The sequence below is a fragment of the Streptomyces sp. NPDC050619 genome, assembly GCF_040654815.1.
Lineage (GTDB): Bacteria > Actinomycetota > Actinomycetes > Streptomycetales > Streptomycetaceae > Streptomyces.
The window spans coordinates 1-56,931 of record NZ_JBFAIR010000036.1; the positions used below are offsets into that span (position 1 = coordinate 1).

Consider the following 56,931-nt stretch of genomic DNA (forward strand, 5'->3'; position numbering starts at 1 on the left):
GTCAGACCATTGCTGGCACCGTCCTGGTTGACCGCCGAACCCCGCACCACCGCAAGCACCTTGTGACCGTTGCGCTCCGCATCCGACAACCGCTCAAGCACCAGCAGACCCACACCCTCGGCCCAGCCCGTGCCATCCGCCGACGCCGCAAACGCCTTGCACCGGCCGTCTAGCGACAGACCCCGCTGACGGCTGAACTCCACGAACATTCCAGGTGTGGACATGACCGTGACACCGCCGGCGAGCGCCATGGAGCACTCCCCTTGGCGCAGCGCTTGGGCCGCCAGGTGCAGCGCCACCAGGGACGACGAGCACGCCGTGTCGATCGTCACCGCGGGACCTTCGAGACCGAAGGTGTAGGCGAGACGACCCGAGGCCACGCTGGCGGTGCTGCCCGTGAGGAGATAACCGTCGTGTCCGCCCGACGGCTCGTGCAGGCGCGGCCCGTACTCCTGTGCGGTGGCACCCACGTACACACCGGCACGCGTGCCGCGCAGCGCGGCGGGGTCGACACCGGCCCGCTCGAAGGCCTCCCAGGCGGTCTCGAGGAGCAGCCGCTGCTGGGGGTCCATCGCGGCCGCTTCGCGGGGGCTGATGCCGAAGAAGGAGGCGTCGAAACGGTCCGCCTCGTACAGGAAACCGCCCTTGTCGACGGATGAGGTTCCGGCTCGCTCCGGGTCGGGGTCGAAGAGTGCGTCGAGGTCCCAGCCGCGGTTGGCCGGGTAGCCGTCGATCGCGTCGACGCCGTCGCTGACGACACGCCACAGGTCCTCGGGCGAGGCCACGCCGCCCGGCAGCCGGCACGCCATGCCGACGATGGCGATCGGCTCGTCCAGTGCGACCGCCTCGTAATCCTCGATGGCCTGGTCCACGCCCCCGAGCTCGTCACGCAGGTGGTCCGCGAGGGCCGCGATGGTCGGGTAGTTGAAGAGCAGACCGGCAGGCAGCGAGAGACCGGTGGCGGTGCTCAGCGCGTTACGGAGTTCGACGGCCGAGAGCGAGTCGAAGCCGAGCTCCTTGAACGCCGTGTAGATGTCCACGTCGCGCGGCGAACCGTGACCGAGCACGGCGGCCGCATGCGCACGGACCAACTCCAGTTCGTCACCGCGCGGCGCGGCCGAGGCGGGCTCCTGCGCGAGGGCGGGTACGGCGGGTATGGCCGCGGGCCGCACCGGGTCCGCCGGGGCCCCGTCCAGCCAGAAGCGCTCACGCTGGAAGGCATACGTGGGCAGATCCACCACGGCCGTACCACGCGGAGAGAACCCCGCCCAGTCCACCTCCACCCCATGGACATACACACCCGCGAGAGCCGACAAGAACGCCCGCCGCTCGGGCTGCTTACGCCGCAACACCGGCACCACCACAACCGACCCAGCCGGCCCCCCAGAACCAGCCTCGCCGGCGAGGCATTCACGCACCAGGCCCGACAACGTCGCATCCGGACCCAGCTCCACAAACGCCGACACCCCCAAACCCCGCAGCGTCGCCACCCCATCAGCGAACCGCACCGCCGAACGCGCCTGCTCCGCCCAATACTCCGCGGTGAACTCCTCCACCAGCCCACCGGTCACATTCGACACCACCGGAATACGCGGCACCTGAAAAGTCAACTCACGTGCCACATCCGTCAGCTCAGCCAGCATCCCGTCCAACCGAGCCGAATGAAACGCATGACTCACCGCCAGACGCGTCGCCTTCACCCCCGCCGCCCGCGCCACCTCCACCACCTCAACAACCGCGGCCTCATCACCCGACACCACCGTCCCCGACGGACTGTTCACCCCCGCGACACCCACACCCGCACGACCCTCAAGCCACCCCACAACCCGGCCCTCATCAGCACCGACAGCCGCCATCGCACCACCCGCGGGCAACGCCTCCATCAACCGCGCCCGCGCACACACCAACCGCGCCGCATCCCCCAACGACAACACACCCGCCACATGCGCCGCCGCAATCTCACCCACCGAATGCCCCACCACATAATCCGGAACAACACCGTAATGCGACACCAACCGGAACAACGCCACCTCAACCGCAAACAACGCAGGCTGCGTAAACCCCGTCCGACCCAACAACTCCGGACCCGCCCCACCCGAAATCACCGAAGCCAGCGAACAACCCAAATACACATCAAGAGCCGCACACACCTCATCGAAAGCAGCCGCAAACACCGGCTCACTCCCATACAACTCCCGCCCCATCCCCAACCGCTGACTCCCCTGCCCCGAAAACAAGAACGCCAGCCCACCACCCTCAGACCCCACACGGCCGGACACCACACCAGCCGCCACGTCCCCCGACGCCAATGCCCGCACACCGGCAAGAAGCCCCTCGTGCCCCTCACCCACCACCACCGCACGGTGCTCGAACCGGGCACGCGACACCGCCAGCGAACGACCCACCGCCGCCACACCCAACCCCGGCCGCTCCTCCACCCACGCAGCCAGCCGACCCGCCTGCCCCGCAACAGCCGCAGCAGACTTGCCCGACACCACCCACGGCACCAGGCCCGAAGCAGGGAACTCCTCCGCCACGGTGGTCTCGAGCGCCTCGGGCTGCCAGTCCGACAGCACGACATGGCAGTTGGTGCCGCCCATGCCGAACGAGCTGACGCCCGCGTAGAGCGGCAGGTCTGGCCGCGGCCACGGCTCGCGGTTCCGCTGGACGGCGATCTTCAGCTCGTCGAAGGGAATCTCGGGGTTGGGGGTCTCGAAGTTCAGGCTCGCCACCAGTTCGCGGTGGCGGATGCACAGCGCGGCCTTGAGCAGGCCGACGATGCCGGCGGCGCCTTCCAGGTGGCCGACGTTGGTCTTCACGGATCCGACCCGGAGTTCGGCGCCGCCGGTGCGGCCCTCGCCGAGCACGGCGCCCAATGCTGACGCTTCGATCGGGTCGCCCAACTTGGTGCCCGTGCCGTGGAGTTCGACGTACTGCACCTGATCGCCGGACACCTCGGCGCGCCGATAGGCCTGCCGCAGGACGTCCTGCTGGCCGGTGCGGCCGGGGACGGTGAGGCCCTCGGTCATGCCGTCGTTGTTCATCGCGCTGCCGTGCAGCACGCAGTAGACGGGGTCGCCGTCGGCGACGGCCTGGGACAGGGGCTTGAGGACGACGAAGGCGCCGCCTTCGCCGCGTACGTAGCCGTTGGCCCGTGCGTCGAAAGTGAAGCTGAGGCCGTCTGGTGACAGGCCGCCGAACTTCTCCGCGCCGACGGTGCTGTCGGCCACCAGGTTGAGGTTGACACCACCGGCGATGGCCACGGAGGACTCGCCCCGCCGCAGGCTCTCGGCCGCCAGGTGAACGGCGACCAGGGACGACGACTGGCCGGTGTCCACGGCCGCGCTGGGTCCGTGCAGGCCCAGCGTGTACGAGATGCGATTGGCGATGATGCCGCGGTTGAGCCCGGTCAGGGTGTGCTGGGTGATGGCTTCGCTGCCACGCTGGTGGGTGAGCGCCGCGTAGTCGTCGGCGAACACGCCGACGAAGACCCCGGTCCTGCTCTCGGCGAGCCCGGCCGGCAGGAGCCTGGCGTCTTCCAGCGCCTCCCAGGCGAGTTCGAGCATCAGCCGCTGCTGGGGGTCCATCGCCGACGCCTCGCGCGGGCTGATCCCGAAGAAGCCGGCGTCGAAGCCGCTGACGTCGTCGAGGTAGCCGCCCGGCCGAGCCGGCAGCTCGGGACGATGGACGGGAGGCTCGCCGATCGCGCTGCGGCCGTCCCTCAGCAGTTGCCACAGCTGGGCCGGGTTCGCCGCGTGCGGCAGCCGGCAGGACATTCCGACGATGGCGATCGCTTCGGCCGACGTCGACGACGTGTGCTGGTGTTCACCCATGGTCGAACTTGCCTACCTATCGTTGGGTACGAAAGCTTGAGCGGAGGCGCAGCAGTCGCCGCAGTGCGCCAAGGAGCGCGGGGCGGACACCCCGCCCGCCGGTCAGCAACATCAGGGACTGGACGATCCAGAGCCGGCTCTCGAGGACGTGCCCGGGCGATCCGTGCACGTCGTCGTTGGCCAGGACGTGCAGATCGCGGACGGTGCGGCGCAGCAGGGCCAGGTCCTCGGGCGGGATCACCTCGTCCCGCAGGCTCGCCAGGTAGTACACCGGGATGTCCAGGGCGGCGAGTTGGTCCTCGGTGAGCGCCATGCCCGGCAGCAGAGCGCGGCCGAGCTCCTCGGTGGGGGTGTTGGCGAGGTGGCCCAGCGTCTCCAGGGTGACCTTCGGGAGCTGCCGCTGCCAGGTCTGGTCGGTGAAGAATGCGCTGATCGGCGCGCCGGCGGTGATGACTGCGCGGATGCGGCGGTCGGTGAGTGCGCAGCGCAGGGCGAGGTGGCCGCTGAAGCTCAGGGCCAGGGCGGTGGTGCGGGCGGTGTCGGCGCGGTCGGCGACCGCGTCCAGCACTGCCGTGATCATGCCGGGGCTGTCGGCGTCGTAGCGCAGGGTGTTCTCGCCGACGCCGGGCATCTCGGTGACCACGGCGGCAAGTCCGAGCCTGTTGGCGAGCCGGAGCGTCGGCGCCCACTGCTCCTTGACGCTGATGATGCCGCCCATGATGAGCACCAGCGGGCGCGGCGCGGTGGTGGACAGACCGGTCGCCCAGCAGCGGATCCGGTCGGCGCCGACGCCTATCTCCAGCGGTTCGAGGTCCTTTTGGGTCTTGCTCCACCGCTCGAAGGCGTTGAGGTAGCTCTGCTGGGCGGCGGCTCGCCCGGGCCCGTCCACATAGGGGAAACGGGCCATCACATAGCGGCGGTTGGCCTGCAAGACGTCGCCGGCGGCTTCCCGTTCCGCACCCGCGGTGCGCCAGACGTGCGCCCACGAGTCGGCGGCGCCGTCCGTGTCGCCGGCGATCCGGTCCAGGATCGGCTGGTAGTCCTCGGGCTTGAGGCCCTGGGCCTTGGCGTGCACGACGATGAACTGCTTGAGTTCCGCGACATCGTTCATGGCTGCTCGCCGAACTGCTCGAGTGCGTCCTTGATTTCGGTGAGGATGTCGGCCGCCTCTGCCCCGTCGATCACCCGGTGGTCGAAGGACAGGCTCAGCCGCAGCACCGGGGCGGTGGTCACCGCGTCGTCCCGGACCACGGGCCGGGTGAGGATCCGCCCGACGCCGAGAGTCACCGTGGTCCCGCCGACGGAGTGGAAGCTGTCGACGGAGCGGTGGCCGAGGGAGGTGACCGCGAAGGTCCCGAACACCTCGGCGCGCCGGGCCAGGGGCGCGACGAAGCGCCGGAAGGCGAACCGGCCGACGGGGACCGGCAGGGTCTGCAGCTTGCGTACGCCCGCGAACTCGGGCATCCGCTCGGCATCGCCGTCCCGGTAGTGCGCGACCTGTTCCTGGATCCGCGCCAGGTCGGCCTTGGCCAGATCGGGCAGCACGGCGGAGAGCACCGCCCGCTGCCCGTCGAGGGTGCGGTCGAGTGCCAGCTTGGCGTTGACCTGCGCGTAGCGCTCGATACGGGGGCGTACGCGTCCCTGGATCGCCGCATTGGCTTCGGGGTGCGCGGCGAGCACCCGGGCGCCGGCGTGGAGCACATAGCTGACAACGGAGTAGCGATGTCCGTGCTCGCGCGCCGACGTCCGGTGCCGCAGCACCTCGCTCATGTCGACCTCGGTGTCGAGGAAGACCGGTGAGAAGGGGCGTATCTGCTCGAGGAAGTACAGCGTCTGGCGTCGCTGCCGGGCCACCGGACGGCCGGTCATGGGCGGACCGCCAGCTGGTAGACGTGGCCCAGGGTCGGTGCCTCGAGCAGGTCGGGCATGGACAGGGGGCGTCCGGTGCTGCGCTCCAGGGCCACCATCAGGGTGAGCAGGTGCACCGAGTCCCACCCGGCCACCTGGTCGAGTCCTGAGTCCAGGTCCTCGGCGGTGACCAGCAGGCCCACCTCGTCGCAGACAAGGGTGACGAACTCGTCGACGGTGTTCACTCGGTGGTCCCTTCGGCGGGAGTGGTCAGCTGGAGGTGCGCGGGATTCACGGGGATCTCCGCCAGGTCGTGACCGAAGAGCGATCCGGTCGCGTCGTCCTGGGAGAGCGCGGTGAAGCCGTGCCGGGGATAGAAGTCGGCGACCTTGCCGTTCTTTGCGGTTGGCCGGTACCGGGCGGTGACGCGGTCGGCGCCGCCGGCCGCTGCCTGCCGCAGCACCTCGGACAGACAGGCCTGCTCGATGCCGCGGGCGAACACCCGGCAACTGAGCAGGAAGTTCTCGATCTCCACAGTGGATCCCTCGCGGCGCAGGAACACAGCGCCGACGAGCCCGTTGGCGCCGAAACGGTCACCGGATCGGATGCCGAGGACGGTTGCGTCGGGGTCGTCGAGGAGCCGGGTGACATCCGGCTCCTGGAGGCGCCGGGTGGTGAGGTTGAACTGGTTGGTGCGCAGGGTCATCTGGGAGATCCGCGGCGCCTGGGCCGCTTCGACCGGGGCGAGCCAGACCCAGACCTTCAGCTCCCTGAGGTAGTCCCGCAGCGAGTCGAAGCTCTGCAGGAAGTCATTGCGGGCGAGCTCGTCGCGGTACTTGGCGGGCCGGGCACGGTCCTCCTCGGTGACCTGTACGACGTCGAACCAGCCGTCCTCGAGGAGGCGCTCCACGTGCAGGGCGGGCTCGGTGTCGACCTGCACGACCGCGACCTCGGGCAGTTCGTGGCGGATCAGGCCCGTTTCGAAGGGGCTGTCGTCCACGAACACGAAACTGTCGACACCGAGGTTGAGGTCGGTGGCCAGTTCGGTCAGGTTGTCGTGCTTGGGGCGCCAGTTGGCGATGACCCGGACGAAGTCGTCCTCGTGCAGCGTGAGTTCGGCGTGCGTGCGGAGGGTCTCACGGACCGGCTCCAGGTCGTTCTTGCTGACCGCGGACAGCAGCACCCCCTGCGAGGCCAGCTGCTTGACGGCCTTCTGGAACGCCCGGAAGGCCTCGCCGCGGTAGGTCCCGGCGACCTCGATGTTCTCAGGGCCGCACTCACCGAGAACGCCGCCCCAGACGGTCTCGTCCAGGTCGAGCGCGAGGACCTTCTTGGTCCGGCCCGCAACGTTCCTTGCGAGGTGCCCGACCTGCCGGGCGTACTGGGCGAGCAGGGCCGGTGAGAGGTGCACCTTGGCGTAACTGCTCAGCCGGGGCTCGGTGAGCGGGATGCCTCCGGTCAGGAGGGCGTCCAGGTCGAGCACCACGACACCCGGGTACGCGTCGACCAGCCGCAGCAGGGTGGCATTGGCCTCCCGCCAGGCGGCGCTCAGCCGGGCACGGGAGCGGTGGTCCACCAGCTGCGCGAGCACGGTCTGCGGAAGCGGCAGGGTGTTGAGGACGAGGGTGCCGCTGCCCCGGGCGGCGAAACGCTCCACAAGTCCGCGGACGAGACCCACCTTGGCCTCGACGGCGGCCGCCGCGTCGGTGGCCTGCCAGGGGCTGGGGACCTCGTCGAGGACGGCCCTGTGGTCCAGGAGGCACAGCACCAGGTCGGGCGAGTCGGCCCACAGTCCGCTGTCGGGCAGGGACAGTTCGGCCACGTAGCTGCCGAAGTCGGCGAAGTAGGACCGCAACAGCAGTCCGTGGCGGGCCAGTTCGGCCGTCAGCGGCGCCGAGAGGGAGTTGACGGTGCCGCTTCCGGTGACGGACACCCGGATCTGGGGGAGGTCCGGGTTCTCCTTGGCGACCTGATCCGTGTCGAGGGCGGCGAGGAGCTGACCCGCGCGGACCAGTTCCGTGCCGGACAGGTGCGCGAGGAGGCCTCGTACCTCCGGGTACCGCGCGGCAAGTTCCCCCGAGCGGTGCGCAGCGACGAGTTCAGCGAGCGTCTCCATCACATCAGACCTTTTCGATGGCGAAGCCGGCCTTGATCCACTTGCTGGACTCGATGGCGATACCGATGGCGCGGTCACCGGGGGCCATCTGGGGCAGAACCCGCTCCAGTTGGACGAACGGTGCCGCGTTGCCGATGTTGGCGATCTCGGCCACGCAGTTGATGTCCTCCGCGCCGGGCAGCCCGAGTTCCTGCACGATCCGGTCGGTCATGGTGCCGGAGAGCTGCGGCGCGAGCAGGTAGTCCACGTCGGTGTCGGTCCAGTCGAGGCGGTCGAGCAGCTCCTTGAGGACCTCCACCGCCATGCCGGGCACCAGCTGCTCGATGGCCTTGTAGTCCTCCTGGAGGGCAGGGGTGGACGGCCTTCGGTTGGACTGGCCGTACCAGTCCACGACCTGACCCGGCGCACGGCCGAGCCCGGTCAGGCGGTTGAGTACGCCGTGCACCAAGGCGGAGTCGGCCACCGGCTCGGTGGTCAGTACCGCGGCCCCGGCTCCGTCGCCGAAGAGCACGACGTTCACCAGCTCGGTGGGGGCCATGCTCCGCAGGTCGAAGTCCACGTCGAAGTGCTTGGCGCAGACGTCGCCGCCGAGCACGAGGGCGGTGCGGTACTCGCCGGTGCGCAGCAGCTGGCGGCCCATGTCGAGCGCCCCGATGGCGCCCGTGCAGCCGGACTGGAGCTGGTAGGTGGGGATCTCGTCGATGCCGAGCCGTTCGGCGATCATGTTCACGGTGGCCGGCATCAACTGGTCCGGCGTGGCGGTGCCCATCACCATCACATCGACGTCCTGAGGCCGCAGGCCGGCCGCGTCCAGCGTGCGCTGGGCGGCCGTAGCGCCGAGTTGGGCGAGCGAGAAGCGCACGTCACCGCTCTCCAGGTCGACGGCCAGGTGACGGGACCGGGTGCCGATGAAGACATCGACCCACTGCTCCCAGGAGGCGTCCATGTCGAACCTCCGGGCCAGGGCCGCGTTGTCCACCGGCGGCCCGGGCAGCGCCGAGCCGGCCGCCAGGATGCGTACCTCGGGCGTGCTCATAAGTCAGTCCCTTCGGCGAATACGCGAGGGTCGGAGAGAGGTGTTCGTGGTACTCAGGAATCTGAACGGCGCGGCTAAAGTCGGTCTGAAAATGTTCCGAAGCCGTCCCAGAGCCGGTCGGGCCGGCCCTTGCGGCATCGGCTCAGCCGGTCTGGGACATCCTCTCGGCCATCCGCGCCTGGAAAGCCTTCAGATAGGCGAAGTCGAGGTACTCGCGGCCGCCTGCCACCAGGCCGTCGCGCAACTCCAGGAAGAAGCAGTAGCGGTTACGGAAATCCAGGCCGAGGGTCGAGCCCTCACCGGACGCCTCGATCGCCACTTTGTCCCCGTCGGCCAGAACGCCGTGGATCCGGTAGACGAGCCCGTCGACCCAGACGTCGCGCATCCCGCTCACGCCCGCAAGGAACTCTTCCCTCGTCTGGATCGCGGGCAGCGGGTGGTGGCTCTCCGGCACAGCGGCGGCCACCCGCCAGGTGAAGTCGTCGGCCAGCAGCTTGTCGACGGCGGCCACATCCCCCTGCCCGACGGCGTGCAGAAAATCCTGCGCGACCTGCTTGTTCTGCTCCATGGTCATCCTTCTCTCCTTGCGTCGGCCTCTGCGCTGGGACGCTAGGAAGGGGTCCTAAAGCGGATCTGCGGCAGTTCTAAGGCGCGTGGCGCCGGTCGCCTTTAGATCTCTGCAAGACGTCCCTTAGTCCGGCCGGTCACCGTCGGGGCAAAGCGTGCCCATGACTGGTGAGGAGCCGTCCATGATGACCGAACCGCCGCAGACAGTTGAGGAACTCGGACATCGGTGGAGCCTCTTCCAGCCGTGGCTTCAGGAGGACCCGGTCTCGCAGTTCGACAAGCTGCGTGAATCCGCGCCGATCATTCGATCGGAGGAGCTCGGCGGCTTCTGGATCCTGACCCGGTACGAGGACATCGAGTGGGCGGCCAAGAGCCCCGAGATTTTCTCGAACGGGAAAGTCAGCATTCCGCACATCCAGCTCTACCGTGACAAGCAGATTCCGGTTCAGCTGGACGGTGAGGAGCACCGTCTGTGGCGTCAGACCCTCACCACGGTGTTCAATCCCTCCGTCGTCAACCAGATCACCCCGCAGATCCGCCAGGCCGCCGTCGAACTGATCGAGCCGATCGCCAAGCGCGGCAGTACCGAAGCCATCGCCGAGTTCGCCGTTCCGCTCCCCGCCGAGACCTTCCTCATCAATTTCGGTATCGGCCGCGAGAACCTGCAGCAGCTCCTCGACCACAAGGACTGGCTGCGCAACAACGTGATGCGCAACACCGACGAGGACCGGTACGCGGCCAGCAAGCCGCTGTGGAACTTCTTCTCCGAGGCAGTCGACCGGCGCCGCGCCGAGGGCTTCGAGGAGCGGTTCGACGTCGTAAGCCTGCTGCTGAAGTCGAAGTTCGAGGGTCGGGACCTCGCCCAGGACGAGATCGTCAATGTCGTCTTCATGACCATGCTGGCGAGCCTGGACACCACCAACGCCATCCTGGGCCTGATCCTCCTGTACCTGGCGGAGCATCCCGAAGTACAGGAACTGATCACCACTTCGCCGCAGAGACTGCCGCTGATCATCGAGGAGCTCATTCGCTACCAGGCCATGGGCAGTTCCGCGCGCGTGCTGACACAGGATGTCGAGCGCCACGGTGTCACCATGCGCGCCGGCGACCAGGTGCTGATGTCGTGGGGGATGTCGGGCCGCGACCCCGAGGCCTTCGACCACGCGGACCAGGTGGACTTCGACCGATCAGCGGTGCGCCACCTGAGCTTCGGCATCGGCCCGCACCGCTGCCTGGGCATGCACCTCGCCCGGCGCATCCTCACGGTGGCGCTGGAGGAGTGGCACCGCCTGATCCCGAAGTACCACGTGACTCCGGGCTCGACTCGCAGGCACCACTACCTCCCCGTCCGCGGCATGGACCGCCTCGACCTGACAGTCGGGTGACGCGTCCATGGTCAGGATTCGGGTGGACGGGTCCCTGTGCAACGGCCACGGCCTGTGCCAGGTGATGAGCCCGGCGGTGTACAAGATCAACCCCGACAGCGGTATGAACGAAGCGGGCAGCTTCGAAGTGGCCGACGAGCTGCGGCCGGCCGCCCAGAACGGGGCAAGCGCCTGCCCGGAGCGTGCCATCGCTCTTCTCCGGGATGCTTCCTAGGAGCCCGCGCAGGTGAGCGCCCCGTCGCTCCCGCATCACGGCACCTGGTAGGTGCCTGGCCACCATGGTGACGTCCGCCGCGGCGGCGTCACCATGGTGTCGGTTGTGCGAGGGACGCTTCGGCGTCCCTTCTTTTTGTCGTCTCGTACCGCGGACGGCACGGGCGCCTCATCCGCACCGCACAGACAGGGCACCCCGACGCCGCGCGCCAGCGCGCCTGAGCGCCGCGCCCCGGTGCGGCCTACGGCCGACGCCCTCATGCCCTGCCGGTCACCTCGTATCCTTCCGATATGCGACTGGCAAGCGCGGCACGGGACTTGACGCGCAGTTTGCGGTAGATGTGCGTCAGATGGGTCTCCACGGTACGCGGGCTCAGGGACAGCCTCTCCGCGATGTCCTTCGTCCGCTCGCCTCGTCCCGCGAGTCTGGCGATCTCCGCCTCGCGGGTGGTCAGCAGTTCGGTCAGGCCGTCCTCCTCGGAACCGTCCCCGCCGCCCCGGGCCAAGTGAGCCAGTTCCCGCCGCTGTAGCCCTGCCTGCTGGTACGTGTGCCAGGCCCCACTCCTGCGAGCCAACTCCCGGGCGAGCACCAACAGCCCCGCCGCCTCGTCGGAGGCCTCCAACTCGATGGCGCAGTGGGCGGCGAAAGCGGTCATGCGTGCCCGCACCACATCCATCCGAGCCCGGGAGAAGACCTGCGCCGCAGCCCGGTAGCGGTGCAGCGCGCGGTGATGTTCGCCCTGTGCCCGAAACATGTGCGCCTCGACGGCAAGGGCGTGGCCGCGATGCGAACCCACCCCGGTGCGGTCCGCGGCGGCGGCAGCCGCCCCGGCGATCCCGGGCAACGAGGCGGGGTCGCTCGCTGCCGCCGCCTCGGCCAGTGTCTGCACACAGCGCGCCCGCTGGATGAGCGGCACGCCCAGCATGCTCTTCCCACCGCCCAGGTCCAGCATCAGCGCGGTGCACCGCAACGGGTCACCCGCCATCAAGGCTGCCTCCGCCAGCGCCAGCACGGCGTCCGTGCGGCCGTATTTGCAGTCCGGCGGGAGGAGCCTGAGCGCCTTCTCGGCCAGCGCCACCGCCTTGTGGCCACCCCCGGCATCGGCCACCGTCACGCAGGCCGCCTCACGCGCCAGGGCCATGCTCCGGACGTGGTCGGCGCCCATCGCACGGGCCATCCGGTCCGACTCGGTGGCCGAGCGCATGGCTTCGTCGAGCGGGCCGGTGTGCGAGTAGGTGGCGCCCAGGCCCAGAAGGATGGCGGGCAGGTGGTGCGGGGCGCCATTCTGCCTGGCCAGGTCGTAAGCCCGCTGGAAGTGCCGCTCCGCATCGGCGAACCGGTCCAGGTAGAGCTCCGCCCAGCCGAGGGTCGCGAGGTACTCGGCGTGCCGGCAGAGCTCCCGGTCCGCGAGTCTGTCAACAATGGCAGCGCCCTCACCGACGGCTTCGACCGCACCCGTGATGTCGCCGTCGAAGAGCCGGTCCAGCGCGTCCATACCGAGCGCACCAGCCTCGTTGATCCGGTCGCCCTGGCTACGTGCCAACTGCATGCACCGCTCCGTCAGGGCACGCGACTGGCTCTTGTCCTTCATGTCGGCAACGAACTTGCGGGCCAGCATCAGCTCAGTGAGCTCCCGCGCATCCGCCGGCGTCCGGTTCAGTTCCTCCTGCGCGAGATACCCGGCCTCAGCGTAGTGGCCGAGCGCACACTCCAGTTGAACGCAGAGCACCACCGCTGCCGCGCGTACAGCCCTCGGTTCGGCCGGCAGCGTCTGAAGCATCTCCCGGTACAGTTCGCGGCTCTGTGCCGCCTGCCCGGAGGCGGCGAGTGCCCAGGCGAGCTTGAGTGAGAGCCTGAGCCGCTCGGTGCCGTGCCGCTCGCCCTCCGGTATCGCCCGGAGCATGACCTTCAGCCAGCGTGCCGCAGAGGCGGGAACGGTGGCGATGGCCTGCTCCGTGGCGCGGGTGAGCAGGGGCAGATCGCCGACGACCGGCCGCTGCAGCAACTGCTCGACATGAACGGCGAGTTCGCCCGCCTGGGCATCCTGGTCAACCAGGACCGCAAGGACTCTGCGGTGTGCCGATCTGCGCCACAGCGGGTCGGTCTCGGCATACACGAGGCGGCGCACCATCGGGTGCCGGAAGGTGTATTCGGGCACCGCGCCCGAGGGCCGGACCAGGTCGCGGGCGACGAGTCCGGTGATCGCCGCCCCTGCCCGCTCGCAGTCGAGCCCCGCGATGGCTTCGAGCGTGCCGAGATTGAACCGGTCGCCGATGACGGCGGCCGCTCTCAGCAGGGTGCGCTCGTCGGACTCAAGGGCCGCGAGTTCGCCGAGCAGCCGGTCGGCGAGGTGGCCGTGGGCACCACCCGGCCCGCCGAGCCGACCGTGGTCGCCCGTCTCCGCCAGCGCCAGGAGGTACGCCGGGACACCATCGCTCTGGCGGTGCAGGCGACGCAGGTACTGGTCGTTCGGTGCCACACCGAGGATCTCAGCCGACTGTCCGATCGACAGCGGGCCGAGCTGGATCCGCTCCACGGTGCCCAGTTCCACCCCATGGGCGAACGCACTCCGCAGTCGCACCGAGGTCTGTCGGGGACGGTGCGGGACCACCAGGAGAAGCCGCGGCACGGGGAACCTGACCAGGTGGTCGAGGAGTCCCACCGACGCCTGGTCGGCGTGGTGAAAGTCGTCGAGCACCACGAGCATGCCCTTCTCCGCGCAGTACTCGAGCAGTGCCCGTACGGACTGATAGAGATCAGCGTATTCGACCTGCGACGAATTTAGTAATTCCACGCCACCAAAGGGGAGCCGATCGTGGAGTTGCGACGCGGAAGAGCAGCGCAGAATGTGCATAAACGGATGAAGAATCATGTTCTTCTCCGACTCCGCACATCGACCGACCAGAACATGGAGATTCCGAAGAGCCATCTCCCGCACAAGTGCGGCGACCAATCTGCTCTTGCCGCTTCCCGGATCTCCGACTATCTCAACCACACGCGACGCGTTCTGACCGACCGAGTCCAGCATCATCAATAGCCTGTTGAGCTCGTCTCGATAAACGGAATTTGACCGATTGTCCTGCAAATGCGCATTATGCGCCATACAAGAACCCTCCCCCGGGCCATAGATCACTCCACGCTCGTGACCGTTCATATCCGCTCAACTCTTCAACAAGGCACCCTTCAAGTCGTAAAGATTCAGCCACCGCCACTGTACCCACGGTGTCGATCTCGACAAAGCCACGTCATCCGGCCACGCATGAGGAGCATAATCAGGCCACACACGTGCGGGCCTGCCTCGTTCGACCAGTCGGACTACGGCACCAATTCGGACGACCATGAACAGGAGACTTCACCCGGCCTAACCAGTGGTTGCGCATGCTGGTTACCACGATGCGTCGATCTGGTTACTGCAATGCGCCGATACCGGACAGTGGGCAAGCCAAACGTTTCATGGACAGCTGCCTTTGGCGCCGCTTTAGAGCCCTCTCGATCGCCGCTTAAGAACTCTCCCGCACCCTCTCCTCAGTGAAGGTCAACGGCTCATCGGCGACAGGCCATGGCGCGGCTACGGGGAGATCACGATGAGTGGAAGACTCTGGTCACGCATCGGCCGTGCCCTTCGCGGAGCCGTGCCGGACTGGGAGACTCTGGGCCTCGCCTGGGGCGCGATCTCAATCGGATCCGTGGCTCTCCTCCCTGCCCCGGACCGGGGCCCCTGCCCCACCCCCGCCCCGACGGACCTCGTGGTCGGCCTGCCGTCCGGTCACCCGGAGCGCGCGATCCCCACCGTCCCCCTGAGCGAGGCCGAGCGCGCTCTGTGGTCACAACTAAGCTGACCTCTCAGGAGGTTGGCGAATCCACCCGCCACCGGCAGCCGGTCGATCATTGAGGGTTTTCAGAGTGGCCCCCGGAGGGGTGACGGCGGGACCGTAGGCAACGGACAGGGTCCCCGTGCCGTTGAGAGAGGTGTCTAGGTCTCAACTCTCCAGCTCAGGAACCCTGTTGGTCCCGTATCCTGCCGCACTCGACCTGCCGCATGCACTCGTGGAGTGGGTGACGATGCTGATCGTCACCCGTGAGGGTGACCGGCGCTGCAAACTCCGGCCGTCCGAGCGTGCGGTGATCGCTCTGGCATACCTGCGCCGGCACGACCCCCTCACTCAACTCGCCGCGGGTTTCCGTATTTCCGTCGGCACCGCCCACGCGTACGTCACCACCGTCGTCGAGCACCTGGCCGACAAGGCGCCCGGCCTGCTGAAGGTCCTACGCGAGACAGACCCCGACTACGTTCTCGTGGACGGCACGCTCGCCGAGTGCGACCGGGTCGGCGACGGGCGCGCGGACTATTCGACGAAGCACAAGCGGCACGGTGTGAACGTGCAGGTCATCTCGGATCCGGCCGGTCGCACGCTGTGGCTCTCACCCGTCCTGCCCGGCCGCACACATGACCTGACCGCCGCCCGCACCCACAAGATCATCAGGATCTGTGAACGTCAGGGCGTCCCCGTCCTCGCCGACATGGCCTACATCGGCGCTGGCGAGTGGGTCACCACCCCCAAGCGCCGGCCGCCCCAAGGCGAACTCACCACGACCGAGCAGACGGTCAACCGGGCCTTGTCCGCCGCTCGCGTACCCGTCGAACGAGCAGTCGCCCGCCTGAAATCCTGGCGAATCTTCCGTCGCGCCCGCTGCAGCCCGAACCGCATAACGTCAATCACCAAGGCCGTCCTCACTCTGGAGCGGCACCGTTGAAAACCCTCATTGTCACCTCTGCGTGGTGTGCGGGTCGGCGGCCACCGCACAGCGAGGCCGTCGGCAGCGGCAGCGCGTCCAGCCAGCCGCAGCCGTCCTCAGTCGGCAACGGCACCAGCTGGGCCCGGTGGCGCAGCACGGCCCGTTGCTCGCGGACCGGCGGCGGGGAATCCATGCCTCCGGCAGCAGATCGTTATGTGGTCTGGCCCTTGGGACTGTCTGCCGCCGGCGGAAACTCAGGTGGCCTCAGCGCACGATGTGGGTAGGGTCGGGCAATGCCCGAGCTCAAGCGGCTGCACGCCGGCCACGCCCCGGCGGTTCTGGCCTTCGAGCTGGCGAACCGCACCTACTTCGCTGCCTCGATCTCCGACCGCGGCGACGACTTCTTCGACCAGTTCACCGACGGGTACAACGCCTTGTTGGCCGAGCAGGAGGCCGGCAGCTGCGCCTATTACGTGCTCGTCGCCGAGGACGGCTCAGTGGCCGGCAGGTTCAACCTGTACGACTTGGAGGACGGCACTGCCAGACTCGGCTACCGCGTCGCGGAGCAGGTCGCCGGCCGCGGAGTGGCGACCGCGACCGTCCTGGAGCTGTGCCGGATGGCGACCGCGCGGCACGGCCTGCGCACACTGCGGGCGGCCACCTCCCACGACAACGCCGCGTCCCAGAACGTCTTGACCAAGGCGGGGTTCGTCCCGGTCGGCCCTGCCACCCCGGCCGATCTCGGCGGCAAGTCAGGCACGTGGTACCAGCGCGACCTCCAGCCATAGACAGGGGGCAGGGCCCTGAGGGGAGGGTGTCCTGGCGTGGGGCTCGGCGTCGGGCCGGCCCAGTTCGTCCATGATGTCGTACGGCCGGACCCGGGACTGTGGCGGTTATCGACGCCGATTGCGGTACGTTTCTGGTCATGCTCACGACGCGCCTCGATCTTGCCCGGATCCGCGCGGCCCGCCGGGAAATCGACCCGGTCTTTCTGGATACTCCGCTGTACCAGTGCGACGCGTTGGGACGCGAGCTCGGCTGCACGGTGAGTATCAAGCTGGAAACGGCGAACCCGGTGCGCAGCTTCAAGGCCCGCGGCACCGAACTTGTCGCCGGCCTGCTGACCGACCAGGGACGCACAGCCGCGGTGTGCGCCAGCGCCGGCAACCTCGGCCAGGCACTCGGCTGGTCCGGTCGCCGCCGTGGCCTCGACGTGACGGTCGTGGCATCACGCAGGGCACCCGCGGCCAAGCTCGAGCGGATCCGGGCGCTGGGTGCGGAGTTGGAACTCGTCGACGGCGACTTCGAGCTGGCCCGCGAACGGGCCGTGAGTATCGCGCGACGGCGCGGCGTCCGGCTGGTCGAGGACAGCCTCGATATCGAGACCTGCGAGGGCGCCGCGACCATCGGCCTGGAACTGGCGAGCGGGGCGTCTGGGGCGTCCTCCTTCGACGTCGTCCTGATCGCCCTGGGCGGCGGCGCGATGGCCACCGGCGTCGGCTATGTCCTGAAGACCCTCTCGCCGGACGTCGAGGTGATCTGCGTGCAGCCCCTCGGCGCACCCGCGATGACCCGCTCCTGGCACCAGCGCCGGGTCGTCACCACCGACTCGACCGACACCATCGCCGACGGCGTCGCCGGCCGGTACCCCATCCCCGCGGTCCTGGACGATCTCCTCACGGTGGCCGACGACGCCGTCCTGGTCCACGAGGCGTCCATCGTCACGGGCATGCGGATGCTCCTGGAACGCGCGGGCCTGGTCGTCGAACCCTCGGCGGCCCTCGGCGTCGCCGCCATCCTGGAAGACCGTGACCGCTTCGCCGGCCGCCACGTGACCACCATCATCTGCGGCGGCAACGTCGACCTGGACGCCTACCACCGCTGGGTCCGCGCGTAAGCCGGCGGTCGCCGTCGCCGATCCTCCCACGTCGGCGCCCTGTCACGTTTTCCGGTCCCCGACTGTCATCTGGTGGACACGTCGATCGGATCGAAAGGCAGGCAGCCTTGGACGTCTATGAGGCAGTCACGAGCCGACGGGCAGTGCGCGGATTCACCGACCGGCCTGTCCCGAGAGAGGTTCTGGAGCGCGTGTTGTCCGCCGCGGCCTGGGCGCCGTCCGGATCGAACATCCAGCCGTGGCACGCCTATGTGCTGACCGGCGGGCCGCTGGCCGAGCTCAAGAAGCGCGCCGGCGAGCGCGTGGCCGCAGACGACCCCTGGGACGAGCGGGAGTACGAGATGTACCCGCGGGCACTGAAGTCCCCGTACCGCGAGCGCCGATCCGCCTTCGGCGCGCAGCGCTACGGCGCACTCGGCATCGGGCGCGAGGACTGGGAAGCGCGCCAGCGGGCCGCGTCCGCGAACTGGCAATGCTTCGGCGCGCCCGCCGCTCTGTTCTGCTACATCGACCGCGACATGGGCTCGGCCCAATGGGCCGACCTCGGCATGTATCTACAGACCGTCATGCTGCTGCTCCGCGCCGAAGGGCTGCACAGTTGCCCGCAGATGGCGTGGTCGGTGTATCGCGAGACCGTCGCGGAGGTCCTGTCACCTCCGGACGAGCTCATGCTCTTCTGCGGCATGTCGATCGGCTTCGAGGACGTCACGGTGGTTGACGCTCGCACGGGCCGGGCTCCGCTCGACGAGACGGTCACGTTCGTCGAGGGTTAGCACTCCATGAGCTGGCGGAGGGCCTGGGAGATGGGCCGCCTCCTGCGGGCAGGGTGAACTTCAGTGACGGGTAGTTGACAGGTCGCTCGGTGTGCCGAGGCCCGTCAGGGCGCCGACCGGATCCAGGTCCGGGGTGCCGCGGGGCCACCAGTCGTCGTGGCCCGGCTCCGATTCGTAGGCGTACCACAGGCCGTCGCGGCCGAGGCGGAGCTGGACATGGCCGCGGGGGTGGGTGAGGTGGTTGCGCCAGGGGCGGAAGGCCGGGAGGTCGGCGGCAAGGAGGAGGGGGCGGGCCCGGTCGAAGCGGCCGGCGGGCGGGTCCCAGGGTTCCTCGAGGACGCTGAGGCCCTCCAACCCGCCCTGACGCCAGGCGGCGACCGCGCGCGCCAGCTCGGCCGGGGTGCGGCCGACGGCGGAGGCGAGCGAGGAGTAGAGGGCGCGAGTGCCGGCGGTGAGTCCCGAACCGGGGCGAGCCGCCGCGAGCCGCACGGCGTCCTGCCACAGGGTCAGCTCGCCGACCGGGTCGCGGCCGGTGGTGAGCAGGGCGTGGGCGCGGGCCGCCGCGTCGGTGGCCAGCTGGTCCAGGGCGAAGGCGTCCGGGCCGCCCGAGGTCGCGGGGTACACCGGGGGCTGCCCGGGATGCGGGGGAACCGGCAACGGCGCCGGGAGGGGCGGGAGTTGGCGGGACGCGAGGACCTCGCCGGCCCGTACGCCGGGGAACGGCGCGGGCCCCTGTTCCTGTGCGGCGCGGGCCGCGCGGGCGGCGCTGAGCCGGGACAGGGCGTCGAGCAGCTCGCGTTCGCCGCGGCCGCGCAGCAGGAGCAGGACGAAGGGGTCGGCGTCGAGCAGGCGTGCGGTCTGGTAGCAGAGGGCGGCGGCGTGCTTGCAGGGATGACCGGAGTCGGGGCAGCTGCAAAGGGGTTCGAGATCGCCCGGGCCCGGCAGCAGCGGCACTCCGGAGTCGGCGAGGGAGTGGGGCATCTCCTTGTCGAGCAGTGCGGCGATGTGTCCCGGCCGGTCGGCGGCGCTGTCCAGGAACCGCTCCCAGTCGGCGTCGTCGAGCGTGCGCAGCCGCACCTGTACGCGGTACGGCCTCGGGCGGCTCCCCTGCACGTAGGCGAGGACGAGCCCGGGCGTCACCGTGATGGCGTCCACGTGCCCCTGCTCGGCGTACGCTCGGCCGCGCGCCAGCCGCTTGGCGTCCAACGCGCCCTCCTCCAGCGCGGCGACCCACGCATTGCCCCACCAGGTCTCGGCGAATCCGACGTCACCCGATGCCCGGGGCGGGAGCGCGGGGAAGGCGGGGTAGGTGCGACGCAGGTCGCCGTCGCGGCCGGGGGCCGCCATGGAACGAGGGACGCGGGGAGGGGCGGCGGGCGGGTTCGGGGGGTGGGTGTCGGTGGGGGGCGGGGGCGAAGTGGGGCTTGCTGCGGGGGTGGTTGGGGGGTGCTGGGGCGAGGTCGGCGCGGACGTTGGTGTGTCGGTTCGGTACGGCGGGGGTGCGGAGGGTGCGAGGGGTGCGGCGGTTTCCGGCGTCTCGGGTTGAGGTGACGGGGCCGAGGCGGGCCCCGGTGTGGAGGGCCGTTCAGCCGAACTCGGGTGGTCAGCCCGGGCGTTGACGTGCCGGCTTCGTGCCGGGTCTTCCGCGGAGGGGGCAGGCCCTGATTCGGTAGGTTCTTCCCCCGGCAGGGACGCCGTAGTGGGCATCTGGAAAGCTCCCTCGAGCAACTCCCGTACGTCCCGCGCCCGAACGCCGGCAGGGCGGCCGGGTCCTCCGCTTCGAGCCCCCGAAGCGGGAGCGGGCGTGCGACGCGGACGCCGCGTGCTCTCCGCTTCCTCGCCCCCGGCATCCGTCCGGGCCTGCCGCCCCTCGGCGCGAGCAGCCCGCAGCGCCTCGCGCGCGACATCCGCGGGACGCGCGCCCCGCCGGTCTGCACCGCCCTCGGCCGTCGAGCCGGCCTGCTCGATGCCACCCGGACCGACCCCGCCGGCGGACGCGTCCCGAGCCGACCCGCCCGAAGTACCGTCGGCCGCGCTGCCGGAGCCTGCGTCCGGCACCGCGCCCGAAGTACCGTCGGCCGCGCTGCCGGAGCCTGTGTCCGGCACAGCACCGTCGTCCGAGTCCTCGGTGTCGTCGGCGTCCGGAGACCCGCCCCGCCTGGCGGCGACGGCCCGCCGCAGCGCCGCGCGCGCCACGTCACCCGGCCGGGCACGAACTACGGGCTTCTCGGGCACCGCAGCTTGCCCGGACTCCCCGCCCCCCTCGGAGCCCCAGGCCACCTCGCCCCCACCGAGTCCCCGGGCCCGCCCGGACTCCTGCCCTGCCCCGGGCTTCCCGAGATCCCCGACCTCCCCACCCCGCTCCGACACCTGGCCCACCCCGGCCCCTTCGAGACCCCCGACCTCCCCCCGCTCCGACACCCCGCCCACCCCGGGCCCGTCAAGTCCCCCGGCCCGCCCGGACTCCTGCCCTGCCCCGGACCTCCCGAGAACCCCAACCTCCCCACCCCGCTCCGATACCCGGGACACCCCGGGCCCGTCGAATTCCCTGGCCCGCCCGAGCTCCTGATCCACCCCAGGCGTCTCAAGATCCCCAACCTCCGCTGCCCACTCAGCCACCTGCTCCACCCCGGCCCCCTCAAGACCCCCAACCTCCCCAACCCGCTCCGACACCCGGCCAACCCCAAGCGCGTCAAATTCCCCAGCCCGCCCGAACTCCTGATCCACCCCACGCCTCTCAAGATCCCCCGCCTGCTCAGACACCTGGCCCACCCCAAGCCTCCCGACATCCCCAACCTCCCCACCCCGATCCGACACCCGGCCCACCCCACCCCCCTCAACATCCCCACCCTCCCCACGAACCCCCCGTTCCACCTCCCCCTCGATACGCGCACCCGGCCGCTCGGTGTCCGCGGGCGTCCCCCCGTCGGCACGCTCCCGTGCCGCCCGCAACGCGCGGCGGGCCTCGTCGGCGGGGTGGGGTGTCATGACGGCCTCCGGAGGGAGACCAGGTCGGAGAGGTCGCGGTCCGTCAGTTCTGTGAGGGCCGACTCGCCGGAGCCGAGGATCGCGTCGGCCAGGGCGCGCTTGGCCTCCAGCATCTGGGCGATGCGGTCCTCGACCGTGCCCTCGGTGATGAGGCGGTGGACCTGGACCGGCTGGGTCTGGCCGATGCGGTAGGCGCGGTCGGTGGCCTGTTCCTCGACGGCCGGGTTCCACCAGCGGTCGAAGTGGACGACATGGCCCGCGCGGGTGAGGTTCAAGCCCGTCCCGGCCGCCTTCAGCGACAGGACGAGAACGGGTGTCGCTCCGCTCTGGAAACGGTCCACCATGCGTTCGCGCTCCGGCACCGGCGTACCGCCGTGCAGGAGGTCCACCGGGACCGCGCGGGCGGACAGGTGGGAGGTGATCAGGCGGGCCATGCCGACGTACTGCGTGAAGACGATCGCCGAGCCGTCCTCGGCGAGCAGCGTGTCCAGCAGTTCGTCGAGGAGGGCCAGTTTGCCGGAGCGGGCGAGGAGTCGGTCGGTGGCGGTCGGCGGGACGTCCTCCTTCAGGTACAGCGCGGGGTGGTCGCAGATCTGCTTCAGCGCGCCCAGCAGCTTCAGCACCAGGCCCCTGCGGGCGATGCCCTCCGCGGTCTCGATGGCCAGCATCGACTCGCGCACCACCGCCTCGTAGAGCGCGGCCTGTTCGCGGGTGAGCGGGACCGGATGGTCCGTCTCGGTCTTGGGCGGCAGCTCGGGGACGATGCCGGGGTCGGACTTCTTGCGGCGCAGCAAGAAGGGGCGGACGAGGCGGGCCAGCCGGGTCACCGCCTCCTCGTCCTCTCCGTTCTCCGCCGCCCGCGCGTGGCGGGCGCGGAAGGACTTCAGGGGGCCCAGGAGTCCCGGTGTCGTCCAGTCCAGCAACGCCCAGAGCTCGGAGAGGTTGTTCTCGACCGGCGTGCCGGTGAGGGCCACGCGCGCGGGGGACGGGATCGTGCGCAGGGCCTTGGCCGTCGCCGAGTACGGGTTCTTCACGTGCTGTGCCTCGTCCGCGACGACCATCCCCCACCGCTGCTCGGCCAGCCGTGGCGCCGCCGACCGCATGGTGCCGTACGTGGTGAGGACGAAGCCGCCGTCGAGGTCGTCGAGGTTGCGGTCCGGGCCGTGGAAGCGGCGGACGGGGACGCCGGGCGCGAACCGGGTGATCTCGCGCTGCCAGTTGCCCAGCAGCGAGGCCGGGCAGACCACCAGCGTGGGTTCGGTACGGGCGCGGCGCAGGTGCAGGGCGATGAGGGTGATCGTCTTGCCGAGTCCCATGTCGTCGGCGAGGCAGCCGCCGAGGCCGAGGGAGGTCATGAGGTCGAGCCAGGCCAGGCCCCGGAGTTGGTAGTCGCGCAGGGTGGCGTGCAGGCCCGGGGGCGGTTCGGCGGGCCGCACTCCGGCGGTCAGTCGGTCGCGCAGGGCGGCCAGGGTGCCGGCGGGCACCGCCTCGACCGTCTCACCGTCGACCTCCGCGCTGCCGGTGAGGGCGACGGAGAGCGCGTCCACCGGGTCGAGCAGGCCCAGTTCGCGCTTGCGGGCCTTGCGGACGAGGCCGGGGTCGACCAGCACCCACTGGTCCCTCAGGCGGACGACCGGACGGTGGGCCTCGGCCAGCGCGTCCATCTCGGATTCGCTGAGCGGGTCGCCGCCGATCGCCAACTGCCAGCGGAACTGGAGGAGTTCCTCGCTCTCGAAGAAGCCGGTGCCGTCGGTCGCCGAGCCCGGGGCGGGCCGGACCACCGCGGCCGCGCTGAGGTCCTGCGCCAGGTCACGGGGCCAGTGCACGGCGACCCCGGCCGCCGCGAGCCGGGTGGCCGCGACACCGAGCAGGTCGCCCAACTCCTCTTCGGACAGGGCCAGTACGTCGGGCACGTCCTGCTCGGTGAGCCGGTCGAGCGGGGGCCAGACGCGGGCGGCGCGCCGCACGGCGAGGGCCGCGTCCACGCGGGCGCGTGGCCCGAAGGTGGCGTCCGCCGCGCCCGCCCACAGGGCCGCCGCGTCGGCCACGAGGGTGGGGTCGGCGAGGCTGTGCACCTGGACGATCGCGGCGCCCGCGCCGCGTGCGCCGTCGCCGTCGTCGTCGAACAGGTCGTACGCCGACAGGTCCAGGCGGAGCGAGATCCGCACGCCCGCGTCCATGCCGGCGGCGACCTCCGCGGCCCAGTCCTGGGCGTCGGGCAGGCGCTGCGCCTCGCGTGCCGCGAAGGGCTTGCCGGAGGCGTATGGAGCGGCGGGGGTGCGGGGCAGGGTGTCCGCGACCGCGTCCAGGAAGGAGCGCATCAGCGCTTCCGGTGCGGGCAGCCGGATCGGGCCCGGGCCGGGCAGCGGGACCGCGTGCCCTTCGTACGGCAGGGCGGCGGCGACGGCTCGCAGGTGGGCGAGGTCGTCCGGGTCGAGGGGGCCGGCCCGCCAGGCGTCGTGGCCGGTGGCCGTCAGGCCGGGGAGCAGCCGGCCACGGGCCGTGAGCCGCAGGGCGTGCAGTGCGGCCGCACCCCAGCAGGCGGTGGCGGGGTGGGCGGCGGGGTCGCGCCGGGCGCGCACGAGCAGGGGCAAGGCCTCGCCGAGCGGGAGCGACAGGGCGGGGGCGGACCTGCGGCGTACGCCGGCACCATGACGTCGTACGACGGTGAGCTCAGTGTCGGCGGCCGGCAGCCCGCCGTCCTCCGGATCCCAGAAGGCCACGCGCCCCTCGCGGGGAAGCGGGGCGGGCAGGAACACCGCCGCGAGCCGGACGGGGACGGCTTCCGCCGCCGGGTCGGCCATCGCCGTCATGCCGCTCATACTCCTGTCACCTCCCGCCCGTGTGTCGGATCACTCGTCTTCGACTCTACGGGCGGGGTCTGACAATCGGCCCCGGCGGCCGACCGGGGGCCCGTCACCGCACGTCATGCCACGTCATGGAACCGTGCGCGCGACGACGTACACGATGGGGTAGACCGGGTTGGCCAGGTTCACCACGACGTCGTGGGTGGGGGCCGGGTTCTTCTGCGTGTGCCTGAGGCCCGACCACTGGCCGGGACCCTTGAACGACCAGCCGGTGATGTGCTGGTCCCGGGCGCTGATGGTGATCTCGCCCTTCTCGAGGTCGTCCCGGTTGACGCCCATGCCCGTGAGGAAGGCGTCCAGGCCCGCCTCGCTGGTGCGGAACTGGACGTACAGGCGGCTGGTCTTCCAGTTGTTGGTCTCGTAGTACGCCAGCTGGTCCGCCGGATGCGGGACCGGAATCTGGTACAGCCGGCGCTGGACCTTGGAGGGCCAGCCCTCGGCCAGGCCCCTCGCCGCGTACTTCTCCTCCTTGTCCTTGCCGCTGTCGCGGCTCTGGCTGGCGGAGATCGCCAGGTAGCCGGCCGGGACCCCGATGAGCAGCCCGATGATGAGCAGGGTGATCGCCCTGCGGCGGATCTTGTGGCCACGGCCCTCGGCCGGCCGGGACGGCTCGTCCGGGAACTCGGCCGGGTGTGACATCGCTGGGGTCACGCGGACCCCTGCGATGTACGGCGGGCCTCCACGTATCGCTCGTACCGCTCGTACCGCTCGACCCGGCGGCGCTTGGCGCGGCGGAAGCGGCGGGCGACCAGGCGGGCGAGGTCGGCGGCGCCGACCATGCCGGCCTCGGGGCCCAGCTGAGCGCGGGCGATGCGAGCCTCGGGGCGGTAGCCGCGGCCGGTGAGCTGGCGCTTGAAGGCGTCTCGCGCGGGGCCGATCAGCAGGTCGTCGGCGGCCGAGACCCCGCCGCCGATCACGAAGCAGGACGGGTCGAGGGCGGCGGCGAGGTTGGCGATGCCCACGCCGAGCCACTGGCCGATGTCCTGGAGCAGCTCTATGCACATCGCGTCGCCCTCGCGGGCCAGCTCGGTGATCATCGGGCCGGTGATCTCGTTGATGTTGCCCTTGACGTGCTCGATGATCCCGTACGCCACCGGGGAGTCGGCGACGGCGAGTTCGCGCGCCTCCCTGACCAGCGCGTTGCCGGAGCTGTACTGCTCCCAGCAGCCGCGGTTGCCGCACGGGCAGCGGTGTCCGCCGGGGACGACCTGCATGTGGCCGAACTCGCCCGCGACGCCGTACTTGCCGCGCTTGACCTGGCCGTCCTCAAGGATCGCGCCGCCGATGCCGGTGCCGAGCGTGATCATGACGAGGTGGTCCTCGCCGCGCCCGGCGCCGAAGCGCCACTCGGCCCAGGCGGCGGCGTTGGCGTCGTTGTCGACCAGGACCGGGACGGCGAGACGGCTGGAGATGCGGTCCCGGAGAGGCTCGTTGCGCCAGGACAGGTGCGGTGCGAACAGGACGCGGTTGCGGTCGGCGTCGACCCAGCCGGCCGCGCCGATGCCGACCGCGTGCACGTCGTGCCGGTCGGACAGGTCCAGGACCAGTTCGACGATGGTGTCCTCGACCACCTTGGGGCTCTTGGACTTGTCCGGGGTCTCCGTGCGGACCTTCTCCAGGATGTTGCCATCGGCGTCGACGACGCCCGCCATCACCTTCGTGCCACCGATGTCGATACCGACCGTGGGCACGCGGGGTGCTGTCAGGTGCGAGCGGCGCTCCCTTGTACCGACCGTGCGGAGCGCCGGCGCGCGGCGGGAGCCGATGGGGGCGCTGAAGTTGCCGTAGGTGCTCATCGGGCCCGATTCTGCCTCACCGCCGGTGTGGGTGCCGTACGGGGGAGCCAAGGACACCGGTTCCGCGTACGGCTCCCGGTCGGTTTCCGCATACGGCACCCCCGTCGGTCGCCTTGTCCTGACATTGCGACGAACCGCGATCCCGCGGAAGAGGGACCTCAGGGCCGTACAAGCAGCTGGAACTCGAAGGAGTAGCGGGTCGGCCGGTAGGTGTGGCTGCCGAATTCGACCGCGCGGCCGGTGTCGTCGAAGGTCGTGCGCTGCATGGTGAGCAGCGGGGCGCCCTCCTCCTCGGCGAGCCGCTCGGCCTCGGCGGCGGTGGCCGCGCGAGCGCCGATGGACTGGCGGGCGCTGTGCAGCGTGATCCCCGCGGCGCGCATCATGCGGTACAGGCCGGTGGCCTCCAGCTGCTCGGTGTCCAGGTCGAGGAGGCCGGGCGGCAGATAGTTGCTGAGGTACGCCATCGGCTCACCGTGCGCGAGGCGCAGCCGTTCCACCCGGTGTACGTCACTTTCCTCGGCCACGCCGAGCGCGGCGGCGATCTCGGCCGGCGCCGGGACGACCGTGTTGACGAGGACCTTTGTCGCCGGGCGCTGTCCGGCCGCCTCCAAGTCGTCGAAGAGGCTGCTCAGTTCGAGCGGGCGCTTGACCTGGCTGTGCACGACCTGGGTGCCGACGCCGCGGCGCCGCACCAGCAGGCCCTTGTCGACGAGGGACTGGATGGCCTGGCGGACGGTGGGCCGCGACAGACCGAGCCGTGCGGCGAGCTCGATCTCGTTGCCCAGCAGGCTGCCGGGGGTGAGCGCGCCGTGTTCGATCGCGGCCTCCAGCTGCTGGGACAGCTGGAAGTACAACGGCACGGGACTGCTGCGGTCGACACGGAGTTCGAGTGTCACGGTGGGGTCCACTCCTGGTTTCGGCACGGGGCCGAGCGTAGCTCCGGGAATGGTTGACGGGAAGTTCTGTAGTCAGATTGTCCGGACATACACATTGACAGCGTGCCTGGTCCGCACGCAGTTTGTTCCCATGCGCATCGGAGTCATCGGTACGGGCCGCATCGGCACCATTCATGCGAACACCCTCAGCCGGCACCGGGAGGTCGGCTCCCTGATCCTCACGGACGCCGACCCGGCCCGGGCCCAGGATCTCGCGCACCGGCTGGGCGAGACGGCGGCGCCCGGAGTGGACGAGATCTTCACCTGGGGCGTGGACGCCGTGGTGATCACCACGGCGACTTCGGCGCACGCCGAACTGATCGGTCGGGCAGCACGCTCGGACCTTCCCGTGTTCTGCGAGAAGCCGATAGCGCTCGATCTGCCGGGCACGCTGCAGGCGCTCGCCGAGGTGGAAGCGGCCGGAACCGTCCTCCAGATGGGTTTCCAGCGCCGCTTCGACGCGGGCTACACGGGCGCGCGCGAGGCGGTGCGCTCGGGGCGGCTCGGGCGGCTGCACACCGTGCGGGCCCTGACCTCCGACCAGACTCCACCGCCGGTCACCGCCTTACTTCTGTCGGGCGGCCTGTACCGGGACACCCTGATCCACGACTTCGACATCCTGCGCTGGGTGACGGGCCACGAGGTCGTGGAGGTGTACGCGGCCGGGTCCGACGCGGGTCCCGCGATGTTCCGCGAGGCGGGTGACGTCGACACGGGCGCGGCGCTCCTCACCCTGGACGACGGCACGCTCGCCACGGCCACGGCGACCCGGCTGAACGGCGCGGGCTACGACGTCCGCATGGAGCTGGCCGGGGAGCTGGACCAGATCGTGGTCGGCCTGGACGACCGTACGCCGATCGCCTCCACCGAGCCGACGGGGCCGCCGGCCGCGGACAAGCCGTGGACCGGTTTCCTGGAGCGCTTCGGGCCCGCGTACGAGGCCGAGTTGGGCGCGTTCGTCGATGTCGTGCGGGGCGAGCGGGACAATCCGTGCGACGGGCGGGAGGCCTTGCAGGCGCTGCGGATCGCCGAGGCGTGCGAGGTGTCGAGACGGGAGCGGAGGGTTGTGCCGCTGGCGGAGATTCCGGGGGGCGGCGCGGTGGCGGCCGCCATGTGAAGGGGCTCCGCCCCTTCGATCCCGCTGGGGGGCTCGATCACTTCTCCGGTTCCTCCAGAAGTCCCGCGTCGTACGCCAACAGGGCGACCTGCACCCGGTTGTTGAGGTCGAGCTTGGCCAGGATGCGAGAGACGTGGGTCTTGACCGTGGCCACGCTCATGAAGAGCGTCGCGGCGATCTCGGCGTTGGCCAGGCCGCGGCCGACCGCGACGGCGACCTCGCGTTCGCGGTCGTTGAGGGCGGCGATCCGGGCACGCGCGCGCGTGCGGCGCGTATCGGCGGCGGTGCCGGCCGCGTGCGCCATCAGCTGGCGGGTCACGGTGGGCGACAGGACGGGGTCGCCGGCCGCGACCCGGCGTACGGCGTCGAGGATCTCGGCGGGCGGGGTGTCCTTGAGGACGAATCCGGCGGCGCCCGCGCGCAGGGCCCGCAGCACCTGCTCGTCCGCGTGGAAGGTGGTCAGCACCACGACCTGCGGGGCCTCGGCCCGGCCGCGCAGCAGCTCCGTGGCGGTCAGGCCGTCCACCGACGGCATCCTGATGTCCATGAGGACGACGTCCGGACGGGTGCGGTCGACGAGTGCCTCGATCTCGCCGCCGTCGGCGGCCTCACCGACGATCTCGATGTCGTCGGCGCCGCCCATCATCAGGGACAGGCCTGCCCTCACCAGCGGGTCGTCGTCGACAAGGAGCAGCCTGATCGCAGTCATGGGCCCCACGTAATCACGATTCGACCCCACGCAATCATGGTTGCACGGCACCAGATCACCGTTGTGCCGGGCGAGTTGAGGGGGATGGCCGGACGGGGCCGGCGGAGGCGAAAAGGTTCCGCACCGGCCGCCGCCGGGGTCACCCCCACGGCAGCCATGCCCGCACCCGGAACCCCCCGTCCTCGTCCGACCCGTGCTCCAGCCTGCCCCCGGCCAGCGTCGCCCGTTCGGTCAGGCCGATCAGGCCCTGGCCGGAGCCGGGGACATGGGGAACCTCGCCGTCGGGCGGGGGGTTGCGGATCAGCACCACGAGGCCCTCGCCCGGGGCGCCGGTGACGGACACCGTGACCTCCGTGCCGGGGGCGTGCTTGCGGGCGTTGGTCAGGCCCTCCTGGGCGATGCGGTACGCGGTGCGGCCGACGGAGGCGGGGACGGCCGCGGGGTCGGTGACGCGGTTGTCGAGGGTGACCTTCATGCCGGCCTCGCGGGATTCGGCGACCAGCATGTCCAGCGCGCCGAGCGTCGGCTGGGGGCGGCCCGCGTCGTCGGACTCGCCCGCCCGCAGCACGCCGATGATCTCCCGCAGGTCCTGTAATGCCTCGTGCGCGCTCTCCCGGATGACCCCGGCCGCCCGGGCGACCTCGGCCTGGGGCGCGTCCGGCCGGAACTCCAGGGCGCCCGCGTGCACGCTCAGCAAGGTCAGCCGGTGGGCGAGCACGTCGTGCATCTCGCGCGCGATGGCCTCCCGGGCCAGCCGCTGCGCCTGCTCCGCACGCAGCCGCGCCTCCGTCTCGGCGCGCCGGGCCCGGTCGCGCAGGCTCAGCATGAGCTGCCGCTTGGACCGTACGAACATGCCCCAGCCGACGGCCGCGAGGGTGAGCAGCACACTGAACGCGACCGCCACCACATACGGCAGGTCCGGCTCCGGGCGCAGCCAGAAGAAGAGCGGGACGAGCGCGACGGAGATACCGCAGATCCAGGCCACGTACCGGAAGGGCCGGTGCACGGCGAGCGTGAACAGGGCGATCAGGCCGGCGCCGCTCGCGGTGTTCGACAGGAACCCGACGACGACCATGGCGACAGCGAGCCCGACCGGCCAGCGGCGGCGCAGCCAGACCGCGGCGCAGGCGAGGGCGCCGAGCAGCTGGTCGGCGCCGGCGAGAGCGTGCGAAGTGTTCGGGTCGTTGTTCACGGTGTCCGCCGCCGTCAAGCCGAAGAGCACGGCCAGCAGGAAGCAGGAGAAGTCGACGATCCAGTCGCGCACGGTGCGCCGGGGCCGCCGTCCGGGCCGCCCCGTGTCGGGGTCGAGCTCATGGATGACGGCGGACGGCAACAGCCAGCGCCTCCCGGGGAAGGCGGGCGCTTCGGGCACTGTCTCGTCGACGCTCACAGTCGACAAAGCTACGCAGTGACGGTCCGCGGCACCTCCCCGCGAGCCGGATCGTCGACCAAAGTAGCCGGACCGGAGACTTTCGGCTGGTGCGGGCGGGAAGTCCGCGAGGCGAGCCTGTCTCTCATGAAGCAGTTGCTGGAATTCCTCGGACTCCTCGCCCTGGTGCAGGGTGGGATGGGCCTGCTGCACGAGTTCACCGACTGGCACGTCGGCCTCGTGCAACGGGTCGGTTTCCTCGACGGATACGAGATCTACGTGAGCGTCGCCCTGGTGGTGCTGGCGATCGCGCTGTTCGCCGCCGCCGAGAGCCAGAAGTCCGGCTGAGCGGCGAGCCGGAAGCCCGGCTGAGCGGCGGAGGTTAACTTCCGGAAAACGGATCGGACTTGACGGGAAAAACCTTCGAGCTTGTCATTGACATGCCATCGTCTACGCGCGTCATCATGGGAGCCATGAGATTCCCCCCACGCATCACTCGAATCGGCACCGCAGCCGCGCTCCTGTCCGCCCTGCTCGTAGGCGGCACCGTCTCCGCCACGTCGGCGAACGCCACCGCCACGGCGGTCGGCACCATCTGCTACGGCGACCTGCCCTCGCAGGCCTACGACACGCTCGAACTGATCGAGCAGGGCGGCCCCTTCCCCTACGACCAGGACGGGACCGTCTTCCAGAACCGGGAAGGCATCCTGCCCAGTCAGTCCACGGGCTACTACCACGAGTACACGGTGATCACCCCCGGCTCCTCCGACCGCGGCGCCCGCCGCATCGTCACCGGTGAGGAGACCCAGGAGGACTACTACACGGCCGACCACTACGAATCGTTCGACCTGGTCGACTACGACTGCTGACGCCCGCCGGGCATGACTCCCTGATCGACGGCGGATGAAGACCCTCGCCCCGCGGAGACCCCCCACAGCACAGGCCGCGGGGCGAGGCACCGTCACAGGCGTCGTGCTTTGATGCGCGGGTGTCGGAGACAGCGATTCTTCAAGAGCGGTTGACGGAAGCCGGATTCGCCGTGCGGTCGGTCGAGGCGGCGACCGGAGGAGCGGCCGCGGTTGCCGGGCTGGCCACCTTGTCCGACGGCGGCCGGGTGTTCGCGAAGACCTTGCGCGACGTGGACGCGGATGTGTTCGAGGTGGAGTCCGCCGGACTCCGTGCCCTGCGCGAGTTGGGCGGCGCACGGACGCCGACGGTGCTGGGCGTGTCCGGGCGGCTCCTGGTGCTGGAAGTGCTGCGCCCACGGCGTGACGACGACGAGGCGTACTGGGAGCGGCTGGCCCACATGGTCGCGGGCCTGCACACCTCGCAGACCGCCGACCGGTTCGGCTGGAGCCGGGACGGCTGGCTCGGCCGGATGCGGCAGGACAACGCCTGGGAGGAAGACGGGCACGCGTTCTTCGCGGCGCGCAGGATCCTGCGGTGGTTGCCGGAACCGCTGGTCGAGGCCGCGTTCGACCAAGAGGAACGCCAAGCGGTGGAGCGGTTGTGCGCCGCGCTGCCCGAGCTGATCCCGTCCCGGCCGCCCGCGTTGACACACGGCGATCTGTGGAGCGGAAACATACTCGCGGACCATGCCGGCGCCCCGGTACTCATCGACCCCGCGGTGTCCTACACCTGGCCCGAAGTGGATCTGAGCATGCTGTGGTGCTCGCCGCGTCCCCCCGCTTCCGAACGGTTCTTCAGCGTCTACGGGCAGCTGGCGCCGCTCGATGACGGCTGGGAGGACCGCATGCCCCTGCTGCACCTCCGGGAACTCCTCAGCACCATCGCGCACGGTGACGACCGCGAGGGGGGCGCCGCTGCGGCCGTCCGGGAGGTCATCGCGCCCTTCCGGCGCCGCGGTGCGGGTTCCCCTGAGCGCGGCGGCGCGTGAGGAGCCGTCCGGCCCGGCGGGGTGTCAGGACGTCTCCGGCAGCTCGTACGTGCCGTACTCGGGGCGGCCCGCCAGGTCGTAGGACTGGATGGAGACGCCCGCCGCGGTGACGCGTCCGCCGGTGTGCCGGAAGGCGGTCGGTACGGCGCCCTCGGCGAACAGGCGGCGGCCGGCGCCCAGCACCACCGGGAAGGTCAGCAGGTGGACGGTGTCGACGAGGTCGAGGCCGAGCAGGGAGCGGGCGAGGGCGCCGCTGCCGTGCACCTGGAGCTCACCGTCGGTGGTCTCCTTGAGGGCGGTGACCTCCTTGGCCAGGTCGCCGCTGAGCACGCTGGTGCCGGCCCACTTCGGCTCGGTGAGGGTGGCCGAGGCGACGTACTTCGGCAGGGCGTTGAGCTTGCCGGCGACCGGGTCGGCCGGGTCGGTGACCTTCGGCCAGTACGAGGCGAAGATATCGTAGGTACGGCGGCCGAGGAGGAAGGCGCCGACGCGGCCGAAGACCTCGTCGATGAACCGGCCGAAGTCCTCGTCGCCGTACGGAACGCTCCAGCCGCCCTGGTCGAAGCCGTCGCGGGGGTCCTCCTGGGGACCGCCGGGCGCCTGGTAGACGCCGTCGAGGGTGACGAAGCTGGTGAGGACGAGCTTGCCCATGGCGGGTGCCTGCCTTTCGGAGGTGGGGTCTGTTGTCATCAGCTCAGACCCCACCGGCACCCGCAACTCATCGGCCGGGCGTGGACGCTCAGCCGGCGTGCTCCCTCATCCGGCGTTCGTGGAGAACAGGCCGCCGGTCGGGCCCTGCTTGTCGCCGCCCTGGGCCTTCTTGAGGGCATTGGCGAGGCTCTCGATGGTGAGGGACTGGAGAATCACCCGGCCGTTGCCCTCCAGGGTGGCCAGGGACAGGCCCTCGCCACCGAAGACCGCGTTCATCAGGCCCTGGCGGTTGAGGCCGCCGACGCGCTGGACGCCGTACTGGATGCCCTCCTCGAAGGCGACCACGCAGCCCGTGTCCACCTCGATGCGGCCGCCGAAGTCGGCCGGGTTGAGGTCGATGAAGTTGCCGGCGCCGGCGATGATCACTGTGCCGTACCCGGTGAACTTCTCCAGGATGAAGCCCTCGCCGCCGCTGCGGCCGGTCTTGCCGCCCTGGAAGGCGATCCCGAAGTCGACGGTGGACTCGGCGGCGACGAAGGCGTCCTTCTCCGCGAACCACGCGCGCGTGCCGTCGAGTTCCAGGGCGCGCATCTCGCCGGGCAGCACGCCCGCGAAGCCGACGGTGCCCTCGCCGCCGGTCGAGGTGAAGTACTGGAACGCCAGCGACTCGCCCGCGAGCGCGCGCTGGCCGACCTGCATGGCGGTGCCCATGGCCTGGCGCAGCATGCCGCCCATGCCACCGCCCGAGCCGCTCGGACCGCCCTGCGGACCGCCCGGGGGCTGCTGTCCGCCGCCGCTGGAGGGGCCGGTCAGGCGGGTCTCCATGGTCACGTTCGTCGTCTTGAACAGGAACTTGCCCGCCTCGCAGTACACGGTCTGGCCGGGGTTCAGGCTGACGACCGCCATCTGCATGGCGTTGCCGACGATCTCTTGCTGAAGTGTCACGAGAGGAGAACGCGGGAGGTGGAGGGAAGAGTTCCGGCCACCTGGCATCGTCCGACCTCGGTGTCCGTTGCCCGCCAGCGCCTCGGTGGCGGGGGCGCTGGGATGGGTCCATGACCTCACAAGGAATCGCTTCGCAGGGAACCCTGAACGGCAAGGTGGCCCTGGTCACCGGCGGCAGCCGCGGCATCGGCGCGGCGACGGCGGTGCGGCTGGCCCGGGAGGGCGCCGATGTGGCCCTCACGTATGTGAACGGCAAGGAGGCGGCCGAGGACGTCGCACGGGCCGTCGAGGCGCTGGGACGCCGGGCGGTGGCCCTGCGTGCGGACTCCGCGGACGCTCAGGAGGCGGCGGGGGCGGTCGCGCGTACGGCGGAATTGCTCGGGGGGCGCCTCGATGTGCTGGTGAACAACGTGGGGGTCGGGCTGCTGGGGCCCCTGGAGAGCCTGTCGCTCGCCGATGTGGACCGGGTGCTCGCCGTGAATGTGCGCGGGGTGTTTCTGGCCTCTCAGGCGGCTGCCGCGCGGATGGTGTCGGGCGGCCGGATCATCACCGTCGGTACCTGTATGACGCAGCGGGTGCCGGGGCCCGGCGGGACGCTGTACGCGATGAGCAAGTCGGCGCTGGTGGGGCTGACGAAGGCGTTGGCCAGGGAACTGGGGGCGCGGGGGATCACGGCGAACATCGTGCATCCCGGGCCGATCGACACGGATATGAATCCGGCGGGTGGGCCGTATGCGCAGGGGCAGGCGGCGATGACGGCGTTGGGGCGGTTCGGTGTGGCGGAGGAGGTGGCGGGGATGGTGGCTTATGTGGCGGGGGCGGAGTATGTGACCGGCGCCGAGTTGTCTGTGGACGGTGGGCATGGGGCGTGATGCCGTCAGTGTTTCGCCCCCGCCGCCCCTGCCCCCCCCACTCTCGGCTTCGCTCGAGCGGGGGGACCCCCACGACGGGCTGAAATTCCTCACCCGCCCAGCTCCTGATGCCGGGCAGCCAGAGCGGAAGCGCCCCCCTCCGTCAGCGAGCCGAAGAGTCGCAGTCGGGAGATCCCGCCGTCGGGATAGATGTCCACGCGCGCGTGCGTGCCGACGGCGGGGGTCGGCAGGATGAAGCGGTGGTTGGTGTCGGGCTGGAGGCGGGTGCGCGGGAGGATCTCGTGCCAGTCGCCGGCGCCGTCGTCCTCGGCGTCCCGCAGGGACACCGACGCCCAGCCGGCGCTGTTGCCCTTCAGGTAGGCCGTGTCGATCTCGAGGGCGCGGATCTGGGACTGGGCGACCAGGCGGTAGCGGATCCAGTCGTTGCCCCGGTCGCGGCGGCGCCGGGTCTCCCAGCCGTCGTCCATCTTGCGGGAGCGGCCGGGCTGGATGGTGTTGGTGGCCGGTGAGTAGAAGAGGTTGGAGGCGTCCTCGGCCCGGCCGCCGTTCTCCAGGGCGAGGACGTCGAAGGTGCCGAGGACCTCCAGCCACTTCGGGTCCGGGACGACCTCGCCGTACACACGCAGGCGCGCGATGCCGCCGTCGGGATGCTGGTTGACGCGCAGGTGGGTGAAGCGCTGCTCGACCGAGACGGCGAAGCCGTTCGCGGCGTGCCCGCCGACCGGCGTGCGCGGGACGAGCGTCGTCCACTTCACGTCGTCGGACAGGAGTTCCTCGGGGGACGGGGAGCCGGGTACCGAGGTGCCCTCGACCGACACGGCCTGCGGGTAGTTGCCGCGGAAGTGGGCCGTGTCGACGACGATCCCGCGGATCACGCCCGGTGCGCCGAGGCGGACCAGCGCCCAGTCGTGGTCCTGTGCGGTCGGCCAGGGGTGCTCGGCCGAGGCGCCGCGGCGGCGGCGGGTCTCCCAGCCGTCCATGATCTTGCCCTTGTGCCCGAAGTGCTCCGGGTCGAACTCGGCGCGCTCGGGCACCAGCAGGTTCTCACGCTGGGCGAAGAACTCGTCGTTGGCGGCGATGACACCGGCGCCGAGCCGCCGGTCGGCGAGGTTGGCGTACTGGGTGAAGGGGAAGTCGGCGGTGCGGTAGTCCGCGTACGGGTCGCCGCCTGGGTAGGGGTTCGCGTCGCCGGTGAAACTCGAAATCGCCGTCACGGTGATCAGGTCTGCCTCTCGGGAGTCGGCTCTGCGGGTGCGGGGGAATCAGGGGGTCCTGGTGAGCAGTCGCCCCTTCGGCTCGGTGAACTCGCCGTCCGCGACGATGCGTTCGCCGCGCAGCCAGGTGGACTTCACTACGCCCTGGAGGGTCTTGCCCGCGTACGCCGTGACGCGGTTGCGGTGCTGGAGGGCCGCCGGGTCGACCGTGAACGTCTCCTCGGGCGCGAGGACCGCGAAGTCGGCGTCCCGGCCCGCCTCGATGGCGCCCTTGCGGGCGTCGAGACCCACCAGTCGCGCCGTGCGCGTGGACATCCAGCGGACCACGTCCTCCAGGCCGTGGCCGCGCCGCCGCGCCTCGGTCCACACCGCCGCCAGGCTGAGCTGGAGGCCGGAGATGCCGCCCCAGGCCGTGGCGAAGTCGTCCGTCTTCAGGTCGGCCGTCGACGGCGAGTGGTCCGTGACCACGCAGTCGATCGTGCCGTCCGCCAGCGCCTGCCACAGCAGGTCCTGGTTGGCGGCCTCGCGGATGGGCGGGCAGCACTTGAACTCGCTGGCCCCGTCCGGGACTTCCTCCGCCGTGAGGGTCAGGTAGTGCGGGCAGGTCTCGACCGTGATCCGTACGCCCTGGGCCCTGGCCTCGGCGATCAGCGGCAGCGCGTCGCTGGAGGAGAGATGGAGCACGTGCACGCGCGCGTGAAACCGCTTCGCCTGCGCGATGAGGTTCGTGATCGCCGTGTTCTCGGCGTCGCGCGGGCGGCTGGCGAGGAAGTCGGCGTACTTCGGGCCGCTGTGCCCCGGCGCGGAGTCCAGGTGGCGCGGGTCCTCCGCGTGCACGATCAGCAGACCGCCGAAGGAGGCGATCTCGGCGAGGGAGTGGGCGAGTCGGTCCTGGTCGAGGTGCGGGAACTCGTCCACGCCGGACGGGGACAGGAAGGCCTTGAAGCCGAAGACCCCGGCCTCGTGCAGCGGGCGCAGGTCCTTGACGTTGTCGGGCAGGGCACCGCCCCAGAAGCCGACGTCGATGTGGGCCTTCTCGGCGGCGACGTCCCTCTTCGTACGGAGGTGGTCGACCGTCGTCGTCGGCGGGAGGGAGTTGAGCGGCATGTCGACGAGGGTGGTGATGCCGCCGGCGGCCGCGGCGCGGGTGGCGGTCCAGAAGCCCTCCCACTCGGTGCGGCCGGGGTCGTTGACGTGCACGTGGGTGTCGACCAGGCCGGGCAGCAGGACGTCGTCACCGAAGTCCTCCAGCCGGGCGCCGGACGGTACTTCGGCGTCGTACGGCAGCACGGCCGCGATCGTCCCGGCGGCGACCGCGACCGAGGCGGCGCGGGTCCCCTCCGGGGTGATGACGCGTGTCGAGCGCAGCACCAGTTCTACGTCGGACACCCGGTCCCCTTTCAACGTTCTGTTGAAGGAGTCTTCACTCCCGCTTCCGCAGCGTCAAGGGCACACTTCCCCAGGAGGCCTCAAAGGCGCCCACTCTGGACGTTTCCACAACACGGAATTAGGATTCCGGCAAGCAGAACGTAGTGACCGCACAAGCGAGGAGTCAACCGACTGGCGGGTAGGCTTCTGCCCTTCCGTCAGCCCGAAAGGAACGCGCCGTGCCGACGTCCAGCGCCAGCACCACCGGATCCGCCAAGTCCTCCGCCAGCGGTGGTGTCCAGTCCCTCGAGCGCGCCTTCGACCTGCTCGAACGGATGGCGGACGCGGGCGGCGAGGTCGGCCTGAGCGAACTCTCCGCGAGCAGCGGGCTGCCGCTGCCCACCATCCACCGGCTCATGCGCACCCTCGTGGCATGCGGATACGTGCGCCAGCAGACCAACCGCCGGTACGCGCTCGGCCCGCGCCTGATCCGGCTCGGCGAGTCCGCCTCCCGGCTGCTCGGCACCTGGGCCCGCCCCTATCTCGCCCGCCTGGTCGAGGAGACCGGCGAGACGGCGAACATGGCGCTGCTGGACGGGGACGAGATCGTCTACGTGGCGCAGGTGCCGTCCAAGCACTCGATGCGCATGTTCACCGAGGTGGGCCGGCGGGTGCTGCCGCACTCCACGGGTGTCGGCAAGGCTCTGCTCGCGAACACCCCGGACAGCGAGGTGCGCGCCCTGCTGTCCCGCACCGGCATGCCCGCCGCGACGGAGAAGACCATCACCACTGCGGAGGGCTTCCTCGCGGCGCTGGAGGACGTGCGGCGCCGGGGATACGCGGTCGACGACAACGAGCAGGAGATCGGCGTCCGCTGTCTCGCGGTGTCCGTGCCCGACTCCCCCACCGCGGCGGCCATTTCGATCTCGGGCCCGGCGGGCCGGCTCACGGAGGCGGCGACGGAGAAGATCGTGCCCGTGCTCCAGCAGGTGGCCGTGGAACTGTCGGAGGCACTGGCGAGCTCGGGCGGCAACGGCGCGTAGGCCTGCCACCTCTGGCCCCACGATGGCATCAGCCGCGCGGCGGCTGCCCGAACAGCTCCACCGCACCGCGGACGTCCGACAGGCCCCGGGACAGCGCGCTGACGGAGCCGATCGCGCCCGCGATCAGCAGGAGGGAGCGGCGCAGCCGGGGGATCTCGGGGGCGCCGTCGGCCGTCATCGCGGCGAGCGCGGCGAGTTCGTCCTCGGCGATGCCACGGTCGGGGAACTCGGCCTGATACGCGGCGAGTTCACGACGCAGCCGGGACACCGCGGTCCCCAGTTCCGCCACTCTTGGGTCCTTGTCGCTGCCGGTCACCGGTTTCTGCCCCAAGCTCCGCAACACAGCTCTCCCCCCTGCACGCCTCTGTGCGCAGGTACACAGTCACGCGGTCCGTCGTGATCCCGGCAGGCGTTTCGCGCCCCCGCCGAGCTCCCCCTGACAGTGGTCGGGCGCCGGGGGACGCGGGTCAGTAAACGCCACCCGATGGCGGGCGCGCCACCGCCCTGACCAAAATTCAGCCCTAAGAAACCGGGCGCGCGCCCGGGCGTCAGGTATGCGGTCAGGTATGCAGGACGCATGACGGAGAACGAACAGCAGGTGGCCGGGCTCCTCCTCGCGGCCGGCGGCGGACGGCGGCTGGGCGGACGCCCCAAGGCACTGCTGCCGCACCGGGGGCGGCCACTCGTCGAGTACGGGGTCGGCGTCCTGCGCGCGGCCGGCTGCACCCGCGTCCATGTGGTCCTCGGGGCCGCGGCAGCCGCCGTACGGGAGCGGGCCGAGCTCGGTGACTGTGTCCTCGTGGAGAACCGCGTCTGGGCCGAGGGCATGGGCTCGTCCCTGCGGGCCGGGCTCGACTCGCTCGCCGGTACGGGTGCGCGGGCCGCGCTGGTCTCGCTCGTCGACCAGCCCGGCATCGGGCCGGAGGCGGTCGCCCGGGTGCTCGGCGCGTACCGGGACGAGGACTCGCTGGTGTCGGCCTCCTACGACGGCGTGCGCGGCCACCCCGTCCTCCTCGGCGCCGCCCACTGGGCGGGCGTCGCCGCGACTGCGACCGGCGACCGGGGGGCACGCGCCTATCTGAAGGCGCACGAGGAGGCGATCACGCTCGTCGAGTGCGGGGATGTGGCGCGGCCCTACGACGTCGACACGGCGGCGGACCTGGCGCACCTCGAATGAGGGTGGTGGCACCGAGCGCCACCTTTCCTCGAACTTTCCTCGAAGCGGAGAATCTCGACATCAACAAAACATTGAACTTCCACCATGAGGAAACTAGTATCCACTGCCAGAGTCCCACGAAGGAAGTGACAGCTGATGTCCGCACCAGCGCCGTCCCCGCTGGCCATCGTCGACGCCGAGCCCCTGCCCCGGCAGGAGGAGGTCCTCACCGAGGCGGCCCTCGCCTTCGTGGCCGAGCTGCATCGCCGGTTCACCCCCCGGCGTGACGAACTCCTCGCCCGCCGGGCGGAGCGCCGCGCCGAGATCGCCCGCACCTCCACGCTCGACTTCCTCCCGCAGACGGCCGCGATCCGCGCGGACGACTCCTGGCGGGTGGCCCCCTCCCCCGGGGCCCTGAACGACCGCCGGGTCGAGATCACCGGCCCCACCGACCGCAAGATGACCATCAACGCCCTCAACTCTGGCGCCAAGGTGTGGCTGGCCGACTTCGAGGACGCCTCGGCGCCGACCTGGGAGAACGTCGTCCTGGGCCAGCTCAACCTGATCGACGCGTACACCCGGAACATCGACTTCACGGACGCGAAGTCGGGCAAGTCGTACGCCCTGAAGGCCGCCGAGGACCTCGCCACCGTCGTCACGCGCCCGCGCGGCTGGCATCTGAACGAGCGTCACCTCGTGGCCCCCGACGGCAGCCAAGTCCCCGGCGCCCTCGTCGACTTCGGCCTGTACTTCTTCCACAACGCCCAGCGTCTGCTCGACCTCGGCAAGGGCCCGTACTTCTACCTCCCGAAGACGGAGTCACACCTGGAGGCCCGCCTGTGGAACGACGTGTTCGTCTTCGCGCAGGACTACGTCGGCATCCCGCAGGGCACCGTGCGCGCGACCGTCCTCATCGAGACGATCAACGCCGCCTACGAGATGGAGGAGATCCTCTACGAACTCCGCGACCACGCCTCCGGGTTGAACGCGGGCCGCTGGGACTACCTCTTCTCCATCGTGAAGAACTTCCGTGACGGCGGCGCCAAGTTCGTCCTGCCGGACCGCAACGCCGTCACGATGACGGCCCCGTTCATGCGGGCGTACACCGAACTCCTCGTGCGCACCTGCCACAAGCGCGGCGCGCACGCGATCGGCGGTATGGCGGCGTTCATCCCCTCGCGCCGGGACGCCGAGGTCAACAAGGTCGCCTTCGAGAAGGTCCGCGCCGACAAGGACCGCGAGGCGAACGACGGTTTCGACGGCTCCTGGGTCGCCCACCCCGACCTGGTGCCGATCGCCATGGAGTCCTTCGACCGGGTCCTCGGCGACAAGCCGAACCAGAAGGACCGGCTGCGCGAGGACGTCGACGTCAAGGCGGCCGACCTGATCGCCATCGACTCCCTGGACGCCAGGCCGACGTACGACGGTCTCGTCAACGCCGTCCAGGTCGGCATCCGTTACATCGAGGCCTGGCTGCGCGGTCTCGGCGCGGTCGCCATCTTCAACCTCATGGAGGACGCGGCGACCGCCGAGATCTCCCGTTCGCAGATCTGGCAGTGGATCAACGCGGGCGTCGAGTTCGAGCACGCCGGGAACACGGTGAAGGCGACGCCGGAGCTGGCCCGCGAGGTCGCGGCCGAGGAACTGAGGAACATCAGGAGCGAGCTCGGCGAGGAGGCCTTCGCCGCCGGTCACTGGCAGCAGGCCCACGACCTCCTCCTGGAGGTCGCGCTCGACGAGGACTACGCCGACTTCCTGACCCTGCCGGCGTACGAGCAGCTGCGCGGCTAGAACCTCACTTGTCCGAGTGGCCCAGGGACTTGTCCGGGGCCACTCGGTCGCGTACGGCCTGTTTCACCGCCGTGGGCTCCGGGAAGCCCTGCTCGCGCCGGTCCCAGACGACCTCGTCGTTCACCCGTACGACGAAGACCCCGCCCGTGCCGGGCTTCAGGGACAGCTCCGTCAGCTCCGTCTCGAACGTGGTCAGCAGTTCCTGGGCCAGCCAGGCGGCACGCGGCAGCCAGCGGCACTGCGTGCAGTACTCGATCTCGACCCGCTGAACATCTGTCATCCGAGGTGTACCGACCAATCCTGTTCCGCCGCCGGTCTGCCGTGCAGGTCGGGGACCCGCTTGAGCCAGTTCGGGCGGCCCTGCTGTGTCTTCGCCGCCCGGAGGGCCTCCTCGGCGGCGAGTTCCTCCTGGGTGGGGAAGTCGGTGGGGAGCCAGGCTCCGGAGGCGCGCACGCGCGCGTGGAGGTAATCCACGTACGCCTTGCGGACGGCGTCCGGCGTCGCGAAGCCCGCTTCGTCGGCCAGCCAGGCGTCCGGTACGGCCGCCGTGATCTCGCGCAGCAGATCGAGCGTCACCCTGGGCGCCAGTTCGGCGTCGGCCGCGCGCACATCCGGCGCGTAATGACCGAGGGCGTGGTGCCGGAAGTCGTAGGCCTTCTCGGGGTCCGAGCCGTCCCAGCGGTGGTGGAAGACGAGGGCGGCGCCGTGGTCGATCAGCCACAGGCGCGGGGGCGCGATGCCGAGGGTCGGCCAGATCATCAGGTTGGAGCTGTGGGTCGTACGGTCGACATTGACGGTCAGGGCGTCGAGCCAGACGACCCTGCCCGCCTCCAGGGGGTCGACGCGGAAGGTCTTGGCGACCTCCGGGGTGAAGTCCTTCGCGCCCGGCAGGTGATCCATGCCGAGGTTGATCCCCGCGCTCGCGCCGTGGAGTTCCCGCACCTCCTGGTGCTCCTCGTGCGCGGCGATCACCGGGTCGAAGTGCACGAGGACCAGTTCGGGGAACCTCAGTCCCAGGGCGCGCGCCAGCTCGCCCACGATCACCTCGGCGACCAGCGCCTTGCGGCCCTGCGCGGAACCGGTGAACTTGACGACGTACGTCCCCAGGTCGTCGGCCTCGACGACTCCGGGCACGGAGCCGCCGGACCGCAACGGGGTCACGTATCGAACAGCAGTCACGTCGCGCAGCACACCGGTCAGCGTAAGGCAGACCCTCATGTACGTGCTTCTACGTTTCGACCAGCGGGTTCGGCAGCGGCAGATAGCGGGCGTCGGCCCCGTCCGCGCCCGTCCAGCGCAGCAGCAGGTTCGTCTTGCCGGGGAGGGTGGGCGCGGTGAGCAGGGCGGCGACCTCGGGGAGGTCGTGCCGGGACAGTGCGCGGCGTACGGCGGGCCAGGGGTCGAGGCCGGGGTGGCGGTCGGCCAGGACCGCGGCGACCTCGGTGAGGTGGTTGACGACCAGGCAGTACACCAGCCGCTCCCAGCCGGCGGCCCGGGACACCTCCGGCAGCAGCTTCACCCCCTCGGCATCCCGGAACAGCGCCTGCACCGGTGTCCCCCCGGCGTCGACGGCGACCAGGGTGTTCTGAAGATGCGCTTCCAGTACGACGCCGTGGTCGGCGAAGGCCGCCAGGGCCGGGGGCACCACCTGGGCCAGGTACGCCTCCCACCACGCCGCCGGATCCGGGGCGTGGTCGAGCGGGCTGCCGTCGAAGCCCTCCACCAGCCCGGCGGCCAGCAGCGGGGTCGCGCCGGGCAGGACGCGGTCGCGCAGTCCGTCGCGGACCAGGACGGCGAGCTCCTCGAAGGCGAAGTCGGCGGTGCGGTAGCCGGTGTCGCTGAGCCAGGCGGCCGGGCCGTCGATCGCGGCGAAGGCACTGAGCGCGGCCGAGTCCGTGCGGCGCAGTTTCAGCAGGTCGTGGCGCCACAGCCGGCGGATGTCATTGGTGATGCGCACATCGAGGCTGAACTTCAGGAAGAGGTCGCGCCCGGGCGCGTACAGCGTGCGGATCGCCGCCGTCGGCCAGGCCGGGAAGTCGGTCGTGCCGAGGCGGACGAGGCGGCCGTCGGCGAAGGCGGGGGCGAGGTCGCGGGCGGCCAGGTCGAGCTGCCAGGGGTGGGCGGGCAGCAGCCGGTAGCCGGGCGGGGCCTCGCCCAGGGTGTCCAGGGCGGAGGTGTCGCCCTCCTCGACGACCGCGTCCTCGCGCAGCCCGAGCAGCGCCAGCGGGAAGCGGGCGTGCGCCTCGGGGGCGTAGGGCAGCCAGCCGGCGACGGGGCCGCCGCCGCGGGCCTTGGGCGCGGGATGGTGGGGGTGGCCGGTGAGGAGGGACTGCTCGGAGCGCAGGTAGGGGTCCTCGGGCGGCGTCGCCCGGGCGCGGGCGGTGAGCAGCGCGGCCACCGCGTCCCGGCTGTCGATCATCTCGGCGGGCAGTTCGTGGTTGGACAGGCCGGTGTGCCGGACCAGTTCCTCGACGACGAGTTTGACGAGCTCGGTGTGGCCGATGCGCTGCCAGTTCCCGGCCGTGAACACCTCGGGCTCCGCGGGGCGCCGTTGCCCGCGCACGCGCAGCGGTCTGCCCCCCGGCAGGCGGTACACGCGGCGGTCGCCGGACCCGTCGGCGCGCGGAAGCGGCTCGGCCACCTCGCGCAGCAGGCAGTTGAGCAGCGGCGCCGCCGCGTACGCGTCGGCGCGGTCCGCCACTTCGGCGCGCGCTGCGGCGTCGTCGGCGGCGGGTGGGGGGATGAGATCCACGCGTTCCACTCGTTCTCTGCGGTCCGTTCGGGCGGAGACGATCAGTATGTCTGTCGTCACCACCTGTCGTGACACCCCATGTGATACCCACGCGTACCCGAGGAGCCCGCCCGTGCACCGTCCCCCCACCGCCGAGGCCGAGGTCGCCGACGAGCTGGCCGCCGTACGCCCCGACCTCGTGCCGCGGTACGCGGCCGCACTGCCCGGTGCCCGCGCGGCCGTGCTGACCCGGCTGTGGCGTGCGCTCGCCCATGAGCCGCTGCCGTGGGTCACGGACCGCGCGGCGGGACCGGACGGGCTCACCCTGCGCCTGTCGGACGGCCGCCGCGTGCACGGCCCGCAGGCGGATCCGTACGCCACCGCCGCCTACGTCGACGCCGTACGGCTGGACGAGGTGCCGTACGCCGATCCGGCGCGGCTGATGACCGACCTCGGCGTAGCGCACGGTACGGCGTTCGCCGCCGAACTCGGACACAGTGTCGCGTCGCTGACGCTGTCACGGGCCGGACAGCCCTCCTCGGAAGACCCGGAAGAGTGGCCGGCCGGCGACTGGGAGTGGGAGCAGCGGGTGGTCGACGGGCATCCGTTCCACCCCGGCTGCCGGTCCCGGCCGGGCTTCTCGGTAGCCGAACAGCTCGCGTACGGGCCCGAGCACGGACCGCTCGTACGGCTGGGGCTGCTGCCGGTCCCGGCGGGCGAGTGCCTGCTGACGGGCGAGTGGCCGGACCGGCTGCGGGACGGGGAGCGGCTGCTGGTGCCGGTGCATCCGTGGCAGGCGGAGCATGTGCTCAAGCGGCCCTGTGAGCGAGGGTTCGCCGCTCACCCGCTGATGTCCCTGCGCACGCTGGCCATACCCGGCGAGGCACAGCCCCACGTCAAGACCGCGCTGAGCGCCCGGCTGACGTCCTCGGTGCGGGACATCTCGGTGTACTCGATCGGCTTGTCCGCGACCTTGTCGGCGTTCGGGGAGACGCTCGCGGCCCGCATGGACGGCCTGCTGCACATCACCCGCACCCTGGGCGCGGTCGCGGCCGGCTCCCCCGACCTCGCCGCTGTATTGCGTCAGTCGCCGCAGGCGTTCGCGACCCCCACAAGCGGCGAGCGCGTCGTGCCGGTGGCCGCCCTCGCCACCACCCGGCTGCCCGGCTCCCCCGGCTGGCTCGCCGACTTCACCCGGCTCGCGCTCACGGCCGGACTGCGCTTGCTGGAGTGGGGCGTGGCCCTGGAGGCGCACGGCCAGAACCTCCTCGTCGTCCTGTCCCCGACGGGCGCCCCGCTGCGCCTGGTCTACCGCGACCTGGCCGACATCCGGGTCAGCCCGGCCCGGCTGGCCCGGCACGGCATCCCGGTGCCGGAGCTGACCGGGCGGATCGTCACGGACGACGAACGGACCCTGCGGCGCAAGCTGTTCGGGTCGCTGGTGGCCGGGGCCCTCGCGGGTACGGCGGGTTCGGCGGCGGCGCTGCGGGGGGCGCTGGAGACGGCCGTACGGGATCTGCCGCGCACCCCCGATCTCGTCGCGCTGCTCGAAGAGCCGCTGCCGACCAAGGCGTTGACGCTGATGCGGCTGTCGCCGGTGACGCCCGGGGACCAGTGGGCCGAACTGCCCAATCCGCTGCGCTGAAGTGCCCTCGTGCGGCCCCGTTTTGGAGCTCGACCCCCATGCTCCATAAGATCCGCCGATGATCACAAGTAAACGGCTGGCAGCAGGAGTTTGCACCCTGCTCGCCGCCCTGACGGCCGGTGTCGCCTTCCCGGTCGCGGCGGTCGCCGGCGAACCCACGGGCGGGGCCGCACCCCAGGTCGACCTCGTCCTCGACGTCAGCGGTTCCATGCGGGCCCGGGACATCGACGGCGGCACGCGGATGGCCGCGGCCAAGCAGGCCTTCAACGAGGTGCTGGACGCGACACCCGAGGATGTCCGGCTCGGCATCCGGACCCTCGGCGCCAACTACCCCGGCGACGACCAGAAGACGGGCTGCAAGGACACCGCGCAGCTCTACCCGGTCGGCCCGCTGGACCGCACCGAGGCCAAGACGGCGGTGGCTACCCTCTCCCCCACCGGCTGGACACCGATCGGCCCCGCCCTCCTCAAGGCGGCCGACGACTTCGACGGCGACGGCTCCAAGCGCATCGTGCTGATCAGCGACGGCGAGGACACCTGCGCCCCGCTCGACCCGTGCGAGGTGGCCCGGGAGATCGCGGCCAAGGGCATCGGGCTGACCATCGACACCCTGGGCCTGGTCCCGAACGCCAAGATGCGGCAGCAGCTGAGCTGCATCGCGGAGGCGACCGGCGGGACGTACACCTCGGTGGAGCACACCGACGAACTCACCGACCGGGTCAACCAGTTGGTGGACCGGGCTGCGGATCCGGTGGTGACGCCGGTGGCCGTGACGGGCGCCTCCCAGTGCGCCGAGGCGCCGACCGTGAAGTCCGGTCTGTACACGGACCGCGAGGAGTTCGGGCAGCAGCGCTGGTACCGGGTGGACGTCGAGCCCGGCCAGGAGCTGCGCGCCTCGGTGAGCGTGGCGGCCGACCGGGCCGTGAACCCCTCCTACGGGGTGCTGCTGCGGGCGGTCACGGTGCACGACCGCGAGATCGTGCGCGGCGAGGCGACGGGCAACGGCCGTACGGACGTGGTCTCGACGGGGCTGCGGTATCCGAAGGCGGAGAGCGACGACGAGGAGGACGCAGCCGCGGCTTCGGAGGCGGTGTGCCTCCAGGTGACCCACTCCTTCTCGGCGGCCTCCGGCGTGAAGACCACGCCTGGACTGCCGCTGGAGCTGACCGTCGACGTCGTGGACGGGCCGTCGCCGGCGAGTGACGTGGCCTCCTTCGGCCTCGGGCGCGGCTGGTGGCTGCTGGGCGCGCTGATCCTCACGGGCTTCCTCGCCGGTGCGGTGTGGGGCTGGCTGTCACGCTGGCGGCTCGCGGTCTGGAGGACCAACTGATGCGTATCACACGTGTGTTGAGTGCGACGCTGCTCGCGCTCGGACTGGCCGCGGGTCCGGCGGCAGCGGCCACCACCCCGTCCGCGAGCCCTTCGGACGACAGCGCGGCGCCGACCTCGGCGGGCACGTCGTTCCGTACGGCGACCGAGATCGACCAGGGTCAGCGGGCCACGGCGAACGGCTCGGCGGGCGACTACCTGTACTGGTCGTTCCCGGCGGACGCCGGTCAACGCCCCACCGTCGAGGCGACCGTGAAGCTGCCGGACACGCATGCCGCCGAGACCTGGCAGATCGACGTGTACGACGGTCTGCGCCGCCGCCAGGCCTGCCAGTACGGGGCGCAGACGCGGACCGCCGCGGCCGGCTCCGCCTCCGTGGAGCTGACCTGTGTGCTGCGCACGGTGCGCGCGTGGTCCGAGCCGTGGTCGGGCGACCCGCTGCCGGGGACGTACTACATCCGGCTGACGGTCGTGGACCTGACGACGGCTGACCTGGGTCTCCCGGTCGACACCGAGGTGCGGGTCGGCTCCTTGGACATCGGCGGTTCGGCCGCGGTGGACGGCTCGCTGGCCGAGCCGCTGGTTCCGGGCGTCGCGGTCAAGTCCGATACGGAGGAGGACAGTTCGTCGTCCTCGGCCGTGCTGTCCAGCATCCAGCCGGACGACGGCTGGTCCTCGGGCTGGTGGTCCGACCGGTGGGTGTGGACCGCGGTGGGCGGTGCGCTGGCCGCGCTCGCGGGCGTCGGCGGGTATGCGCTGACGCGCGGTGCGGGGCGGCCGTCGCGGGTGCCGCCGGGTGCCTGAGGGTCCGTGAAGAGGCCCGTCGTGCCGTGCCGCACGGCGGGCCTCTTCGTGATCGGCCCTCCAACAGCGCCTTGGCGAGCGCGTCATCGCCGGTCATTTCGATCCCGCCGACACGCACACGCCCGTCACAGGTACCGCTGGGCCGCCTGAGAGTCCGTCATGCCGCGCCGCACGGCTCACCCCTCCCGCAGGGTCTTGGCGAGCGTGCCGTCGCCGGTCACCTCGATCCGGCCGGCCCGTACGGCGTCGGCCACGCTCAACTCCCCCCGGCTGACGGCCTCCCAGGCCCCGGCGTCCAGGACCAGGCGGGCGTCGGGTTCCCCGGGGGCAGGTCCCTCGCCGTACACGGGGCCGTCCTCGGCACCGACGTAGAGATGGAACTCCCCCTCCTCCAGCCGGACTTCCACCAGCCCTTGCCCCTCCAGCGCACGCAACAGCGGCAGCGCGAACCAGTGCGCCCGTACGGCGTCGGTGGGCCGCCGCTCGCCCAGCTCCGGCGCGCCCCAGACACCCAGCGCCTGCAACACGGGCAGCAACTCCCGGCCGCGCCCGGTGAGTTCGTAGACGTAGGCCGCACCGGGCGGCGGCAGCCGGCGCCGTGTCGTCAGTCCGTCCCGCTCCATGTCCTTCAGCCGGGAGGCGAGGACGTCCGTGCTCACGCCCGGCAGGTCGGCGTGCAGGTCGGTGTAGCGGCGCGGACCGGCAAGCAGCTCACGGACGATCAGCAGAGTCCAGCGATCGCCCACCACGTCGAGCGCCCGGGCGGCGGAACAGTACTGGTCGTAGCTTCGGCGAGGTGACATGCGACGCAGTCTAGACATGTCGTTGGACTTTCCAAGCTCACACTTGGTAAAACCAAGCATCACCACGAACCGGAGGGGCGTAAGCGCATGGAGTTCCGGCAGTCGAGCAAGCTGAGCGAGGTCTGTTACGAGATCCGCGGCCCGGTGATCGAGCAGGCGAACGCACTGGAGGAGGCGGGTCACAGCGTCCTGCGCCTCAACACCGGCAACCCCGCCCTGTTCGGCTTCGAGGCGCCGGAGGAGATCCTCCAGGACATGATCCGGATGCTCCCGCAGGCGCACGGCTACACCGACTCGCGCGGCATCCTCTCCGCCCGCCGGGCCGTCGCCCAGCGCTACCAGACCCTCGGCCTGGAGGTGGACGTCGACGACGTGTTCCTCGGCAACGGCGTCTCCGAGCTGGTCTCGATGGCCGTACAGACCCTGGTCGAGGACGGCGACGAAATCCTCATCCCGGCCCCGGACTTCCCCCTCTGGACGGCGGTGACGACCCTCGCGGGCGGCAAGGCGGTCCACTACCTGTGCGACGAACAGGCCGACTGGTACCCGGACCTGGACGACATGGCGGCGAAGATCACCGACCGCACCAAGGCCGTCGTCATCATCAACCCGAACAACCCCACCGGCGCGGTCTACCCGAAGGAGATCATCGAGGGCATCCTCGACCTCGCCCGCCGGCACGGCCTGATGGTCTTCGCCGACGAGATCTACGACCAGATCCTGTACGACGATGCCGTGCACCACTCGGCCGCCGCGCTCGCCCCCGACCTGGTGGTCCTGACCTTCTGCGGCCTGTCCAAGACCTACCGGGTGGCCGGCTTCCGCTCGGGCTGGCTGGTGATCACCGGCCCGAAGCAGCACGCCAGGAACTACCTGGAGGGCCTGACGATGCTGGCCTCCATGCGGCTGTGCGCCAACGCGCCCGCGCAGTACGCCATCCAGGCCGCGCTGGGCGGCCGGCAGTCCATCCGCGAGCTGACCACGCCGGGCGGGCGCCTGCACGAACAGCGCACCGTGGCCTGGGAGAAGCTCAACGAGATCCCCGGGGTGTCGTGTGTGAAGCCGAAGGGCTCGCTGTACGCGTTCCCGCGCCTCGACCCCAAGGTGCACAAGATCCACGACGACGAGAAGTTCGTCCTGGACCTGCTGCTGCAGGAGAAGATCCAGGTGGTCCAGGGCACGGGCTTCAACTGGCCGGCCCCCGACCACTTCCGCATCCTCACCCTCCCCCACGCGGACGACCTGGAGGCGGCGATCGGGCGGATCGGGCGGTTCCTGAGCGGGTACCGGCAGTAGCGCACTCCTAGGGCCCTTCTGATGGATCTCCGCATGGTCGCGCTCCGGCCGGCACACCGGCTGGACGGACGTCCCGCTCACCGAGCACGGCCGGGAGCAGGCGCGCGGGCTGGTGCCGCTGATCCGCTCGCACCGGATCGGGGCCGCGTTCGTCAGCCCCGCGCGGCGGGCACGGGAGACGGCCGAGCTGATCGGGCTCCAGGGCGTACGGGGTAACAGGGCGTCACGACCGTCGACATCCAGCAGGTCGGGCAGCGGGCCGACCGGATGCCGGCCAAGGTGGACGCGGCGCTCGCCGACAGCGAGGGGGGTGTGGTGCTGGTGGCGCACGGGCACTTCCTGCGCGTCCTCACAGCCAGGTGGCTCGGGCTGCCGCCGTCGGGCGGGGCACTGTTCCAGCCGGCCACCGGGGCACTGTGCCGGCTGGGCACGGAGCACGGGCGGCCGGTGATCGCCGGGTGGAATGTCAGACCCGCGCCGTAATCTCAGACACGGGTAGGACCAGCGACCACCGGTGGGACCAGCGACCACGGGCGGGACCAGCAACCACCGGTGGGACCAGCGACCCGGCACCCGGGAAGGAGCACGCCATGACACGACCGCCGACCGCCGCGCAGCGGCGTGTCATCGACGCCGCCGATCCCGTCACCGGGCGGCTCAGGGGTACCGAGACGCAGCTCGCGGCCCTGGTCCAGCGGGGGCTCGCCTTCCGGCATCCGCGACCGCCGCACGACCACTTCCTGACGCCGGCCGGGCACCGGATACGGGAGGGGGTACGGGACGCCCCCGAATCCGCCTCCGAGCCCGCCGTCGAGCCGCCCCGGGCAGCCGGCGTGTTCACCGCGCGGGTCGGCGGCGAGGAGGACGCTCCCGAGGCCGGTCCGTCCCGGGTCCGCGAGGTGCACAGCGCCTGGCAGGGACTGCTGGAGCTGCGCCGGATGACCCGTCCCGACGGGGCCACCGACCTGCCGTGCGGCTGGGAGCGCACCCATCTGGTACCGGCCGCCGCGCTGGCCCTGGAGGCCGCCGGGCACCGCCCGGCCGGGCGGGAAGGCGAGGGGGGCTACCGGGTCCGGGCGACCCCGCAGCCGGAGGCCGTCGCCGTGCACGAGCCGGACTCCGGGGCGCTGCGCGCCTGCGCGGCCACGCTGGAGGAGGCGGGCTGGCAGGTCGGCGAGTACACGGAGCCTCGTACGAGAGCCCGTTATCTACTGGCGTCCCCGCGCCGGACGTGATGAGCATGCCAAGATCGGTCGATCAGATCCATCAAGTCGCGTCGGACCATCAAGGGGTCCACGACGAGAAGGGGAAGCCGTGACCGAACCGTTTTCCGTCCTGGTGACCGTCCGTGGGTACGAGACGGACGTGCAGGGTCATCTCAACCAGAGCGTGTATCTCAACTACGCGGAGCACGCCCGCTGGTCGATGCTCCAGGCCGCCGGGATCAGCCAGGCCCGTCTCGTCGGCAAGGGCGTGGGTCCGGTGGCCCTGGAGACCACCCTCAGGTTCCGGCGGGAGCTGCTGGCGGGCGACGAGGTCGAGGTGACGTGCCGCTTCGCCTGGGACGAGGGCAAGACGTTCCGGATCGACCACACGATCCGCAAGACCGACGGCACGGTCGCGGCCGAGGCCACGGCCGTGGTCGGGCTGATGAACCTCGAGGAACGGAAACTGGTGGCGGATCCTCAGGAGTACTTCAAGGAGCTGGCATCCGATCCGGGCCTGTTCGGACTCTGAGCGATATGGACCCGGTGACAACGTCGTCATGACGGCGCTCATCGAGTCCCGGACGCGAACCCCGCATCGAACGTACTCCCGTTGGGCGCCCCTCGTCGTGCTGTGTGCGGGGACGCTGATGACGATCCTGGACGGCAACATCGTCACGGTCGCCATGCCGGCCATCCAGAGCGACCTGGGCTTCTCGGCGCCGGGGACGGCCAAGAGGCGGCGGCGGGGATCCCGCACCCTGATGGGCGTGCCGTGAGGTCGTACTTCACCGGACGGCTGCCGGACCCCGGCCCTGCCAGGCGTCCGGCCGGGGGTGACCGTTCCGGGGCGCGCACGTTCATGCGCGCCCCGGGCACGGCCGCCATGAACCCTGCTCGGGTTCACCGCCACCGGCCGGGAGCCGTCCCTCTCGGCCGGAGCTCAAGTGCCGTACTCACGTGCGGAGTTCAGTGCGCGGCGATCTTCGCCAGTCGCTGCGCTTCCGCTCGCGTCGAGCGGGCGATGGCGTCCTCGTCGGCGTGCAGGAGACGGCCGTGCTCCACGATCTGACGGCCATTCACGAACGAGGCGGTGACCGGGGCCGCCGCCCCGAGGACCAGCGCGCTCACCGGGTCGGCGATCGAGGCGTGGGCCAGCGTGTCGAGCTTCCACAGCACCAGGTCGGCGAGCTTGCCCGGCTCCAGGGAGCCGATCTCGCGTGCGCGGCCCAGGACTTGGGCGCCGCCGTACGTCCCCAGGCGCAGCGCCTGACGGGCGTTCAGGGCGGCCTCGCGGTGGCTGCCGAGGCGGTTGATGAGGAGGGCGTTGCGCAGTTCGGTGTGCAGCTCGCCGGACTCGTTGGAGGCCGTGCCGTCGACGCCGAGGCCGACCGGGACGCCGGCCGCGAGCATGTCCGGGACGCGGGCGATGCCGGCGGCGAGGCGGGCGTTGGACGAGGGGCAGTGGGCGACACCGGTCTTCGTGCGGGCGAAGGCGGCGATGTCGGAGTCGTTCATGTGGACGCAGTGCGCCATCCACACGTCCTCGCCGAGCCAGCCGGTGGACTCGAAGTAGTCGGTCGGGCCCATGCCGAACAGCTCGTGGCAGAACTTCTCCTCCTCGACCGTCTCCGAGCCGTGGGTGTGCAGCCGTACCCCGAGGCGGCGCCCCAACTCGGCGCCTTGTCGCATGAGTTCGGTGGACACGGAGAACGGCGAGCAGGGGGCCACGGCCACCTGCGTCATCGCGTCGAAGGAGGCGTCGTGGTGCTGCTCGACCGTCTCCTCGGTGGCGGCGAGGGCGCCTTCCAGGGTCTCGACGGCGAAGTCCGGGGGCAGCCCGCCGTCCTTCACGCTGCGGTCCATGGAGCCGCGGGCGAGGGTGAAGCGGACGCCCATGTCCCGGGCGGCGCGGATGATCGCGCCGGACAGGTCGCCGGAGCCCTGCGGGAAGACGTAGTGGTGGTCCAGGGCGGTGGTGACGCCGCCGCGGGCCAGCATCGCGAGCGAGCCCTGCGCGGCCGAGTACACCATCCGCTCGTCGATGCGCGCCCAGGTCGGATACAGGGCGACGAGCCAGTCGAAGAGGTTGTGGTCCGTGGCCAGGCCCCGGGTGATCCACTGGTAGAAGTGGTGGTGGGAGTTGACCAGGCCGGGGGTCACCAGATGACCGGTGGCGTCGATGCGGCGTACGACGTTCTCCAGGCCCTCGGGGGCGCTGCCCGGGCCGAGCGACTCGATGCGGTTGTCGGCGACGACGACGTACCCCGAGGCGTGCTCGGTGTCGTCCGCGTCCACGGTCGCGATCGAACAGTTCTCGATGACGATGCGCTGAACCATCGTTCGTTCGTCCTCTACTTCCGTTGCTTCCGTGTCCGCGTCAGAGGTTGGTGAGGTCCGCGGGGATCTTCGCCTCGCGGCCGTCACGCAGGACGGTGGCCTCGATCAGGCCGTACGGCCGATCGGCGGCGAGATAGACCTCGTTGTCGTTCTTCAGTCCGAACGGCTCCAGGTCCACCAGGAAGTGGTGCTTGTTCGGGAGCGAGAAGCGGACCTCGTCGATCTCCTCGCGCCGCTCGATGATCCGCGAGCCCATCGCGTAGAGGGTCTGCTGGAGGGAGAGGGAGTACGTCTCGGCGAAGGCCGTGAGCAGATGCCGCTTGACCTGCGCGTACGACTCCTCCCAGTCCGGTGCCGGCTGCGCGTCCTCGGACCAGCCGAAGCGCCAGCGGGCGGAGACCTCCGTCGCGAGGATGCGGTCGTACGCCTCGGGAAGCGTCGTGTACTTGTCCTTGACGTAGCCCCAGAACTCGGAGTCGGTCGAGTTCATCACGGTGAGGTCCTTGAGCCCGGAGACGACCTCCCACGTCGAGCCGTCGTAGGTGATCTGGGTCAGCCGGGTCTCCTGGCCCTTGCGGACGAAGGAGTGCGCGCCCGCACCGGAGTTCTCGATCCGCTCCCAGGCGTACTCCTCGATGCGGATGCGGGCGGTCCTGATCGGCTCCTGACTCGTCACGAAGTGGCGGGCGAGGTGGATGCCGAACTGCTCGGCGGACTCGATGCCGTGCTCCTTGGCGAACGCGTACACCGTGTTCTTGGTGGTGTCGGTCGGCAGGACGTTCGCGTTCGAGCCGGAGTAGTGGACATCGTCCATGTCGCCGGAGAGCGACACCGAGACGTTCAGGTCCTTGATGTGGTGGGTGGCGCCGCTCCGCGTGATCTTGACGACGCGGTTCTCCGCTTTCCCGTACTGGTTCTGGCCGAGAATCGTGTGCATGGTCTGCTAGCTCCCTCGGTAAACGGAGTAGCCGAACGGGTTGAGCAGCAGCGGTACGTGGTAGTGCTCGCCGGGTTTGACGGCGAAGGTGATCGCCACCTCCGGGAAGAACGCTCCGTCGTCACCGCTGTCCCGATTCGCGGGGGCGTCCTGCTGCGCATCGGCTTGCTTGTTCGCGAACTTCTCGAGGTACGGCTCCACCACGAAGTCGAGCCGTACGTGGGTGGTCCCCTCCGGCAGCGCCGGGAGGTCCTTGCACCGCCCGTCCGCGTCGGTCGCGGAACCGCCGAGCGCCCGCCAGTCCGCGTCACGCCCCGAGCGGGCGGAGAGCCGGACGGCGACGCCCTCGGCGGGGCGGCCGACGCTGGTGTCCAGGATGTGCGTGGACACCGAGGCGGTGGTGCTGGTGCTCATGCTGCTCTCAGTCCTCTTCGACGAGTCGGGCCAGTCGGATGCGGTTGATCTTGCCCAGCTCGGTGCGGACGATCTCCCGCTCTCTCTCCGGCGCGTTGCCGATCCGCTCCTTGACCGCGTCGCGCATCTGCTCGCCGGTGAGGCCGGTGGCGCAGATGAGGAAGACGTGGCCGAACCTCTCCTGATACGCCAGGTTCAGTTCGAGCATCTCCGCCTTGAGCTCCTCGGAGGCGCCGGCCATGCCGCGCTGCTCCCGCGCCGAGGCCGGGTCGCCCGGCTTGGGGCGCCCGATCGGCGGGTGCCCGGCCATCGCCTCCGCGAGGTCCTCGGCGGTCAGCTCGGCCATCGCGGCGTCGCTCGTGGCGTAGAGGTCGTCCGCGGTGGCGTAGGGGCGGGCGGCGAGCAGCCGCTTCGCCCATGCGGTGGAGGCGCACGCCTCGTGGAGTGCGGCGCAGGCCGCATGCTCCTCCAGGGCGTTGAACCAGGCCAGGCCCGGGGGCGCGGAAGTCGACGTCACGGGAGCCTCCGTGGCCGCGAACGGCCTTCGTACTGATCGGGCTGCCGCCAGCTAACGCCCTCCGAAGGAGTACGTCAACAGTTTGTTGAAAATTCCGGGTACTGAAACCCGGCGCGGATGTTCCCTCTGTCCTGCCCGGCCCGGGCACGGGTCGGGTCCGGAGCGGCTGACGTCTGACCAGGTTGAAGGGTTTCGGGCACAGGTGCCGCCGGTGGTCCGAGCCACCGGGTGAGGGCCTCGGCGAGACCGGCCGAGGTCGCCGTGCCGGGCTCGGCGGCCCAGGCCACGTAACCGTCGGGCCGACACAGCAGGGCCTCGGCGGGCCAGTCCGGCGGAGGGGCACAGCGCAGGCGTACGGAGTTCAGCCGGTCCCGCCGGCCGAGGGCCGTACGGTCCAGCGCGCCCTCGGCTTCGGGCGTGAGCACCAGCAAGTGCCGTCCCGTGCCGAGCAGTTCGGCCACCGTGTGGTCGCCGGTGTCGGTTGCCAGCCGATGGTTCGGCAGGAACCGCCCCGCCCACGGGTGCGGGCAGGAGGGGACGGCGTACGCCACACTCTGGCCGCTGATCTCGTCGGCCACCCGCCGGCCCGCCTCCGGAACCCGGATGAGTTCCGCGAGGAAGGCGGACGGCGGACCGTCCTCGGCGCCCGGGTCCATCAGCCAGGCCTGGACCCGGGTGTTGGCGATGACGCGCTCGGCCACGGGGCGGCGTTCCGCCCCGTAGGTGCCGAGGAGGTTCGGCGTGGTGTGGCCCTGGACCACCGACGCGAGCTTCCAGCCGAGGTTGACCGCGTCCTGGATCCCGGTGTTCAGCCCCTGGCCTCCCAGCGGGGCGTGGATGTGCGCGGCGTCGCCGGCGAGCAGGACGCGCCCGCTGCGGTAGGTGTCGGCCAGCCGGGAGAAGTCGCTGAACCGCGACAGGTGGACGGGCTGGTCCATCGGCACGTCGCGGCTCAGGATGCGCTCCGTCACCCGGCGCAGCCCCGCCAGGGTGACCTGCTCCCGCCGCGAGGGCAGCGGCCGGGAGAAGTCATGCGTGAGGACCCGGCTGTGCCCGTACGGATTGACGTTGATCAGCGTCCAGCCGCCCTCGCCGCGCGTCCAGCCGTCCGGGACGGCGGCCGGTTCGGCCAGCCGGACGCTGCCGATCAGACCGCTGAAGGTCGCCGGCGTCTCGGTGACCGGGAACCCGGCCTGCGTCCGGACCACACTGCGGGCACCGTCACAGCCGGCCACGTAGTCCGCGTCGAAGGTGCGGGTCCCCTCACCGGTGAGGGCGGTGACCCGTACCGACCGCTCGGACGACCGCACTTCGCAGACCGTGTGGCCCCGCAGGACGACGGCACCGGCTTCCTGGGCCCGCGCTGCGAAGGTCTCCTCCAGCGCCGACTGGGGGACGCCGAGGACGGGCGGGCCCTCGGCCGTGGGTGCCGAGATGCGCAGTAGGGGCAGGCCGGCGAAGTGGAAGCCGGTGGAGCGCCGTGCGCGCGGGTCCCCCGGGTCCGTGGCGTCCGGCACGCTGAGGTAGCCGCGGCGCAGCAGGGTCTGCACGGTGCGGGCGTGCAGCGTGCCGGCCCGGGGGGCGTCCCGCGGTGTGGTCCCAGCCTCCAGCACCACGGTGTGGACGCCGCGTTCGGCCAGTTCCGCGGCGAGCAGCAGACCGACGGGGCCTCCGCCCACGACGAGCACCTGTGCCCTTTGGGCCGACGGCTTCATCGTGTGCTCCTCACCGGGAGGACCGCTCGGCGGTGGCGGCGGCCGGCCGGACCTCGTCGGCGATCCCGGCC

General features: G+C 71.1%; 51 protein-coding genes and 2 pseudogenes (1 of these 53 only partly in view). 23 read left to right on the plus strand and 30 right to left on the minus strand.

The features are described 5' to 3' along the window. The 7 genes from AB0I77_RS41100 to AB0I77_RS41130 form a co-directional block, all read right to left on the minus strand. The coding region (locus AB0I77_RS41100) for a beta-ketoacyl synthase N-terminal-like domain-containing protein (protein ID WP_363287951.1) at window positions 1-3,833 on the minus strand (3,833 nt) is incomplete at its 3' end. 16 nt (window positions 3,834-3,849) lie between these two features. Next, window positions 3,850-4,944: an alpha/beta hydrolase gene (locus tag AB0I77_RS41105; RefSeq protein ID WP_363287952.1), complete on the minus strand. Its 1,095-nt coding sequence runs from the start codon at window positions 4,942-4,944 to the stop codon at window positions 3,850-3,852. Then, window positions 4,941-5,702, minus strand: a complete 762-nt coding sequence (locus AB0I77_RS41110; RefSeq protein WP_363287953.1) for a 2-oxo acid dehydrogenase subunit E2 — start codon at window positions 5,700-5,702, stop codon at window positions 4,941-4,943. The genes AB0I77_RS41105 and AB0I77_RS41110 overlap by 4 nt, the downstream gene beginning before the upstream one ends. Continuing rightward, a complete protein-coding gene (locus AB0I77_RS41115) occupies window positions 5,699-5,926 on the minus strand; it encodes an acyl carrier protein (RefSeq protein WP_363287954.1) in 228 nt (75 codons plus the stop codon). Before AB0I77_RS41115 ends, AB0I77_RS41110 begins: the two co-directional genes overlap by 4 nt. Next, window positions 5,923-7,797 carry an HAD-IIIC family phosphatase gene (locus AB0I77_RS41120; protein WP_363287955.1) on the minus strand — a complete coding sequence of 625 codons (1,875 nt, stop codon included), beginning with the start codon at window positions 7,795-7,797 and terminating at the stop codon, window positions 5,923-5,925. Before AB0I77_RS41120 ends, AB0I77_RS41115 begins: the two co-directional genes overlap by 4 nt. Before the next feature lie 4 nt (window positions 7,798-7,801). Beyond that, window positions 7,802-8,833 (minus strand): 3-oxoacyl-ACP synthase III family protein, encoded by a 1,032-nt coding sequence (locus AB0I77_RS41125; RefSeq protein ID WP_363287956.1) that lies wholly within the window; start codon window positions 8,831-8,833, stop codon window positions 7,802-7,804. Window positions 8,834-8,975: 142 nt separating this feature from the next. After that, on the minus strand, window positions 8,976-9,407 hold the full coding sequence (locus tag AB0I77_RS41130) for a nuclear transport factor 2 family protein (RefSeq protein ID WP_363287957.1): 432 nt from the start codon (window positions 9,405-9,407) through the stop codon (window positions 8,976-8,978). Between the two features lie 175 nt (window positions 9,408-9,582). Here AB0I77_RS41130 and AB0I77_RS41135 point away from each other — a divergent pair, with 175 nt between their 5' ends. Continuing rightward, entirely contained in the window at window positions 9,583-10,785 is a 1,203-nt protein-coding gene (locus AB0I77_RS41135) for a cytochrome P450 (protein WP_363287958.1), read from the plus strand. Window positions 10,786-10,792: 7 nt separating this feature from the next. Then, window positions 10,793-10,999 carry a ferredoxin gene (locus tag AB0I77_RS41140; RefSeq protein ID WP_363287959.1) on the plus strand — a complete coding sequence of 69 codons (207 nt, stop codon included), beginning with the start codon at window positions 10,793-10,795 and terminating at the stop codon, window positions 10,997-10,999. A 256-nt stretch (window positions 11,000-11,255) separates the two neighbouring features. Here AB0I77_RS41140 and AB0I77_RS41145 read toward each other — a convergent pair whose 3' ends face one another. Then, on the minus strand, window positions 11,256-14,153 hold the full coding sequence (locus AB0I77_RS41145) for an AAA family ATPase (RefSeq protein WP_363287960.1): 2,898 nt from the start codon (window positions 14,151-14,153) through the stop codon (window positions 11,256-11,258). A 430-nt stretch (window positions 14,154-14,583) separates the two neighbouring features. Here AB0I77_RS41145 and AB0I77_RS41150 point away from each other — a divergent pair, with 430 nt between their 5' ends. The 5 genes from AB0I77_RS41150 to AB0I77_RS41170 all read left to right on the plus strand — a co-directional run bounded on the left by AB0I77_RS41150 (window position 14,584) and on the right by AB0I77_RS41170 (window position 18,406). Continuing rightward, on the plus strand, window positions 14,584-14,838 hold the full coding sequence (locus tag AB0I77_RS41150; RefSeq protein WP_363287961.1) for a DUF6059 family protein: 255 nt from the start codon (window positions 14,584-14,586) through the stop codon (window positions 14,836-14,838). A gap of 166 nt (window positions 14,839-15,004) precedes the next feature. Continuing rightward, window positions 15,005-15,754 (plus strand): transposase family protein, encoded by a 750-nt coding sequence (locus AB0I77_RS41155; RefSeq protein WP_363287962.1) that lies wholly within the window; start codon window positions 15,005-15,007, stop codon window positions 15,752-15,754. A 275-nt stretch (window positions 15,755-16,029) separates the two neighbouring features. After that, window positions 16,030-16,524, plus strand: coding sequence for a GNAT family N-acetyltransferase (locus tag AB0I77_RS41160; RefSeq protein ID WP_363287963.1), 495 nt, complete (start codon window positions 16,030-16,032; stop codon window positions 16,522-16,524). Between the two features lie 137 nt (window positions 16,525-16,661). Then, window positions 16,662-17,633, plus strand: a complete 972-nt coding sequence (locus AB0I77_RS41165) for a pyridoxal-phosphate dependent enzyme (protein ID WP_363287964.1) — start codon at window positions 16,662-16,664, stop codon at window positions 17,631-17,633. Window positions 17,634-17,740: 107 nt separating this feature from the next. Next, window positions 17,741-18,406, plus strand: coding sequence for a nitroreductase (locus tag AB0I77_RS41170; protein WP_363287965.1), 666 nt, complete (start codon window positions 17,741-17,743; stop codon window positions 18,404-18,406). A gap of 60 nt (window positions 18,407-18,466) precedes the next feature. On the opposite strand, the gene AB0I77_RS41175 is transcribed toward AB0I77_RS41170, so the two are convergent. The 5 genes from AB0I77_RS41175 to AB0I77_RS41195 form a co-directional block, all read right to left on the minus strand. Then, the gene (locus AB0I77_RS41175; protein WP_363288042.1) at window positions 18,467-20,641 is read right to left on the minus strand and encodes an SWIM zinc finger family protein; all 2,175 of its coding nucleotides are present in this window, start codon (window positions 20,639-20,641) and stop codon (window positions 18,467-18,469) included. A 749-nt stretch (window positions 20,642-21,390) separates the two neighbouring features. Further along, a complete protein-coding gene (locus AB0I77_RS41180; protein WP_363287966.1) occupies window positions 21,391-24,216 on the minus strand; it encodes a DEAD/DEAH box helicase in 2,826 nt (941 codons plus the stop codon). Window positions 24,217-24,330: 114 nt separating this feature from the next. After that, window positions 24,331-24,912, minus strand: coding sequence for a sugar kinase (locus tag AB0I77_RS41185; RefSeq protein ID WP_363287967.1), 582 nt, complete (start codon window positions 24,910-24,912; stop codon window positions 24,331-24,333). Continuing rightward, entirely contained in the window at window positions 24,909-26,057 is a 1,149-nt protein-coding gene (locus tag AB0I77_RS41190) for an ROK family glucokinase (protein WP_363288043.1), read from the minus strand. Before AB0I77_RS41190 ends, AB0I77_RS41185 begins: the two co-directional genes overlap by 4 nt. Before the next feature lie 158 nt (window positions 26,058-26,215). Beyond that, the gene (locus AB0I77_RS41195) at window positions 26,216-26,953 is read right to left on the minus strand and encodes a GntR family transcriptional regulator (protein WP_363288044.1); all 738 of its coding nucleotides are present in this window, start codon (window positions 26,951-26,953) and stop codon (window positions 26,216-26,218) included. A 130-nt stretch (window positions 26,954-27,083) separates the two neighbouring features. Between AB0I77_RS41195 and AB0I77_RS41200 the strand changes: the two genes are divergently transcribed. Beyond that, window positions 27,084-28,109 carry a Gfo/Idh/MocA family oxidoreductase gene (locus tag AB0I77_RS41200; RefSeq protein ID WP_363287968.1) on the plus strand — a complete coding sequence of 342 codons (1,026 nt, stop codon included), beginning with the start codon at window positions 27,084-27,086 and terminating at the stop codon, window positions 28,107-28,109. A gap of 37 nt (window positions 28,110-28,146) precedes the next feature. Here AB0I77_RS41200 and AB0I77_RS41205 read toward each other — a convergent pair whose 3' ends face one another. Continuing rightward, entirely contained in the window at window positions 28,147-28,818 is a 672-nt protein-coding gene (locus tag AB0I77_RS41205) for a response regulator transcription factor (protein ID WP_363287969.1), read from the minus strand. 139 nt (window positions 28,819-28,957) lie between these two features. Further along, window positions 28,958-30,217, minus strand: a complete 1,260-nt coding sequence (locus AB0I77_RS41210) for a histidine kinase (RefSeq protein ID WP_363287970.1) — start codon at window positions 30,215-30,217, stop codon at window positions 28,958-28,960. Between the two features lie 117 nt (window positions 30,218-30,334). On the opposite strand from AB0I77_RS41210, the gene AB0I77_RS41215 reads away from it, so the two are divergent. From AB0I77_RS41215 to AB0I77_RS41225, 3 genes are all read left to right on the plus strand, one after another. Next, a complete protein-coding gene (locus AB0I77_RS41215) occupies window positions 30,335-30,535 on the plus strand; it encodes a hypothetical protein (protein WP_363287971.1) in 201 nt (66 codons plus the stop codon). A 125-nt stretch (window positions 30,536-30,660) separates the two neighbouring features. After that, the gene (locus AB0I77_RS41220; RefSeq protein ID WP_363287972.1) at window positions 30,661-31,056 is read left to right on the plus strand and encodes a ribonuclease domain-containing protein; all 396 of its coding nucleotides are present in this window, start codon (window positions 30,661-30,663) and stop codon (window positions 31,054-31,056) included. A 119-nt stretch (window positions 31,057-31,175) separates the two neighbouring features. Next, window positions 31,176-32,084, plus strand: a complete 909-nt coding sequence (locus tag AB0I77_RS41225) for a fructosamine kinase family protein (RefSeq protein WP_363287973.1) — start codon at window positions 31,176-31,178, stop codon at window positions 32,082-32,084. Between the two features lie 24 nt (window positions 32,085-32,108). Here AB0I77_RS41225 and AB0I77_RS41230 read toward each other — a convergent pair whose 3' ends face one another. Further along, the gene (locus AB0I77_RS41230; protein WP_363288045.1) at window positions 32,109-32,735 is read right to left on the minus strand and encodes a dihydrofolate reductase family protein; all 627 of its coding nucleotides are present in this window, start codon (window positions 32,733-32,735) and stop codon (window positions 32,109-32,111) included. A gap of 105 nt (window positions 32,736-32,840) precedes the next feature. Next, window positions 32,841-33,680 carry an AIM24 family protein gene (locus tag AB0I77_RS41235; protein WP_363287974.1) on the minus strand — a complete coding sequence of 280 codons (840 nt, stop codon included), beginning with the start codon at window positions 33,678-33,680 and terminating at the stop codon, window positions 32,841-32,843. A gap of 110 nt (window positions 33,681-33,790) precedes the next feature. Between AB0I77_RS41235 and AB0I77_RS41240 the strand changes: the two genes are divergently transcribed. Beyond that, window positions 33,791-34,552 carry an SDR family oxidoreductase gene (locus tag AB0I77_RS41240; RefSeq protein WP_363287975.1) on the plus strand — a complete coding sequence of 254 codons (762 nt, stop codon included), beginning with the start codon at window positions 33,791-33,793 and terminating at the stop codon, window positions 34,550-34,552. Window positions 34,553-34,641: 89 nt separating this feature from the next. On the opposite strand, the gene alc is transcribed toward AB0I77_RS41240, so the two are convergent. Both alc and allB read right to left on the minus strand, forming a co-directional pair. Continuing rightward, the gene (gene alc, locus AB0I77_RS41245; protein ID WP_363287976.1) at window positions 34,642-35,766 is read right to left on the minus strand and encodes an allantoicase; all 1,125 of its coding nucleotides are present in this window, start codon (window positions 35,764-35,766) and stop codon (window positions 34,642-34,644) included. 48 nt (window positions 35,767-35,814) lie between these two features. Beyond that, the gene (gene allB, locus AB0I77_RS41250; protein ID WP_363287977.1) at window positions 35,815-37,155 is read right to left on the minus strand and encodes an allantoinase AllB; all 1,341 of its coding nucleotides are present in this window, start codon (window positions 37,153-37,155) and stop codon (window positions 35,815-35,817) included. A gap of 218 nt (window positions 37,156-37,373) precedes the next feature. Between allB and AB0I77_RS41255 the strand changes: the two genes are divergently transcribed. Beyond that, window positions 37,374-38,177 (plus strand): IclR family transcriptional regulator, encoded by an 804-nt coding sequence (locus tag AB0I77_RS41255; RefSeq protein ID WP_363287978.1) that lies wholly within the window; start codon window positions 37,374-37,376, stop codon window positions 38,175-38,177. Window positions 38,178-38,205: 28 nt separating this feature from the next. Here AB0I77_RS41255 and AB0I77_RS41260 read toward each other — a convergent pair whose 3' ends face one another. After that, entirely contained in the window at window positions 38,206-38,493 is a 288-nt protein-coding gene (locus tag AB0I77_RS41260) for a DUF5955 family protein (protein ID WP_363288046.1), read from the minus strand. A 261-nt stretch (window positions 38,494-38,754) separates the two neighbouring features. Between AB0I77_RS41260 and AB0I77_RS41265 the strand changes: the two genes are divergently transcribed. Beyond that, on the plus strand, window positions 38,755-39,354 hold the full coding sequence (locus tag AB0I77_RS41265; RefSeq protein ID WP_363287979.1) for a nucleotidyltransferase family protein: 600 nt from the start codon (window positions 38,755-38,757) through the stop codon (window positions 39,352-39,354). Window positions 39,355-39,489: 135 nt separating this feature from the next. Beyond that, a complete protein-coding gene (gene aceB, locus AB0I77_RS41270; protein WP_363287980.1) occupies window positions 39,490-41,124 on the plus strand; it encodes a malate synthase A in 1,635 nt (544 codons plus the stop codon). A 4-nt stretch (window positions 41,125-41,128) separates the two neighbouring features. Here aceB and AB0I77_RS41275 read toward each other — a convergent pair whose 3' ends face one another. From AB0I77_RS41275 to AB0I77_RS41285, 3 genes are read right to left on the minus strand one after another with little or no spacing between them, the layout of a single operon-like run. After that, window positions 41,129-41,404: a SelT/SelW/SelH family protein gene (locus AB0I77_RS41275; RefSeq protein ID WP_363287981.1), complete on the minus strand. Its 276-nt coding sequence runs from the start codon at window positions 41,402-41,404 to the stop codon at window positions 41,129-41,131. Then, complete coding sequence (locus AB0I77_RS41280; protein ID WP_363288047.1) at window positions 41,401-42,315, minus strand: HipA family kinase; 915 nt, start codon at window positions 42,313-42,315, stop codon at window positions 41,401-41,403. The genes AB0I77_RS41275 and AB0I77_RS41280 overlap by 4 nt, the downstream gene beginning before the upstream one ends. A 37-nt stretch (window positions 42,316-42,352) precedes the next feature. Then, window positions 42,353-43,876, minus strand: a complete 1,524-nt coding sequence (locus AB0I77_RS41285) for an IucA/IucC family protein (RefSeq protein WP_363287982.1) — start codon at window positions 43,874-43,876, stop codon at window positions 42,353-42,355. A 112-nt stretch (window positions 43,877-43,988) separates the two neighbouring features. Here AB0I77_RS41285 and AB0I77_RS41290 point away from each other — a divergent pair, with 112 nt between their 5' ends. Genes AB0I77_RS41290 through AB0I77_RS41300 form a run of 3 tightly spaced genes read left to right on the plus strand, consistent with a single transcriptional unit; the run spans window position 43,989 to window position 47,633 of the window. Then, entirely contained in the window at window positions 43,989-45,500 is a 1,512-nt protein-coding gene (locus tag AB0I77_RS41290) for an IucA/IucC family protein (RefSeq protein WP_363287983.1), read from the plus strand. Between the two features lie 58 nt (window positions 45,501-45,558). Further along, a complete protein-coding gene (locus AB0I77_RS41295; protein WP_363287984.1) occupies window positions 45,559-46,830 on the plus strand; it encodes a VWA domain-containing protein in 1,272 nt (423 codons plus the stop codon). Beyond that, a complete protein-coding gene (locus AB0I77_RS41300; RefSeq protein ID WP_363287985.1) occupies window positions 46,830-47,633 on the plus strand; it encodes a hypothetical protein in 804 nt (267 codons plus the stop codon). The genes AB0I77_RS41295 and AB0I77_RS41300 overlap by 1 nt, the downstream gene beginning before the upstream one ends. Before the next feature lie 176 nt (window positions 47,634-47,809). On the opposite strand, the gene AB0I77_RS41305 is transcribed toward AB0I77_RS41300, so the two are convergent. Further along, window positions 47,810-48,436 (minus strand): winged helix-turn-helix transcriptional regulator, encoded by a 627-nt coding sequence (locus AB0I77_RS41305; RefSeq protein ID WP_363287986.1) that lies wholly within the window; start codon window positions 48,434-48,436, stop codon window positions 47,810-47,812. A gap of 87 nt (window positions 48,437-48,523) precedes the next feature. On the opposite strand from AB0I77_RS41305, the gene AB0I77_RS41310 reads away from it, so the two are divergent. From AB0I77_RS41310 to AB0I77_RS41330, 5 genes and pseudogenes are all read left to right on the plus strand, one after another. Next, window positions 48,524-49,732, plus strand: coding sequence for a pyridoxal phosphate-dependent aminotransferase (locus tag AB0I77_RS41310; protein WP_363287987.1), 1,209 nt, complete (start codon window positions 48,524-48,526; stop codon window positions 49,730-49,732). Between the two features lie 25 nt (window positions 49,733-49,757). After that, window positions 49,758-50,215, plus strand: a pseudogene (locus tag AB0I77_RS41315) (histidine phosphatase family protein). 107 nt (window positions 50,216-50,322) lie between these two features. Further along, entirely contained in the window at window positions 50,323-50,967 is a 645-nt protein-coding gene (locus tag AB0I77_RS41320; RefSeq protein ID WP_363287988.1) for a hypothetical protein, read from the plus strand. 79 nt (window positions 50,968-51,046) lie between these two features. Continuing rightward, window positions 51,047-51,469 carry an acyl-CoA thioesterase gene (locus AB0I77_RS41325; RefSeq protein ID WP_363287989.1) on the plus strand — a complete coding sequence of 141 codons (423 nt, stop codon included), beginning with the start codon at window positions 51,047-51,049 and terminating at the stop codon, window positions 51,467-51,469. Window positions 51,470-51,497: 28 nt separating this feature from the next. Continuing rightward, window positions 51,498-51,665: pseudogene (locus AB0I77_RS41330) on the plus strand (MFS transporter); the annotation flags it as partial. 241 nt (window positions 51,666-51,906) lie between these two features. On the opposite strand, the gene AB0I77_RS41335 reads toward AB0I77_RS41330, so the two are convergent. The 6 genes from AB0I77_RS41335 to AB0I77_RS41360 form a co-directional block, all read right to left on the minus strand. Next, window positions 51,907-53,277, minus strand: coding sequence for an 8-oxoguanine deaminase (locus tag AB0I77_RS41335; protein ID WP_363287990.1), 1,371 nt, complete (start codon window positions 53,275-53,277; stop codon window positions 51,907-51,909). Between the two features lie 40 nt (window positions 53,278-53,317). Next, entirely contained in the window at window positions 53,318-54,214 is an 897-nt protein-coding gene (gene pucL, locus AB0I77_RS41340) for a factor-independent urate hydroxylase (protein WP_363287991.1), read from the minus strand. A 6-nt stretch (window positions 54,215-54,220) separates the two neighbouring features. Then, a complete protein-coding gene (gene uraH, locus AB0I77_RS41345; protein WP_363287992.1) occupies window positions 54,221-54,628 on the minus strand; it encodes a hydroxyisourate hydrolase in 408 nt (135 codons plus the stop codon). A gap of 7 nt (window positions 54,629-54,635) precedes the next feature. Then, window positions 54,636-55,145 carry a 2-oxo-4-hydroxy-4-carboxy-5-ureidoimidazoline decarboxylase gene (uraD, locus tag AB0I77_RS41350; protein WP_363287993.1) on the minus strand — a complete coding sequence of 170 codons (510 nt, stop codon included), beginning with the start codon at window positions 55,143-55,145 and terminating at the stop codon, window positions 54,636-54,638. Window positions 55,146-55,219: 74 nt separating this feature from the next. Continuing rightward, window positions 55,220-56,860, minus strand: coding sequence for an FAD-dependent monooxygenase (locus tag AB0I77_RS41355; RefSeq protein ID WP_363287994.1), 1,641 nt, complete (start codon window positions 56,858-56,860; stop codon window positions 55,220-55,222). 10 nt (window positions 56,861-56,870) lie between these two features. Further along, on the minus strand, window positions 56,871-56,931 hold the 3' end of the coding sequence (locus tag AB0I77_RS41360) for a Cmx/CmrA family chloramphenicol efflux MFS transporter (protein ID WP_363287995.1). It continues 1,202 nt past the right edge of the window; the window shows 61 of its 1,263 coding nt (coding positions 1,203-1,263); its start codon lies beyond the right edge, outside the window — the gene reads right to left on this strand; it ends in the stop codon at window positions 56,871-56,873.

Excerpts from the sequence above, each read along its gene's own strand:
- AB0I77_RS41230 (WP_363288045.1), bottom strand. The coding sequence starts at position 32,735 with ATGGGCAAGCTCGTCCTCACCAGCTTCGTCACCCTCGACGGCGTCTAC.
- AB0I77_RS41240 (WP_363287975.1), top strand. The coding sequence starts at position 33,791 with ATGACCTCACAAGGAATCGCTTCGCAGGGAACCCTGAACGGCAAGGTG.
- AB0I77_RS41150 (WP_363287961.1), top strand. The coding sequence starts at position 14,584 with ATGAGTGGAAGACTCTGGTCACGCATCGGCCGTGCCCTTCGCGGAGCC.
- AB0I77_RS41130 (WP_363287957.1), bottom strand. The coding sequence starts at position 9,407 with ATGACCATGGAGCAGAACAAGCAGGTCGCGCAGGATTTTCTGCACGCC.
- AB0I77_RS41205 (WP_363287969.1), bottom strand. The coding sequence starts at position 28,818 with ATGACTGCGATCAGGCTGCTCCTTGTCGACGACGACCCGCTGGTGAGG.
- AB0I77_RS41310 (WP_363287987.1), top strand. The coding sequence starts at position 48,524 with ATGGAGTTCCGGCAGTCGAGCAAGCTGAGCGAGGTCTGTTACGAGATC.
- AB0I77_RS41335 (WP_363287990.1), bottom strand. The coding sequence starts at position 53,277 with ATGGTTCAGCGCATCGTCATCGAGAACTGTTCGATCGCGACCGTGGAC.
- uraH (WP_363287992.1), bottom strand. The coding sequence starts at position 54,628 with ATGAGCACCAGCACCACCGCCTCGGTGTCCACGCACATCCTGGACACC.
- AB0I77_RS41145 (WP_363287960.1), bottom strand. The coding sequence starts at position 14,153 with ATGAACGGTCACGAGCGTGGAGTGATCTATGGCCCGGGGGAGGGTTCT.
- AB0I77_RS41275 (WP_363287981.1), bottom strand. The coding sequence starts at position 41,404 with ATGACAGATGTTCAGCGGGTCGAGATCGAGTACTGCACGCAGTGCCGC.
- AB0I77_RS41165 (WP_363287964.1), top strand. The coding sequence starts at position 16,662 with ATGCTCACGACGCGCCTCGATCTTGCCCGGATCCGCGCGGCCCGCCGG.
- AB0I77_RS41105 (WP_363287952.1), bottom strand. The coding sequence starts at position 4,944 with ATGAACGATGTCGCGGAACTCAAGCAGTTCATCGTCGTGCACGCCAAG.
- AB0I77_RS41305 (WP_363287986.1), bottom strand. The coding sequence starts at position 48,436 with ATGTCACCTCGCCGAAGCTACGACCAGTACTGTTCCGCCGCCCGGGCG.
- AB0I77_RS41300 (WP_363287985.1), top strand. The coding sequence starts at position 46,830 with ATGCGTATCACACGTGTGTTGAGTGCGACGCTGCTCGCGCTCGGACTG.
- AB0I77_RS41125 (WP_363287956.1), bottom strand. The coding sequence starts at position 8,833 with ATGAGCACGCCCGAGGTACGCATCCTGGCGGCCGGCTCGGCGCTGCCC.
- AB0I77_RS41120 (WP_363287955.1), bottom strand. The coding sequence starts at position 7,797 with ATGGAGACGCTCGCTGAACTCGTCGCTGCGCACCGCTCGGGGGAACTT.
- AB0I77_RS41135 (WP_363287958.1), top strand. The coding sequence starts at position 9,583 with ATGATGACCGAACCGCCGCAGACAGTTGAGGAACTCGGACATCGGTGG.
- AB0I77_RS41110 (WP_363287953.1), bottom strand. The coding sequence starts at position 5,702 with ATGACCGGCCGTCCGGTGGCCCGGCAGCGACGCCAGACGCTGTACTTC.
- pucL (WP_363287991.1), bottom strand. The coding sequence starts at position 54,214 with ATGCACACGATTCTCGGCCAGAACCAGTACGGGAAAGCGGAGAACCGC.
- AB0I77_RS41265 (WP_363287979.1), top strand. The coding sequence starts at position 38,755 with ATGACGGAGAACGAACAGCAGGTGGCCGGGCTCCTCCTCGCGGCCGGC.
- AB0I77_RS41215 (WP_363287971.1), top strand. The coding sequence starts at position 30,335 with ATGAAGCAGTTGCTGGAATTCCTCGGACTCCTCGCCCTGGTGCAGGGT.
- AB0I77_RS41295 (WP_363287984.1), top strand. The coding sequence starts at position 45,559 with ATGATCACAAGTAAACGGCTGGCAGCAGGAGTTTGCACCCTGCTCGCC.
- aceB (WP_363287980.1), top strand. The coding sequence starts at position 39,490 with ATGTCCGCACCAGCGCCGTCCCCGCTGGCCATCGTCGACGCCGAGCCC.
- AB0I77_RS41355 (WP_363287994.1), bottom strand. The coding sequence starts at position 56,860 with ATGAAGCCGTCGGCCCAAAGGGCACAGGTGCTCGTCGTGGGCGGAGGC.
- AB0I77_RS41200 (WP_363287968.1), top strand. The coding sequence starts at position 27,084 with ATGCGCATCGGAGTCATCGGTACGGGCCGCATCGGCACCATTCATGCG.
- AB0I77_RS41320 (WP_363287988.1), top strand. The coding sequence starts at position 50,323 with ATGACACGACCGCCGACCGCCGCGCAGCGGCGTGTCATCGACGCCGCC.
- AB0I77_RS41160 (WP_363287963.1), top strand. The coding sequence starts at position 16,030 with ATGCCCGAGCTCAAGCGGCTGCACGCCGGCCACGCCCCGGCGGTTCTG.
- AB0I77_RS41190 (WP_363288043.1), bottom strand. The coding sequence starts at position 26,057 with ATGAGCACCTACGGCAACTTCAGCGCCCCCATCGGCTCCCGCCGCGCG.
- AB0I77_RS41140 (WP_363287959.1), top strand. The coding sequence starts at position 10,793 with ATGGTCAGGATTCGGGTGGACGGGTCCCTGTGCAACGGCCACGGCCTG.
- AB0I77_RS41180 (WP_363287966.1), bottom strand. The coding sequence starts at position 24,216 with ATGAGCGGCATGACGGCGATGGCCGACCCGGCGGCGGAAGCCGTCCCC.
- AB0I77_RS41220 (WP_363287972.1), top strand. The coding sequence starts at position 30,661 with ATGAGATTCCCCCCACGCATCACTCGAATCGGCACCGCAGCCGCGCTC.